Origin of the sequence: Nocardia sp. CY15, assembly GCF_009829295.1 — a bacterium.
Classification (GTDB): domain Bacteria; phylum Actinomycetota; class Actinomycetes; order Mycobacteriales; family Mycobacteriaceae; genus Nocardia; species Nocardia sputi.
In genome coordinates this window covers 115344-170251 of sequence record NZ_VUOT01000002.1, presented here as the reverse complement: position 1 = coordinate 170251, position 54908 = coordinate 115344, and the positions used below count along the sequence as shown (strand labels likewise).

Below are 54908 nucleotides of genomic sequence, written 5' to 3'. Positions count from 1 at the left end.
GGTGGGCAGGTCCTCGCCGTTCTCGACGCGGCGATCCAGGTCGACGATCAGGCAGTGGATGAGCGCGGCCATCGCGGCGAGCTCGGCGCGCGTGGAGATCCCGTCACACACCCGCACCTCGATGGTGCCCCACTTCGGCGCCGGACGGATGTCCCAGTGCATGCCGCCGAGCTGTGTGAAGACGCCGGTCTTGATCTGATCGTGCACGAAATGCTCGAACTGGGTCCAGTTCTCGAACTGGAACGGCAGGCCCGCGGTCGGCAGCTGCTGGAACATCAGCGTTCGGTTGCTGGCGTAGCCGGTGTCCGATCCGGACCACATCGGCGAGGACGCCGACAACGCGAGCAGATGCGGATACGACAGCAGCAACGAGTTGAGGATCGGGAACACCTTGTCGCGGTGGGAGACTCCGACGTGCACGTGCACGCCCCAGATCATCATCTGCCTGCCCCACCACTGCGTGCGGTCGATCAGCTCGTCGTAGTGCTCCGACCGGGTCAGCTGCTGAGCCGACCACTGCGCGAACGGATGGGTGCCCGCGCAGAACACGTCGACGCCGAGCGGGTCGCCCGCGCGCCGCACCGTGTTCATGGTGCCGGTCAGATCCTCCACCGCCGCGCCGACGGTCTCGTGCACGCCGGTGACGAGTTCCACGGTATTGCGCAACAGCTCCTTGGTCACCTGCTGCGTGCCGTCGTGGGCGCGCAGGTCACCGAGCGAATCGAAGACCGCCGCAGCGGTATTCGACAGATCGCGGGTCACCTTGTCCACCAAGGCGATCTCCCATTCGACCCCGATGGTGGGCCGGGGCGAACCTTCGAAGGGAACGTGCTCGATTCCTGCCCCGGCCATATGCCACCCGCGCTACTGGATCACGCCACAGGCGACACGGCCACCCGCGTCGCCCGTCGCTAGGGTCGTGTCGTCGGGGCCCGCGACGCCATCGGCACGGACGTAACGGTTGGGAATGTTGCCGAAGTTGTCGGCGTCGGCGTGGATGATCAGGGCCTTGCCCTTCACCTCGTCCAGGGTCACCGAATCGGTGGTGGTGACCAGCTTGGCGGCGCCGTCGGAGCGCACCTCCAACGATGTCAGGTCACCGCTGGCCGGGTGGGTGTTGGCGCTGCCGACCTGGAGGTGACCACCGGCGGACAGGAAGTCGCCCGCCGGGCCTCCGGTCGGCGCGACCGAGTTGGGCTCGCACTTGCCGACCTGGTGCACATGCATGCCGTGGAAGCCGGGACGCAGTCCGCGGACCTCGACCGTGACCTGCAGGTGCTCGCCCTCCTCGGCGAAGTTCGCGGTGCCGATCGAGGCGCCCGAGGGGTCCTTCAGCTGCACGGTCACCCCCGGAGCGGTGTGCGGCGTGCCGTGCTCGGTGCTCGACTGTCCGGCCGGAGCGGGGGACCCGGTCCACACCGGCGGGGGCGTTCCCTGGACGTCACTCGACTCCTGGCTGTTCGAGCAGGCGGCGAGGCCGAAGACCGCGACCGCGAGCACCGGGGTCACAGTCCGCCAGGACGGGCGTCGAGTTGGGGACGGGGCCATCGGGGAACTCCTTTACGAGTACCGAGTTTACGAGTAAAGCTGGGTGGACACGTTCGTTACCGGACAAGATGATGCCACGGCCGCCGTGTCGCGCCCCCGACAGGGCGGCACGCCCTCACCTGACCTTCACCGCTGCGTGCGCGCGAACGGCGACCACACGGGTCAGTTACCCGTGACGATCACCGTTACACCCGGCCCGGTGTCCCCGATCCCGGCCGACTTCGGCTCCACGGATGCGTCGAGTTCGTCCGCGACGGCCTGCGCCGCCTCCTTGTCGCCGGGCGAATTGCCGTAGTACACCGTGGTTTTCGCGATATTGGCGCCGGGATAGTTGCCGGTTCCCGCGATCGTCCACCCACTTGCCGAGAGCTGATCGGCCGTCTTGGCGGCGAGCCCGGCCACCATGCTGTTGTTGAGCACGCGCACCGGCACCGAACGGGCTGCCGTGGAGGTGGCCGCCGCGGGAGTCGACGTCACGGTCGCCCGCGCGGTGGACGAGGACGCGGCCGAGGTGGGCGCCTTGGGCGCGGTGGTGCTCGCCGGTACCTGGGGCGCGGCGGTCGCGCTGGTGGTCGGCGATTCGCTGGTTCCCGAGGCGTCGGTGTCGGCATCGGAATTCGACAGCGACATCGCCCCGAGACCGGCGAAAACGATGGCCAACGCGATCAGCACCATCGCCAGGGCGCGCAACGGTGGCCCACCGGAGGTGGGATTCGGGTAGCTCACCCTCGCGAGCCTAGTCGCACCGGGCGGGTCCGGGTCCGCATCGCCGGGTCAGACCTGGAATCCCAGCCGCCGCGCCGCGCGCGCCTTCTGCCTGCTCGCGCGCAGCCTGCGCAGCCGCTTGACCAGCATCGGATCGGCGGCCAGCGCTTCCGGCCGGTCGACCACCGCGTTCAGCACCTGGTAGTACCGGGTCGGCGACATGGCGAACAGCTCGCGGATGGCCTCTTCCTTCGCCCCGGCGTACTTCCACCACTGGCGCTCGAAGGCCAGGATGTCGAGGTCGCGACGGCTCAGCCCGTCGCCGTCGGCCTGCTCGGCCGCAGTGCGCCCCGCCGTGGCATCCGCGCTTGCGGAAGGGTCGTCCTGGATCGCGGAAAGATCCCGTGCCGCTGCGCCGTCCATCTCGCTCCCTCGCCGAGTGACCACCAGACGAAAATGGTGCTTGTACGTCGCGGAACATTCAACCACGCGCACCGGGAATCGCCCGGTCCGCGGCGCGGCGTGTTCCCTACCGGCCGGTAGCGGCGGTACCCGAGGCGCTGTGACGTGGCACCCACGGCAATAATCGGCATATGGCAATCCTCCCGATCGTGATCGTCGGCGACCCGGTTCTGCACAACCCGACCGCGCGGGTCACCCAATCGCCGGAGGAATTGGCCCCGCTCATCGCGGACATGTACGACACGCTCGACGCGGCGCACGGCGTCGGGCTCGCGGCCAACCAGGTCGGCGTCGGGCTGCGCCTGTTCGTCTACGACTGCCCCGACCTCGGCCCGGACGGCACCGCGACCCGGCGTCGCGGGGCGGTGATCAACCCGGTGCTGGAGACCTCGCAGATCCCGGAGACCATGCCGGACCCGGACGACGACGAGGAGGGCTGCCTGTCGGTGCCCGGCGAGCAGTTCCCCACCGGCCGCGCCGAATGGGCCAAGGTGACCGGCACCGATGAGCACGGGCAGCCGGTCGAGGTGGAGGGCAAGGGCTTCTTCGCTCGGATGCTCCAGCACGAGGTCGGGCATTTGGACGGGTTCCTGTACGTGGACGTGCTGCTCGGCCGCAACGCGCGGGCCGCCAAGAAGGCGATCAAGCGCAACGGCTGGGGCACACCGGGTTTGAGCTGGCTGCCCGGCACCGATCCCGACCCGTTCGGGCATGACGACTGACCCCGCCGCCGGCCTGCCCGATATTCCGCTCGGCCGCCGCGTGGTGCTGCGCTATCAACTGCCCGCGGGTTATCCCCAACCGCTGACCGACGTGATCGGCGAACTTCTCTCGCTGGATCCGCCCACCGTGCGCGGCGCCGACGGCCAGGTCGTCTCGGTGGCGCCGGACCGGGTGGTCGCGTTGAAAGCCATCGGCCCCAGACCGATTCGCACGAAGGAGATCCGCGCGCTCGAGGCCGCGGCCGCCTACGCCTGGCCCGGTGTCGAGCACAGCTGGATCGACGGGTGGTTGGTGCGCGCGGGCCACGGCTACACCGGCCGAGCGAACTCCGCTGTGCCGCTGGGCAACTTCGGCAGCCCCGCCGTCGTGTCCGCGGAGACGCTGCACCGGATCGGCGAGTGGTACACCGCGCACGGCCTGCCCTTGCAGCTCGCGCTGCCCGACCGGCTGGCACCGACGCCGCCCGGCTGGCACAGCTGGCGGGAGACGCTCATGCTGGCACTCGACATCGACAATTTCGTCCTGCCGCGGGGTCCGTCGATGGTGCGGATCGCGCCCGCCCCCGACGCCGACTGGCTGGAGATGCACCGCTATGGCGGCGAGGCCCCGGCCGCGCAGGCGGTGCCCGCCCCCGCGCCGGTTCCCGAGGTGCTGACCGCGGTCCTGGACGGCGAACTCGGCTTCGCCTCGCTGGGCCTGCCGCGTCCCATCGCGATCGGCCGCGGCGCGCTCACCACCGCCCCGGACGGACGCCGGTGGGTCGGGCTCACCTGCGTGGCCGTCGCGGCCGCGCACCGCAGGCACGGGCTCGGCTCGCTGGTTTGCGCCGAACTGGTGCGCTGGGGCCGCGAACGCGGCGCGACGCACGCCTATCTCCAGGTGGAAGCCACCAACGAGCCGGCCCGCGCGATGTACCGCGAACTGGGATTCGTCGAACACCACGCCTACCGCTACGCCGCGCCCGAACCCCTCGCCGGGCCCGGCGGCCTGCGGTAGAACAGACCTGTCACCCCGTGCGAAGGAAGTCCGCAGTGCGTCTCGCCACCTGGAATGTCAACTCGATCCGCTCCCGGCTCGACCGCGTCGCGGACTGGCTGGACCGCCAGGACATCGACGTGCTGGCCCTCCAAGAGACCAAGTGCCGCGACGACCAGTTCCCGTTCGAGCGCTTCGACGAGCTCGGCTACGAAGTGGCCCACCTCGGGATCAATCAGTGGAACGGGGTGGCGATCGTCTCCCGGGTCGGTCTGACCGACGTCGAGTTCGCCTTCCCGGACCAGCCGGGCTTCGACAAGGACGCGGAAGAATCTCTGATCAGCACGCCGGTGGTCGAGTCGCGCGCGATCGGGGCCACCTGCGGTGGCGTGCGGGTATGGAGCCTGTACGTGCCCAACGGCCGCACGCTGGGCGATCCGCACTACACCTACAAGCTGGAATGGCTTGCCGCGCTGCGCGACAACGGCGCGCGCTGGTTGGCCGAGGACCCGCAGGCCAAGATCGCGCTGGTGGGCGACTGGAACATCGCGCCGACCGACGACGATGTGTGGTCTGTGGAGTACTTCGCCGACAAAACGCACACTTCGCAGCCCGAACGCGACGCTTTCCAGGCCGTCGTGGACGCCGGCTACGCGGACGTCATGCGTCCGTTCGCGCCCGGGCCGGGCGTCTACACCTACTGGGACTACACCCAGTTGCGCTTTCCGAGGAAAGAAGGGATGCGCATCGATTTCATCCTCGCCTCCCCCGCGCTGGCCGCCACCGCGACGGACGCGATGGTCGATCGCGAGGCGCGAAAAGGCAAGGGCGCCAGCGATCACGCTCCGGTGATCGCCGAGTTCGCCGACGGCCCCGGGCACTCGTGACCCGCCCGGCGCAGCCGCCCTTCCCCCGCCGCAGCGGGAGCCGGACGACCGGCGCCAGGTTGGGCGGAATGAACAACGACGCGGCCGTGGGGCCACGGCAACGTGCGCAACACCTCGGCCCGGAGCGCCGCCGCCCGCAGGTGCTCGACACCGCGCTCGCCATCGCCGTGGAGGACGGCATCGCCGCGGTCACCATGGCCGCGATCGCGGAGCGCATGAACGTGACCAGGCCGGTGGTCTACGCCTGCTTCGCCGATCGCGTGGAGCTGATCGAGGCACTGATCCAGCGCGAGGAGGGCTACCTGGTCAGCGGCGTGCTCGAGGTGGTCACGCCGCGCCCCGTGAACGCGGACGAGACCGTGTTCGTCGAGGGGTTCCGCGCCCTGCTGACGAAGGCCGCGATCCGGCCCGAAGCCTGGCGGCTGGTCTACGGCAATCCCGATCCCGCGGTGGCGAATTCGTTCGGTCGCGGCCGCGCGCTCGTCATCGAGCGCTGTACGAAACTGTTGCGGCCGACGCTGCGCGCCTGGGGCACCGCGGACGCCGAGCGCAAGCTGCCCGTGCTGGTGGAGCAGTGGGTGTCCGCGGGCGAAGGGGCGGTGCGCGCGCTGCTCGCGGACCAGCAGGGCTGGACACCGGCGGATCTCGGCGCGTTCGTCGGCGCGGCGGTCTACCGCGCCCTGCGCAACGCCTGATTGTCAGGCTGCGTTTCCGCTGCCCTCGCCCGGCCCGGTCACTACGATGGTGATCAACTATCCGACCACCGGCTGGCGGAGGAACGGTCATGGCGTTCTATCGGCAAGTGGGTGCGGTGCCGCCGAAGCGGCACACCCAGCATCGTGACGAGCGGGGCCGGCTCTACTACGAGGAGCTGATGGGCGAGGAGGGCTTCTCCGGCGACTCCTCGCTGCTCTATCACCGCGGCCTGCCACCGGCACTGGTCGACTCGACAGTGTGGGAACTGCCCGATCAGCGGACGACGCCGAATCATCCGCTACGCCATCGGCATCTGCGCCTGCACGCCCTGTTCCCCGGCGACGTTGCGGCGGAGACCGACCCGGTCACCGGGCGGCGCCTGCTGCTCGGCAACGCGGACGTGCGCATCTCCTACGTCGTGGCCGAGAACGAATCGCCGCTGTATCGCAACGCGATCGGCGACGAGCTGGTGTACGTGGAATCCGGCACCGCGGTGGTCGACACGGTATTCGGCGCGCTGCCCGCGCGGCAAGGCGATCAGGTGCTCATCCCGCGTGCCACGACCCACCGCTGGCGGCCTACCGGCCCGGACCCGTTACGGACATATGTGATCGAGGCGACCGGGCACATCACGCCGCCGAAACGCTACCTGTCGAAGTTCGGCCAGTTGCTCGAGCATGCCCCGTATTGCGAGCGCGACCTGCACGGACCGACCGAGACGATCACCGAATCCGGCGCGGAGGTGGAGGTGCTCGTCAAGCACCGCCCCGGTGGAGAGATCGTCGGCACCCGGATGGTCTACGCCACCCATCCGTTCGACGTGGTCGGCTGGGACGGCTGCCTGTATCCGTGGACGTTCAATATCGCCGATTTCGAACCCATCACCGGCCGCATCCATCAACCGCCCCCCGTGCACCAGGCATTCGAGGGCGGCAACTTCGTCGTCTGCAACTTCGTTCCGCGCAAGGTGGACTACCACCCGCGATCGATCCCGGTGCCGTACTACCACTCCAACGTCGATTCCGACGAGGTCATGTTCTACTGCGGCGGGGACTACGCGGCGCGGAAAGGATCGGGTATCACCCAGGGCTCGGTGTCGGTGCACCCCGGCGGCTACGCCCACGGGCCACAGCCCGGCGCCTACGAGAACAGCATCGGCGTGGAGTACTTCGACGAGCTGGCCGTCATGGTCGACACCTTCCGCCCGCTGGAACTCGGTGAAGGCGCCTTGGCCTGCGAGGACCCGGCCTATGCGTGGACCTGGTCCGGGCGGAGCCCCGAGTGAGGACCGAGCTCGAGGTACCCCCGGAGTCCTTGTTCGGTCCGGACAACCTGCCTTATGGAGTGTTCGCACCGGCCGGCAGCGCCCCTCGGGTGGGCGTCCGGCTCGGCGAATACGTCATCGATCTGGCTGTGCTCCTCGATGATCCGGTGTTCGCCGCGCCGAATCTGAATGCTTTCCTGGCGCAGGGCCCCGCACGCTGGCGCGAGGTACGCGATCGGATTCGTGAATCCGTGGGCGGTGAGATCGACAGCGCCGCGGTACACCACCTGGACCGAGTGGAACTGCGGCTGCCCGTGCGAATCGGCGATTACGTTGACTTCTACGCGAGCATCGATCACGCGACGAACCTCGGCCGCCTCTTCCGGCCGGACGGTGACCCGCTGCTGCCGAATTGGCGCCACTTGCCGGTCGGCTACCACGGGCGTGCGGGGACCGTCGTGGTCTCCGGCACCGAGGTGGCACGGCCGTGCGGTCAGCGCAGGACCGAGTCCGGCACACCGGATTTCGGACCGTCACGGCGGCTGGACATCGAGGCGGAACTCGGCTTTCTGATCGGTGTCGGCTCGCGGCTCGGCGTCCCGGTCGGGATCGATGAGTTCGCCGAACGGGTTTTCGGCGTCGCGCTGGTCAACGACTGGTCCGCGCGCGACATCCAGGCCTGGGAGTACCAGCCGCTCGGCCCGTTCGTCGGCAAGTCGTTCGCGACATCGATGTCGCCGTGGATCACCCCGCTGGCCGCTTTCGAGGCCGCGCGGATCCCGCTGCCCGAGCAGTCGCCCGAGCCGCTGCCCTACCTGCGGGGAACCGAGCACTGGGGGCTGGACATCGATCTCACCGTGGCGTGGAACCGACAGCCGGTCGCGTACCCGCCCTACGCCCGGATGTACTGGTCACCGGCGCAGATGCTCGCCCATCTCACCTCGAACGGCGCGTCCACCCGCACCGGCGATCTGTACGCCTCCGGCACCATCTCCGGCCCCGCACCCGACCAGCGGGGCTCGTTCATCGAGTTGTCGTGGGGCGGCAGCCGTCCGGTCCTGGTGAACGACCGGCAACGCACCTTCTTGGAAGACGGCGACGAAGTCACCATCACGGCGCAGGCTCCCGGACCGGGCACGACCCGGATCGGATTGGGCGAGGTCACCGGCCGCATCCGCCCCGCAGCTCACTAGCCGGAATCGCCGTCGCCGGTGCCCTGCTGCTCCCCGCGCAACTCGCCCCCGCGATCGCCACCGCCGCCCCGGCGCCGGTCGCCGATTCCGGATCGTCATCGACCGGCTCGGGGGGCTGCACCTCCAGCCAGCCACCGACTTGCAGCTCGCCCTTGGCTTACCTGCTCGTCCAACTCATCTCGGCCCTCTCCAGCGGTTCCGCCAACGCCCGCTGACGCGTTCCGGCGTGGGCGCGCCGGCAGATCCACTCGAGGATCCGGCGCGCCGCGCGGGGCCGCAGCAACCTGCCGGTGCTTGAGCACCAAGGCATCGGGGTACGCCGCGGCTACGGCCCCATACGCCAGACAAGGAGCGAGGTCATGACCGATCGCCCGGACGTGCTGCACCGCCGCCCCGACGGCGTCGACGACGCCACCGTCGCCGCGACCGGCAAACTCTCCGAAGCGCTGGAGACCGTCGAACGCGCCCGCGGCCACCTGTACGCCTTCCATCAGCTGACCGGCGGCGCCGACCTGGCGCTGGACGAGGCGGTGGAGATGTTCCGCGCGGCGGGCCACGCCCACATCGCCGACCGCATATCGACCGAGCTGATCGGGCGCAACGTCCTGGCCGGGCGCTGGACGTTCCAGATCGTCGAGGATTACGACGACAATTACTACGACGTGTTCCGCGGTATCGAACGGGCCACCCGGGAGGAACTGCTCGGCGGCCGCCGCCATCTCTACGAAGCCGAGATGAAGGAATCGCGGCGCACCCACGGTTTGCCCGGCCATTCGGCCACCCCCGAAACGGCGGAAGGTTCGTAACCCGAGCGTCGACACGACATTCGGCGTCTCGGATCACCCACGGCCCGCACGAGCGCTGCCCCGGCTCCCTGGCGGTTCAGTCGATCCTGCCGAATCGCCGGGCGCTTGTCGAACCGGTCCGGGTATGGTCGGGCGGGACAATTTCACACCCAACGGGGGCTCGCACCAGCGGGCTGAGAGGACGGCTAGCCGAGAGGCGTCAGGGCCGTCGACCGTATGAACCTGACCGGGTAATGCCGGCGTAGGGAGGAACAATATGGCACCCGCCGCTGCGTCCGACGGCGCATCCGCACCTGTCGACAGCGTCACCACCGGCCCCATCGAGGGCAGCGTCAAGCACTATCTCGAAGTCGACGACCTGCGCATTCCGGTGCGCCGGGTCAACCTGACCAACGGAGAGCACTTCGACGTCTACGACACCTCCGGCCCGTATACCGACGAGACGGCGACGATCGATCTGGAGAACGGTCTACCGAAGCTGCGCGATACCTGGACCAAGCCCGAGGGGGCGGGGCCGCGCACCCAGCTCGCCTGGGCCAGGGAAGGCATCATCACGCCGGAGATGCGCTTCATCGCCGCGCGCGAGGGCGTCTCACCGGAGCTGGTGCGCGAGGAAGTGGCCGCGGGCCGCGCGGTGATCCCGGCCAACCACCGGCACCCGGAACTCGAGCCCACCATCATCGGCAAGAAATTCCTGGTCAAGATCAACGCCAACATCGGCAACTCGGCGGTCTCGTCCTCGATCGCCGAGGAAGTGGAGAAGATGGTGTGGGCGACCCGCTGGGGCGCGGACACCATCATGGACCTGTCCACCGGCAAGAACATCCACGAGACGCGCGAGTGGATCCTGCGCAACTCCCCCGTCCCGGTCGGCACCGTGCCGATCTACCAGGCGCTGGAGAAGGTGAACGGCGATCCGACCGCGCTCACCTGGGAGATCTACCGCGACACCGTGATCGAGCAGTGTGAGCAGGGCGTGGACTACATGACCGTGCACGCCGGCGTGCTGCTGCGCTACGTCCCGCTGACCGCCAAACGGGTGACCGGCATCGTCTCGCGCGGCGGGTCGATCATGGCGGCGTGGTGCCTGGCGCATCACCAGGAATCGTTCCTGTACACGCACTTCGAGGAACTCTGCGAGATCCTGGCGCGCTACGACGTCACCTTCTCCCTCGGTGACGGCCTGCGGCCCGGCTCCATCGCCGATGCCAACGACGAGGCGCAGTTCGCCGAGCTGCGCACCCTCGGCGAGCTGACCAAGATCGCGAAATCTTATGGCGTACAGGTGATGATCGAGGGCCCCGGCCATGTGCCGATGCACAAGATCGTGGAGAACGTCCGGCTCGAGGAAGAGTTGTGCGAGGAGGCGCCGTTCTACACCCTCGGCCCGCTCGCCACCGACATCGCGCCCGCCTACGACCACATCACCTCGGCCATCGGGGCCGCCATCATCGCCCAGGCGGGCACCGCCATGCTCTGCTACGTCACGCCGAAAGAGCATCTCGGCCTGCCCAACCGCGACGACGTGAAAGTGGGCGTGATCACCTACAAGATCGCCGCGCACGCCGCCGACCTCGCCAAGGGGCATCCGCACGCACAGGAGCGCGACGACGCGCTGTCCAAGGCGCGTTTCGAGTTCCGCTGGCGTGATCAGTTCGCGCTGTCGCTGGACCCGGACACCGCCCGCGAGTACCACGACGAGACGCTGCCCGCCGAACCTGCCAAGACCGCGCACTTCTGCTCCATGTGCGGCCCGAAGTTCTGCTCGATGCGGATCTCGGCGGACGTGCGCGAGTACGCCGCGCGCCAAGGCCTGACCGAGACCGAGGCGCTGGAGGCCGGTATGGCGGCGAAGTCCGCCGAGTTCGCCCACAAAGGCAACGCGGTCTATCTGCCGGTCGTCTCGTAGCGACCGGCCGCCGCCCGCCGCATCCCGAGGATGTGACGGGCGGCGGGACGCCGGTTCATCACCTGGTCAAGGTTCGAGGTATAGCCGTTCGCAGGGCAAGCGTGGGAGCCCGGTCGTGTCGCCGGGCAGCACAGTTACCGCGTCGGGGCGGTGGTGGGTGTTCCATTCCTGCACGAACACCACGGCGGCGGTCAGGCAGGCCGCAAAGTCCATGCGCTGATCGTGCAGGTACACCGACAGGTGGACGTCGGGCTCCTCCGGGCGCGGAGACCCGGCCGGGCCGATCACGGCACCACCGCGCGCCGGGGGCTCATCGACTCGCCCGAACCGCTCGCGCGAGCAGGCACGCGCGCACCGCATCGACCACCACCCGGCCCGAGGGCCGGTAGGTGTCCTGCGGCGCTTCCATCCATGCCCGGTATCCGTTGGTGCTGTCGGCCGGGGACGGAAGCGCGATCAACGCGCCGTCGCGGATCACCTTCACCCGGTCGCGGAACAACCCCGCGAACGTGTGCGGGTCGTCGGGCAGATCAGGACGGACAAGGAACGTCCAGGTCCGCGAAGACGGGTGCGAGATGATCGGGCCGAGACTGTTCCCGCCGCTGCGCAACCGCTCCGCCACCGCGTGGCCCAACGGTTCGGGCACCGACACACCCCACACCATCGACCCCGTCCGCACCACAATGCGGCCGAGAGCTTCTGGTTCCACCTCGGCCGGGAGCTGGCACACCCGTTTGTAGAACGCGCACCGCCCGTGCGAGGTCGCCAGATCGAAACCCTCCGCGCCCGCCGCGCCCGCCGCGCTCACCCCCGCACCCCCGCGTCGATGGGGTCGCCGCACGGTGGGGGCGCGGAGGTGGGGTACAGGGCGCGGCCGAGCATCACATGCCCTGGCATGATCACGGCGCACACCCGCGCGAACTCGGCCGGGACCGACCCGCCCAGATGCGCCATCCCCGGAACGATCACCGCACCCGCCCGCGCCACATGCACCATTTCCAGCACAGCGGCCACAACGACCGACGAGACCGTCTGCGGTGCAGTCACATATGTGTGAGCCAACCTATAGCCATGCCGACGCGCCAGCGCCTCGATGGCGGTCTGATCGCTCGCCGCCTCCGCACCCGATACGCACCGCAACCCGATCGCCGACGCGCCGGGCGTTTCCGTCGGCAAGCCACGTAGCGGCGTCGACTCGTCTCTCAGATACGCCGCTATACGTTCCAGCTCGGCCACTCCCGCCGCATACAATCCCCGCTCGCTGCTCGCATCCATACCCCTGCGCCTCCCTGCGATTCGAATGGAAGGCACCCGACGCCGAGGGCATCAACACCAGCCAGCGGCCATAGCTGTGCTGGCGCGGCCGCGAGGAATCGGCCCGCTCACCCCGGCGTCGGGGCCGGAGCTGACGTTATGAGCAGGGCTACAACGGTTTTGTCCATCAAGGACAAACCACGGGGATTGATCAGTTCTTCGGTGCGGCTTCGGGACCGATGCCCAATCGCCAAGCCAGACCGCGCAATTCACGCCCTCCGACGTCGCGGCGAGCGGCACGTAGCACGTCGGCCACGGCTTCGCGTGCCAGGACATCGGCGTGGACACGTTGCGGTGCGAGATGTTCGGCGCGCAACAGCACTTGCACACCTTGTTCACGGCGGGTGGGATCGGTCAGCAGTGCGCGCCCGATTTCCATGTAGAACTCGGCTTGCCGTGACTTGCTGGGAATGCTGTGCACATTCACCCCGCGTGCCTTCTCGGCGACCTTCACCCCGTCGCCGAGTTCCATGCCGATGCACGCGCGCCAGATACCGACATTCGATGACCCGAACCACAACCGCCCGAATGTCCCCGTCTCGGTGTCCATGCGCGCGGCCAACTCGGCGGCCTCGTCCAAATGCGTGTCGGTAGTCGCGCGGTCGCGCTGCACCGCCGAGGCAAGCGCGGCCGACAGGTGCAGCATCCCGGAGGTTTGCAGGACTTCCGCGTCGTCCAGGTGCGGGCTCAGTTCGTCGAGGCACCGCACCGCGCGCCGATACTGTTCCGGCCGCGACAACCCGCCCGTGGCATCACCGCGTAGCCAGACGGCGAACCCGGTCCATGCAGGAGATTCCAGCATGGCGGCGCACTCCTGCGCGGCTTTCGCAGCGAGCAGCGGCAGGCCACGTCCGGCGAACCGCTTGGTCACCCACATAGCCGACGCATAACAGGTGATCAGGCCCAGCAGCGCGTTACGGCGATGTTCCGGAGAGCGGGCATAGACCGCGTGTAACTCAGCCAGCAGCGCAGGGGCAAGGTCGGCTTGACCGGCGTAGTCCGAAGACACCTGCGCCATATCGGCCAGTCGCTCGAGGTCAGCCGCGATGACGGGCCAATCGCGGACCTCGCCGCCGGGATCTTCGCCGAGTTCGTACACATCGAGCGCGCGTTCGATTGCCACGACGCCCGCATGGGCGGACTCGTTGCTCTCGGCACAGGAACCGGCTTGCCCGGCTGCGGGATAGAACTCCGCAGGCGAAACGCGCAGCGCCCGAGCCAGCGCCTCCAGGGTGGCGCGGTTGGACAAGGCTTGTTCACCGCGTTCGAGGCGAGCGAGGTATCCGAAGCTGATACCAGCCAGGCCCGCAACGACCTGGAGGCTCAGCCCGCGCCACGCGCGGATCTCACGCAGCCTGCGCCCGACTTCGTTCGGTGGAATGTCGTTCATGGCGTACTCCTCCGCCGATGGCTACCACTTGCGACGGTACCTTTCGCTTTCCATCGGCGAGTGGGGGCATGCAACAAAATTCGACATTTCGGCGTCCTGACGCCTGTGGCAGCCGACTACTGGCGCGGTCGACCCGACAAGGGGTATCCCTCGACCGAGTCGGCGCTCTGTCGGACTCTTAGCGCCAAGGCAGTCGAGCAGACCCGCGTCCTCGCACAGGCACCCAGCAAGGTGGACGCGCAGCGATCGAACGCGAACGCGCCGAGGCCCGTGCCGACAGCACACAGATCCTCGACACCGCACCCAAGGCCGCCGAGCGCTGAGCAGAACGCGCCCGAGCGCGACACCACGGACGCCGCCCAGGATGCGACCCCCGATGTAGCGGGTTTTCGGAAGCGCATGGGTTACGCCGAGCGTGATGATCGCAGGACATCGATCCGAGGAGAATTTATGCGACGACATGCCGGGCGGGCCTTGTTGGCCGCCGCAGGGCTGCTCAATACCGCGCCTGCGATCGGCGCGGTCGCCCCACAGGGAATGTACGCGGCCTACGGCATAGCTGCCGCAGACCGCGATCTCGAGGTGGTGCTGCGGCATCGGGCCGTGCTGTTCGCGGTCGTCGGTATCGGTCTGCTGCTGGCAATCCTTCGCCCCGTGCTACGTCCGATCGCTGTGTGCGCCAACACGATCAGCTTCGGCGGTTTTCTTGTCCTGGTGATCGCCGGAGGTCCGGTCGGCCCGGGATTGATGCGCGTCGCGGCATTCGACGTCGTGGGACTGGTCGCACTCGGCATCGGAGTCGCGTGCCTGCGGGATGAGCGCGCTGTCGAGCAGGATCGCTCGGTTGCCGGGCGGTAATGAGAACCACCGCGCCTGTCTGATCCGAACCGATTCCATCTCGAACGCCCGTGCGCGGTGGCGGGGCCACCATGCTGACCTTGCGCGACCAGGTCGTTCCGCCCACCCTGATGCTCGACCATCCCGACCCCGCGATCGATCTGGACATCGTCACGGGCGGCCCGCGCACCCAGCGCGTGGACTTCGCGTTGAACAACTCGTTCGGTTTCGGCGCGCACAACGTGGCGCTCGTGTTCGGCCGGGTCTGACCTCCAGCACGGTCAGGGTGCGGGCTACCGTCGTCGTAGAACGGATCGATCGGCCCGGAGGATGGACGGACGTGAGCGAGCGCCAACGAGGGAACACGACGGAGCCGGGCGAGGCGCGGCCATGAGCGACGCCTTCTACCTCCCCGACCCGCAGCGTCCGGATCACTTTGTCTCCACCGAGCTCACCCGCGGCCCCTGGTCGCCGGACGCCCAGCACGCGGGTCCGCCCTCGGCCCTGCTCGGTCACGTGATCGAGCGGTGCGAGCCGCGCCCGGGATTCCAGGTCGGCCGGGTCGCGGTCGAGATCCTCGGCCCGGTGCCGCTGAAACCGCTGACCGCGGCCGCGCGTGTCGCCCGTCCCGGCCGCAGCGTCGAGCTCATCGAGGCGATGTTGTCCACCGAGCGCGGACCGGTGATGCGGGCCAATGCCTGGCGGTTCAAGCTCGCGGAACCGGAATTGCCACTGCCGGAACGTTTCCTACCGACCGGCACGCGGCCCGGCCCCGAGCAGGCGGACCTGCCCGCGCCGTTTCCGTCCACCCAGCCGGTCGGCTTCCACACCGCCATCGAATACCGCTTCGTCAGCGGGTCCTTCACCGAGCCCGGCCCCGCGACCTGCTGGATCCGGATCAAGCACCCGATCGTCGCCGGCACCGATCCGAGCCCGCTGGAGCGCACCCTCGCGGCCGCCGATTCCGGCAACGGCGTCAGCGCCATCCTCGACTGGTCGAAGTACTTGTTCATCAACACCGATCTGACGGTCACCCTGCACCGCCAGCCCGCGGGTGAATGGGTCTGCCTCGACGCCGTCACCTACCCCCAACCCCATGGCATAGGTATGGCCGAATCGGCGCTCTACGACGAAAAGGGCCCCTTGGGCCGCAGCACGCAAACCCTCTTCCTCGGCACCCGGTAGCCGAGGCAGACCCACCCGAGGTTCGTCACGGATCCGCCCACGGACGGGTCGAGATCTGTTGTGTTGTATGACCGTTGCCATCGGAGTCCCAACAATGGAGCCGCAATGGTCACCGCCTTCTACCCAGCAGAGGGGCGACTGTGGCCACCGCGCAAAGGCCGAACAGACACGCGCGCACAGCTGCGGCCTCACCCGCACACCACCGAGGCTCGCTGCAGCGCACCCAAGAACTGCATGCAGCGCGCGCCGTGCCCAGCGTGCTGGGTCAAGATTATCCTCGCGACGGCGAGTGAGATTTCGCCGGGTTGTTCGCCGCAGACGCGATGGCGGATTCGAACGATATCCGCGCTGACGGGTAGGGTCATGGCGCCCACCGCTGCACACGTTCGTCCTGGACGATCTGCCCGGCACCGACCAGCGTCCAGTACGCGAAAGCCTTGTCCTGGCAGGAATCAATGCTGCATCGGACGTGGTCTTGCATCGTCGCATGAGCGTCCTCGATGTCGAGGCGGTCGATGATGTCGCCAAAGGGCACTGCTGATTTCGGTAGGACGTCATCTCTGTCGAGCAGGTAGGGCAAGACGTAGAAGGTGCCGACGGCCAGCAGCGCCAAGCCGACGGCAACGATTCCTGCGGTGACGATCTGAACCATGCGAAGAGTCTCGGCAGCGCACCAGTCTGTCCGCGCCGCCACCAATGCATCACCTTGATCAGCGAAACCGGCGGAGGTATCTCCTATGTCTCATCTTCGCTGCGTCGCCGGAATCAGGAAGACCAGCGAGCTGGTGTACCTATGGGAGCCGTACTGAAAGCATTGCTGCAACAGCGCCACCTCCAAACCGTGTCCGCGTTCAACCGCGACTACGACAGAGTCGCGAACGAATTCGAACCCGAACTCGTCGGCGCAGGACCCAGGAAGGCGCAGTTCTATCGTCGGCTCTCCGGAAACCTCACCAGCCTCCCGTACCCCCATCACCGCCGGATCTTGGAGGCTATGTTCCCCGGCTGGTCGGCCGACGAGCTATTCGAAGACTGCGCGAGTCCCAGCGGAGTTCGATCACGCCGCGAAACACGCTACACTGCACGCCCTTCCATTCGTGATATGGCCGACGTCGAGGCGATCCTCGCAAACCGAACCGCCTTCCTGCATGCCATGCCGCCACGAAAACTGTTCGAGAACACCCGGCGAGTCGATATGGCGGGCCTGTCGCTGAATCTGCTCTGCCAGCAGTATTCGGATACCGACCTCATGAAGTTGCTCGAGTCCGGTGCCACACTCCGATGCCTATTCCTCGACCCGAGCGGAACCCATATCCGCCTTCGAGAGACCGAGGAGGGCCATGCACCTGGCGTGCTGTCGAGCCTCACAGAATTGAACATGAAGTGCTTGATACGAGTGCAGAGAAAATTCGCCACATCACAGGCGAAGCCCATTCGAATCCGCACCTACGATGAGACCGTCCGCTTCAATATCACCATTGTCGACTCGGCAGTCTGCATCATCCAGCCCTACCTACCGAGAGCCCGAGGAGTCGAATCACCGACGCTGTTCGCTCGCAAATCCGGGTCACCAGGGCTTTTCGAGACGTTCTCCGAAGTGTTCGAAACGATGTGGTCCAGTGGCAGGGAGGTTTCGTCAGTATGACAGTGAGTCGAGACGAACTGCTCGCGGTCGCCCGTTCGGCTGTCGACCGAGGAGCGGCGCTCCTCCGCACGGCTGACCGAGGAAGCATCCGTGCCAAGAGCGACCGGGACTATGTGACCGACCTGGACCATCGGATTCAAGACCACATCCGGAGGTATCTGGCCGAAACGACGCCCGCGTTCGGTTTCCTAGGGGAGGAACTCGATGACATGTCGGTGCCCAACTCTGACCAACCCATGTGGGTGCTCGACCCGATCGACGGGACATCCAACTTCATCCATGGACTTCCGCTCTGCGCGGTGTCGCTGGCTCTGGTTCGCGACAGGGAACCAGAGATCGGAGTCGTCGGCGCACCCTTCCTCGGCCTGGAGTACTACGCTGCCGCCAGGCAGGGCGCGTTTTGCAATGACAAGCCGATCAATGCGAGCAATACCGAAACACTCGGCGGGGCGATTGCCTCCATTGGCGATTACGCGGTCGGACCAGAGGCGGAGCCGAAGAACAAGCGGCGGATCGCTCTCACCGCCGCACTGGCGGCAACCGTGGAGCGAGTACGAATGTTCGGGTCTGCCGCTCTCGATCTCGTGTGGGTCGCCGAGGGACGAACCGACGCCTGCGTGATGCTGTCCAATAAACCCTGGGATACAGCCGCTGGTGTGCTCATCGCCCGAGAGGCCGGCGCAATTGTCCTCGACTCCGCCTCCCGTCAGCACAGTCTCGACTCCCCTGACACGATCGCTGCCTCACCCGCCATCGCCGATCAACTCATGAGCCTGATTGATAAGACGATCCGCTGACTATCGACGGACTGGCCTGACCGGGTCGGCCAGGCTTCCCATCGGTAGCTGAATCATCCTCACCCGCTCCGGACAGTTGCGCCCGTTATCCGCAGCGGCGATCAGGGGCGAGTCGAGATCTGCTGAACGGCCCAGCCGTTTCCGTCCGGGTCGTTGAAGAAGAAGAATCCGACGTTGTCCAGTGGGTCCGGCATGGGTCTCGGGTTTTCGCCGAGGACCTGGATCTCGGTTACCTCGACGCCGCGAGAGGTCAGTTCCTCGTGGGCCTTGCGCAGATCGTTGACCACCAGTTGCAGGCCTTGTTGGGAGCCAGGCGGGAGGTCCGGCACCGCGCCCTCGCCGATCACGATCGAGCATCCCGAGCCGGGCGGGGTGAGCTGCACGATGCGCACGCCGTCGGCGACCTTGGTGTCGTGGTCGAGGGTGAAGCCGAGCTGCTCGGCGTAGAACTGCTTGGCCCGGTCGATATCCGACACGGGGACGATCACGACCTCGAGTGTCCAGTTCACGGCACATCCTTTCCGGCGACTGCGGTATTCCTACCAGCGCAGACCAGTGCGCACGGCGAAATTCATCGGCGCCCTATCGCCGTGCCCAGCGCCAGGCGAACTCGCCCGGCCCCGGTGGGGGGCCGGGCAGGTCACCGTCCGCGCTCAGCCCGGCCACGAGCATCGCGAGGACGCGCCTGCGCAGCTGGACGGTGCGCTCCGGGGCGGGCACCGCGACCGCCGCGCAGGACTCCAGGATCAACCCGAGATCCTGCGGCGTCACGTCGGGACGCAGCTTGCCGGTGGCGTGGGCGCGGCTCACTATCTCTTCGGTCGCCGCACCGGAGCGCCGGATGTCCGGCAGCATCGACTCGTCGGGGGTGAAGGTGCCCGCGAGATGCACGGTGAGCGAGTGCACGTCGGCGTCCACCACCCGCTCCAGAAAGCCGACGAGGCCACGCCAGCCGTCCGCCTCCTCGAGCGCCGCTTCGGCTTCCACGTTGTACCGGCGCAGGCCGTCGTGGCAGAGCTTGCGCAGCAGCGCTTCTTTGCTCGGGTAGCGGCGATACAGGGCGCTGATCCCGACGCCCGCGCGTTCTGCGACGGCGGAGATCGGGGCGGTGGCGTCGGCGAGGAACACCGCGCGGGCAGCCTCCAAGATCAGACCGTCGTTGCGGGCCGCCTGCGCCTTGCGGCCAGGTAGACCCTTCTGAGCTGGGATATCAGTTGTCTTCGGCATGAATTCAGGATAGCAGTTGAAACGGAATGCTCCGTTCTGATACTATTCAGACAGAACAGAGCATTCCGTTTCGATCAGTAGCAGCAAGATGACCGCGATCACCCCCTTCCGCATCGACGTCGACCAGGCCGACCTGGACGACCTGCGCGATCGGCTGGCCCGCACCCGCTGGGCCGAGCAGATCCCGGGCTCGGGCGACACCTACGGGGTGAGCGTTGAGCGGGTGCGCCACCTGGTCGGCTACTGGCGCGACGGGTTCGATTGGCGGGCGGTCGAGCAGTCGCTGAACGCGTATCCGCAGTTCACCACCGAGATCGACGGCCAGAACATCCACTTCCTGCACGTGAAGTCCGCGCAGGACAACGCGTTTCCGCTGATTCTCACGCACGGCTGGCCCGGCACCTTCGTCGAGTTCGTCGGCGTCATCGAGCCGCTCACCGCGGCCGGGTTCGATCTGGTGATCCCCTCCGTGCCGGGATACGGATTCTCCGGTCCCACCACCGAGACGGGCTGGAACGACACCCGGATCGCCCGCGCCTGGGCCGAGCTGATGCGACGGCTCGGATACACCCGCTACGGCGCGGTGGGCAACGACGGCGGCTCGCAGATCTCGCCGGAACTCGGGCGGGTGGCGCCGGACAACGTGGTCGGCGTGCACGTCACGCAGGTGTACTCGTTCCCCTCCGGCGATCCGGCCGAGCTGGCCGATCTCGACGAAGGCGAGCAGCAGTCGCTGGCCACCCTGGACTGGTTCGTCAAGAACAAGATGGGCTTCAACGTGCTGCAATCGCAGCAGCCGCAGACGCTGGCGCACGCGATCACGGATTCGCCCGCCGGGTTGGTCGGCTGGAACGGCCAGCTGCTCGGTCCGGATCTCGACGACGACTTCGTGCTGACCAACATCGCGATCCACTGGCTGACGGGCACCGCCGGTTCGGCGATCCGGCACTACTTCGAGAAGGACAAGGCCGAGCACCCCACCGCCCCGACCACGGTTCCGCTCGCGCTGTGCGGCTCCGCGGGCGATTTCCACGGCATCCGGCGCTTCGCCGAGCGCGACCACAACATCGTGTCGTGGCGCACGCACGACGTGTACACCCACTACCTGCACCATGTGGCGCCCGCGTTGATGGCGGAGGAGATCACGAAGTTCTTCACCGAGCTGCGCTGATCGGTGACGTGGCCGCCACGCCGGTCGCAGTGGCGGCCACGTCGCACGCTGGTTCGAGACAGTCTCTTATGTCATCGAGACTCACGGCCATGGTTCGTCTCGCTACGCGCTGATGTACTGGATTGACCAACAGCACAGAAGCTTTCGAACCAGGAGAGAAACCATGAGAATCGCAGTCTTCGGCGCCACCGGTACCGTCGGTCGTCTCGTCGTCGAGCGGGCCCTGCAGGAGGGGCATGAGGTCACGGCGTTCACCCGCAGCGCGGCGGGCGTAACGCAGCGCCACGAGCGGCTGCGGGTAGTGGAAGGCGACGTGCTGGACACGCATTCGGTGCAGCGCGCGGTGGAGGGACAGGACGCGGTGCTGATCTCGCTCGGCGACGGCCGCAAGGGCGTGGTCCGGGCGGGCGGCACCAAAGCGGTCATCGACGCGATGAATCGCACCGGTGTCAAGCGACTGATCTGCCAGACGACCCTCGGCGTCGGCGACAGCCGGGGCAACCTGAACTTCCTGTGGAAGTACGTGATGTTCGGGCTGCTGCTGCGTCCCGCCTACGCCGATCACGTCCGGCAGGAGCAGTACGTCCAGGCCAGCGATCTGGACTGGACGATCGTGCGGCCGAGCGCGTTCACCGACGGACCGCGCACCGGCAGCTACCGGCGCGGATTCCCGGCGGACGAGCGTGGTCTCGCCTTGAAGATCACCCGCGCCGACATCGCCGACTTCATGATCGAGCAACTGACCGACACCACCTACCTCCGCCAGGCGCCCGGCATCTCGAGCTGAGAACGGCCCGCCATGCGGTGGCGCAGCGACGGCCCACGTCCCGGCATCGGCGGGCGTGGGCCGCCGCCGTTGTCAGGCGTGTTCGTGCAGGTCCTCCCAGACCGGGAAGGGGTCGGGGTAGTCGGCCCACGCGCTCGGCCCCTCGGTGAACTCCTCGTCGGTGAGCAGGGCGGCATCCAGCAACGCGCGCACCTCCTCGGAATCCAGCTTTATCCCGATGAAGACGATCTCCTGTCCCGGCGGCACCTCCAGCGACGACCACCAGGCGGCGGGTTCGAAAACCAGGTTCGGCCCCGCCTGCGACCACACCGCGGCCAGCGTCGAACGGCTCGCGATCCAACAGAACCCCTTGCTGCGCAGCAGGCCGCGCAACTGCTCCAGCGCTTCGGACAGGCGCAGTGGATGGAACGGGCGGTCGGCGGTGTAGGTGAGACTGCGAATGCCGTACTCCTCGGTCTCGGGCGTGTGCCCGCCGGCGAGTTCCTCTGCCCAACCCTCGGCCTCCGCGGCGACCAGCGGGTTGTAGCGGCCGGTGTCCAGCACCTCGGCCAGGTCGACCACGCCGTTGCTGGTGCGCAGCACGTGGGCGTGCGGATTCAGGCGGCGCACCGCGGCCTCCACCGCGCCCGCGGCGGCGGCGCCGACCAAGTCGGTCTTGTTGACCAGCAGCACGTCGGCGAACTCGACCTGATCCACCAGCAGATCGGCGATGGTGCGCGCGTCGCCCTCGCCCGCTTGCAGGTTCCGCTCGGCTAGCGCCTGCCCGCGCGCCACCTCCGCGAGGAAGGTCGAGGCGTCCACCACGGTCACCATGGTGTCCAGCCGGGCGATGTCTCCCAGCCGGAACCCGTCCTCGAATTCCCAGTCGAACGTGGCGGCCACCGGCATCGGCTCGGAGATGCCGGTGGACTCGATAACCAGCTGATCGAACCGCCCCTCGCGAGCGAGCCGGGCGACGGCCTCGATCAGGTCCTCGCGCAGGGTGCAGCAGATGCAGCCGTTGGTCAGCTCGACCAGTTTCTCCTCCGTGCGGTCGAGGTGACCCTGGCCCGCGACCAGCGCGGCGTCGATGTTGACCTCACTCATGTCGTTGACGATGACCGCCACCCGGCGGCCCTCTCGGTTGGCGAGGATGTGGTTGAGCAGCGTCGTCTTGCCCGCACCGAGAAAGCCGGACAGCACGGTGACGGGAAGCAGATCGGAGTCCATGGGGTTAATGATAACGATTTTCATTTGCTGTCGGCGAACCGGTCCCGGGCGCCGGTGTCGACGCGGCCGCACCGCCGTAGGGTTTGTGTCGTGAAATTGCTGCCATTGCCCGCCGAGGGGCAGACCCCCGTCCGGGCGCTCACCATCGCCGGTACCGATTCCGGCGGAGGCGCTGGAATCCAAGCCGATACCCGCACGATGGCGTTGTGCGGCGTGCACGCCTTGGTGGCGGTGGCGGCGGTGACCGTGCAGAACTCGGTGGGTGTCAGCGGCTTTCACGAGATTCCGCCGCAGGTCGTGGCCGATCAGGTGCGCTCGGTCGCCGGGGACATCGGCGTCGGTGCCGCGAAGACCGGCATGCTGGCCTCCACCGCGATCATCGAGGCGGTCGCCGCGGTGTGCCGGGAGGTCGGCATCGGTCGCGAGGGCGACATTCCGCTGGTCGTCGATCCGGTCGCGGCCTCGATGCACGGCGACCCCCTGTTGCACGCCGAGGCGCTGGACGCGGTGCGAAACACGCTGATTCCGCTCGCGACCGTGGTGACGCCGAACCTGGACGAAGTCCGCCTGCTCACGGGCATCGACGTCGACGACGACGATTCGGCGCAACGCGCGGCCGAGGCGCTGCACAAGCTGGGGCCGCGGTGGGCGATCGTCAAGGGCGGGCATCTGCGCTCGTCGGAGTACAGCACCGATCTGCTGTTCGACGGAGAGCAGTTCCTCGAGTTCACCGCGCCGCGCATCGCGACCGGCAACGACCACGGCGGCGGCGACACGCTGGCCGCCGCGATCGCCTGCGCGCTGGCACACGGCTATCCGGTGCCCGAAGCGGTGGAATTCGCCAAGGAGTGGACCTATCGCTGCCTTGCCGCGTCCTACGACCTGGGGGCGGGCCACGGTCCGGTCTCCCCGCTGTGGCGGTTGCAGAGCTGACCGCTCGGCGCGCGTCGTTTCTTGTCGGTGGCTGCTGCGATACTGAGGAGGTCGCGGACACAGGTGGCCTCAACGGCGAGGCGATCAGAACAACGTTGTTCGGCGTGGATGCGGCACCCGACCTCGGCGCCGTCCCGGGGGCGCTCCGGTCACATAGATGAAAAAGCCGAATGCAGCGGAAGTTCGGCCGCGATCACGATGCCGTGTAGCCGAGCGCTCGCCGTTACCAGCGCGAATATGATCTCGCTCAGATAGTCGGCGAACTCTTCGACCGACATGGCGGGCGGCTGCGAACGGTTCACCCCCAGCCACCAATCGGTGGCCGATGCCACCGCGCCGAAGATCGAATAGATCACCAGCTCCACGCTCACGATTCGCACCGACTCGTCGTCCACGGCGTCGGCGAACAGCTCGGCGGCGCGTTCGGCGGACTGCCTGGCCGATTGCAGGGCGCGGTCGCCATCATCGGACCGCTGCGTGAAATGACTGTGCAGCATGAACCGGAAGACGTTCGGCTGCCGCGACACCACCAGCGCGTATTCGGTCGCCGCGCGGCGCACGAGGTCACCGGCCGAGTCGCCGGTCAGGTCGAAGCTGGTCATGATCTGTTCCCAGAGCATGTCGCGCACCCGGTCGGCGATCGCGTTGTAGAGGTCGGTCTTGTCCTCGAAATGCCGATACAGCTTCGGCTTGGCCGCGCCCGCCTCCTTGGCGATGTCGCCCATGCTGACGGCGGGACCGAACTTGTCCAGCGCGCGGAACGCCGCGTCGACGAATTCCTCGCGCACCTTCTTGCGATGCTCGCGCCAGCGCTCGGTGCGCGCGTCCACGCGTCTGCTCGGCTGGTCCCCTACCGTCCGGCCGCTGAGCATCACGAATTCGGATGCTACCTGCAACCACCGGTACCAAGCCCGCACCCGCCGACTCGACCGAGCTGTGCGGGCACTACGGGAGGTTCGCGATGCTCGAGCACGACGCGCCGCCCCCGGCGGGAACCCCGCTGAGCGAGGGATTCTCGCTCAGCGGCGAGATCAGCGCTTCTTGGAATCGATGGTGGGCTCGCCGGCGGCCTTGGCCTTCTTGTCCGCTCGCTTTTCCTTGAGGGTCTTCTCGGACTTCTTGGACATCGAGCTGCGCGGAGATTTGTCGGACAATCGTGGTCCTTTGTTCGGAGACCTGAATGGTCCCGCTGCTACCGACCGTACGCTACGTGGGCCACTTTTCCGGTGCGACCGACGAGTTCGGCTTGCAGGAACCTCACAGCTGAGACCCAGCTCCGTGGCAGCGTGGCCGCCGAATGTGGTTCGCATGACCGAGACTCTGACCGTCACGGCGGCGGAACGAACCGAGACCACGGGTGCGCCCGTGCTGGACGTGGTGATACCCGTCTACAACGAAGACACCGACCTCGGCGTGTGCGTGCGCCGACTGCACGCCTACCTGCGCGACGGGTTCCCGTTCCAGGCGCGTATCACGGTCGCCGACAACGCGAGCACCGATGACACGCTGCAAGTCGCCCAACTGCTCGCCGGGGAGCTGGACGACGTACGGGTCGTGCACTTGGCGGCCAAGGGACGCGGGCGGGCGCTGCGCGCGGTGTGGGAGCGCTCCGACGCGCAGGTGGTCGCCTACATGGACGTCGACTTGTCCACCGACCTGAACGCCCTGCTTCCCTTGGTCGCGCCGCTGATCACCGGGCATTCCGACGTGGCCGTCGGCACCCGGCTGGACTCCGCGTCCCGCGTGGTGCGCGGACCCAAGCGCGAGATCATCTCGCGCTGCTACAACCTGTTGCTGAAAGCTTCGCTGCGAGCGCACTTTTCCGATGCCCAGTGCGGATTCAAGGCCCTGCGCGCCGACGTGGCGCGCCGCCTGCTGCCGCTGGTGCGCGACGGGGAGTGGTTCTTCGACACCGAATTGCTCGTCCTCGCCGAGCGGGCCGGTCTGCGCATTCACGAGGTCCCCGTGGATTGGATCGATGATCCCGACAGCCGAGTCGACATCCTCGACACCGCGCGCAAGGACCTGCTCGGCATCTGGCGGCTGGGACGGGCGCTGGCCACCGGGGCGCTGCCGCTCGACGAATTGCGCAGCGCGGTGGGCCGGGAACCGCTGGTGGCGGGAGTGCCCCTGGGCATGGTCGGCCAGCTGGTGCGGTTCGCGATCGTCGGCGTGCTGAGCACGCTGGCCTATCTGTTGCTCTACGTGCTGGCGCAACCACTGACCGGCGCGCAGGTGGCGAACTTCGCGGCGTTGCTGATCACGGCGGTGGCGAACACCGCGGCCAACCGCGCCTTCACCTTCGGCGTGCGCGGCTCGACCGGCGCCGTGGCCCACCAGTTCCAAGGTCTGGTGATCTTCGGCATCGGATTGGCGCTCACCAGCGGATCGCTGTTCACGTTGCATCGGTTGGCCCCGAGAGCCTCGGTGCATCTGGAACTGTTCGTCCTGGTGGCGGCCAATCTGCTGGCGACGTTGTCGCGGTTTGTCGGGCTGCGGTGGGTGTTCCGCGACAGTGTCGATCGCCTCGCTGCCCGTGGTAGCACGGCGGTCTCCGGTATCGGGCGCGACGACGAGGGAGAACACTGATGACCGCGACCTCGAGCACCGTCGCGGCCGAACCGCTGCCCGCGGCCGCGCGAAGCCGCGAGTATCCGGCGCTGGCGGCACTGTTGCTCGGCACGGCGGTGGCCTATCTGTGCAACCTGAGCGCCAACGGGTGGGCGAACTCCTTCTATTCGGCCGCCGTGCAGGCGGGTTCGGTGTCGTGGAAGGCGTTCTTCTTCGGATCCTCCGACGCGGCGAACTCCATCACCGTGGACAAACCGCCCGCCTCGCTGTGGTTGATGGAGCTGTCGGTGCGGGCGTTCGGGCTCGACAGCTGGAGCATCCTGGTGCCGCAGGTACTGCTCGGTGTGGCCACCGTGGCGCTGGTATGGGCGACGGTACGCAGACCGTTCGGGCCAGCGGCCGGACTGCTCGCCGGGTCGGCGCTGGCGGTGACGCCCGTCGCGGCGCTGATGTTCCGGTTCAACAATCCCGACGCGCTGTTGGTGTTCTTGATGGTCGCGGCGGCCTGGGCGATGACGCGGGCGGTGGAGGAGGGCCGCTGGCGCTGGCTGATGCTGACCGGCGCGCTGATCGGTTTCGGTTTCCTGACCAAGCAATTGCAGGTGCTGCTGGTGGTGCCCGCGCTCGCACTGACCTACTTGATCGCGGGTCCGCCGAAGCTCGGCAAACGCATCGCGCAACTGTTCGCGGCAGGAGCCGCGATGATGGTCGCCGCGGGCTGGTGGTTGCTGGCGGTGGAGCTGTGGCCCGCCTCGTCACGTCCGTGGATCGGCGGCTCGCACGAGAATTCGATCCTGGAACTGACCCTCGGCTACAACGGGCTCGGCCGGCTCAACGGCAACGAGCGCGGCAGCGTCGGCCCCGGCGGTGAACTTCCGGCGGGCGGGAACGGCATGTGGGGCAACACCGGCATCGCGCGGATGTTCGAACCGGCACAGGGCGGTCAGATCGCCTGGTTACTCCCCGCGGCGCTGGTCGCGCTCGTCGTGGGAATCCTGCTGCGCGGCAGAGCGGCTCGCACCGATCGACAGCGCGCTTCGCTCGTCCTCTGGGGTGGCTGGCTGCTGGTGACCGGGCTGGTCTTCAGCTTCATGGCCGGCATCTTCCACCAGTACTACACCGTGGCCCTGGCTCCGGCTGTCACCGCGCTCGTCGGGGCGGGTGCGGCGCTGGCCCGGCGGGAGCGGCATCGGCTGTGGGTGCGGCTGCTGACGGCACTCGCGGTGGGTCTCACCACGGCGACCGCGTGGATGCTGTTGTCCCGCAGTCCCGAATGGCAGTCGTGGCTGCGCTGGACGGTGCTGGTCGTCGGCGTGGTCGCGACGCTCGCCGTCCTCTTCCCCGCCCCGCGAGAACTGGCCGCCCTGTCGGCGCTGGCTGTCGCGTTCACCTTCCTGGCCGGGCCGGTCGCCTACTGCGTGGACACGATCGCGACGCCGCACGCCGGTTCGATCCACTCGGCCGGGCCGCACGTCGCGATGAGTGGCCGGCCGCCCTGGGGGGAGGGAATGCCGGGCATGGGTCGCCGCATGCCGGACGGATCGGCGATCACCAGCCGTGCCGACGGCGGGCAGGCCCCGGGCGGTACACCACCGGACGGGCTTTCGCCGGGAACAGGTCCGCAGGGCAACCCACGCGGCCAGCAGGCAGCGGACGGCATCACCTTCCCGCCCGCGACCATGCCCGATGGGCAGATCGCGCCGGATGACGGCGGTGCGGGACCCGGTGGCGGTGGCATCGGCGGTCTCCTCGGAGCGAGCGAACCGAGCGCGCAGGTGGTGACCCTCCTCGAGCACAACGGCGGCGACTACACCTGGGTGGCCGCGGCCATCGGCTCGAACAGCGCGGCCGGCTTGCAGCTGGCCACCGAATTGCCCGTGCTGCCCATCGGCGGATTCAACGGCAGCGACCCGTCGCCGACGCTCGAGCAGTTCCGACAGTATGTCGCCGAAGGAAAGGTCCACTACTTCGTCGGTGGCGGTCGTGGGGGCCCGGGTTCGTCCAATTCCTCCCCCAGCGCCCAGATCACACAGTGGGTCCAGGAGAACTTCACCGCCATCCAGGTGGACGGGGTCACGTTGTACGACCTGACCGCAGCGCGCTGAAACCGTGCGATGCGGTCCCGTCGCCCTGCACTCCCCCGACCGCATCGCCTGCCAGTGTTCAGCGCGACTCCCTGCGCCCGCTGAACACCGCATCCGCACCGAAGCCGACCCTCGGCGTCGGTGCGGATCGTGGGTGCGCCCTTCGCGCGTTCCGGCCGCTCCTCGAACCGATCCACAAGGGGATTCGGCCGCCGCTCTTGGCATCCCGCAAAACGCCAGCGATGATGATCGGGATGTGTGACGGCTCCTGGTCGGAGCCGGGGCCACCGCCACCATCAGGTCACGCGTCCACCGCGAACATCCAGGGAAACAATTGAACGCTTTCGTGAAGCTGGCCGTGACGGTGGTCAGCGCATTGGTCGCAACCGCGCTCACCGTCGGATTCGCCGCCACCGCGTCGGCCGCCCCCGCCGACCGGGCCGAGCCGATCGCCGCCGCGACCGGCGAACCCCCGCAGGTCACTTACATCAAGGCGTGCCTGCCGCCCGGCGACACGATCGAACTGCGCACGGGCATCGGCGCGGCGATCGGGGCCGCGATCGGTGCGCTCGTCGGCCTGCCCGTCTTCTTCGTCGGCGCGATCCCCGGCGCTATCATCGTCGGCCTGATCGGCGCCGCCATCGGAGCGTCTTCCTACGCCATCGACTCCGGGCGGCTCGAGCAACAAGGACTGTGCTGATCGCCTGACTCGGCCGAACGGGCTCGCCACGGCGTCGCACCCTGCTGAAACGGGTGATGGCACTTGTGCCGTGTCCGTGGCAGGCCCGGCCTCTCGGGCACCGAAGGTCGGGCCGCACGTCTTTCGGCCCACGGGCAGCGGTTTCAGCGCGATGCGTGCAAGGCGTCGTGCAGGGTGGCCGACCACTGCTGGACGATCTGCTTGCGGCGAGCCGAGTCGTCGGTGAGGACGTCGGCCAGGCCGAGGCCGCGCGCCATGTCGAGGGTCGCTTGGACCAGGTGGTGGGTGACGGGGTCGGAGTCGTCCACGCCGAGCGCTTCGACCGCGCGGCGGTGGGAGGCGCGGCCGAAGCGGGCCTCCAGCGGGACGATGCGTTCGCGCAACGTCGGGTCGGCTGCCGCGTGCGTCCACACCTGGAGCGCGGCTTTGAACAGCGGACTGGTGTAGGACTCGACGAGACCGGCCACCACGGCCTCCGTGCGGGCCAGGCCGTCGCCCAGCTCCACCAGCGTCGCGGCCTCCTGTACGGCCTGCCCGCTGCGCGTGTCGAACATGTACTCCAGCGCGGCGGTGATCAGATCCTCCCTGGTGGGGAAGTGATGCTGCGCCGCGCCACGCGACACCCCCGCCCGTTCGGCGACGACGGCGACCGTCGCGGCCGCCCAGCCCATCTCGGCCAGGCAGTCGATGGTCGCCTCGAGCAGGCGCTGCCGGGTGGCTCGGCTGCGGTCCTGCTTGGGTTCGTGCGGTGTCGCCATGGTCGCTATTCTGCCCAGCTGGGCGGGCGACGCTGCAAAAAGGCCAGCATCCCCTCGCGAACTTCCGGGGTGCCGAAGAAGCTCGCCGAACGACGCGCCAGTTCCTCGGCGGAGGCGTCGAACTCGGCGAGGATGCCGGCGTTGACCAACCGCTTGGCCTCGGCCAGTCCCTGCGGCGAGCCCTTGCGCACCTGCGTGCACAACCGCGCCACCTCGGCCGCCGGATCGTCGGCGGTGACGGTGACCAAGCCGATCTCCCGCGCCACGGCGGCGTCGAACTTCTCGCCGGTCAGGTAGTACCGGCTGGCCGCGCGCGGGCTGAGGCGAGGCAACAGGGTCAGCGAGATCATGAACGGCGCCAACCCGATGCGCACCTCGGTGAGCGCGAAACTGCTGGCCGGCCCGGCCACGACGACGTCACAGCCCGCCACGATGCCCATGCCGCCCGCCCGCACGTTTCCGTCGATCCGCGCGATCACGGGCTTCGGTATCTCCACCAGCCTGCGCAGCACGCCGATCATGACGCGGGTGCGCTCGTCGGCGGCCACGGCGGGATCGGTGGAGCCCGCTTCGCTGAGATCCGCGCCCGCGCAGAAGGTGTTGCCGGTGTGCGTGAGCACGATGACCCGAACCTTCTCGTCGGCGGCCGCGTCGTCGAGCCCGCGCAGCAGCTCGGCGACCAGCTTGGACGACAGCGCGTTGCGGTTGTGCGGCGAGTCGAAGGTGAGGGTCGCGACACCGTCGCCCACCTCGTAGCGGACGAACGGACCCGTCTCGGTCATGCGGTTCCTCTCAGTACGACTTCGGCAGACCCAGCGAGTACTGGGCGACGAAGTTGAGGATCATTTCGCGGCTCACCGGCGCGATGCGTCCGATGCGCGCGGCGGCGAGCATCGCGGCCAGGCCGACGTCCCTGGTCAGGCCCGAGCCGCCGTGCGTCTGGATGGCCTGGTCGAGTGCTTTGATACTGGCTTCCGCCGCCGCGTATTTCGCCATGTTGGCCGCTTCGGCGGCGCCCATCTCGTCGCCGGTGTCGTAGAGGGCGGCGGCCTTCTGCATCATCAGCTTCGCCAGTTCGAGTTCGATCTTCACCTGCGCCAGCGGATGCGAGATGCCCTGGTGGGCACCGATCGGCGTTTTCCACACCGTGCGCTCCTTGGCGTATTCCACGGCGCGATCGATGGCGTAGCGGGCCAGACCGATCGCCATCGCCGCGCCCATGATGCGCTCGGGGTTCAACCCCGCGAACAGCTGCATCAGCGCCGCGTCCTCCTTGCCGACCAGTGCGGTGGAGGGCAGGCGGACGTCATCGAGGAACAGGGTGTACTGGTGATCGGGCTCGATGATGTCCATCTCCTGCGCCGTCTTGGTGAAGCCTTCGGCGTCGGTCGGCACGATGAACAGGGCGGGCTTCAGTTTGCCGGTCTTGTGGTCGGAAGTACGGGAGACGATCAGCACGGCCTCGGCCTGGTCCACGCCGGAGATGAAGATCTTGCGGCCGTTGAGGATCCAGTCGTCGCCGTCGCGGCGCGCGGTGGTGGTGATCTGGTGGGAGTTGGAGCCCGCGTCCGGCTCGGTGATACCGAAGACCATCTTGCCGGAGCCGTCGGCGAGCTTGGGCAGCCATTCCCGCTTCTGCTCGTCGGTGCCGTATTTGGTGATGATGGTGCCGCAGATGGCCGGGGAGACCACCATGAGCAGCAGGCCCGCACCCTGGGCGGACAGCTCCTCCATCACCAGCGACAGTTCGTACATGCCCGCGCCGCCGCCACCGTACTCCTCGGGCAGGTTCACCCCGAGGAAGCCGAGTTTGCCCGCCTCCTGCCACAGTTCGTCCAGCGGCTCGTTCTTACGCGCCTTCGGCAGCACGTAGTCGCGGTAGTTGTATTTGGCGGCCAGCGCGGCGACGGCGGCCCGCAGCGCCTTCTGCTCGTCGGTTTCGATGAAGCCCATCAGTTCTCCTGTGTCTCGCGGGGGCTCACGCACCCCGTCGGATCGATGAGCGCTGCGCGATTGTGGCTCATCGCTCCTCCTGTGTCTTGCGGGGGTTCCCGCACCCCGTCGGATCGATGAGCGCTGCGCGATTGTGGCTCATCGCTCCTCCTGTATCTTGCGGGGGTTCCCGCACCCCGTCGGATCGATGAGCGCTGCGCGATTGTGGCTCATCGCTCCTCCTGTGTTTCCTCGTTGTCGGCGGGTTCGACGACCGCGAGCACGGCGCCGACCTCGACCTGCTGGCCGACGGTGACGTTGACGGCGCTGAGCACGCCCGCGGCGGGCGCGGCGATGGTGTGCTCCATCTTCATCGCCTCCAGCCACAGGATCGGCTGGCCCTGTTCGACGTGGCTGCCCACCTCGGCGCCGAGCCGGATCACGCTGCCCGGCATGGGCGCCAGCAGCGAGCCGGTGGCCACCTGGTCGGCCGGGTCGCTGAAGCGCGGCAACCTGCGCACGGCGACCGGGCCGAGCGGTGAATCGACGTACACCTGGTCGCCGTAGCGGGCGACCTCGAAATGCCTGCGCACCGGGCCGCGTTCGCCCGGGACCGACAGCACGACGCGATCGGGAGCCGACTCGACCAGCTCGAGACCGTCGTGACCGTCCACGGTGACGCCGGTCCGTCCGAACCGGTATCCCACCTCGTGCGTCCCGGAGACGCGGCTTCCGTACGACTTGCGCTGCGACTGCGCCGGCAGGTTCCGCCACCCACTGGGCAGACCGCCGCCCACCCGCGCGCTGCCGCGATTGGCGGCGGCGTCGGCCAGCGCGGCGGCCACAATGGACAGGGCCTCGTCGGACTCCGACACCAGCGGGGCGGCGAGAGTCTCCAGCCCGTGCGTGGCGAAGAACGCGGTGTCGGTGTCACCGGCCAGGAACGCCGGATGACGCAGCACGCGCACCAGCAGGTCCCGATTGGTGACCAAGCCGTGGATCTTCGCCCGGTGCAGCGCCGCGGCCAGCAGGCGCGCCGCCTCGCCGCGCGTTTCGGCGTAGGAGATGACCTTGGCCAGCATCGGGTCGTAGTGCACGCCGACCACCGAGCCGTCCACCACACCCGTGTCCAGGCGCACGCCCGGCCGGTCGAGCAGGTCGAATTCGGTGCGCACCGAAGGGATGTCGAGCCGGTGCACGGTTCCGCTCTGCGGCTGCCAGTCGTGTGCCGGGTCCTCGGCGTAGAGCCGGACCTCGATCGAATGTCCGCGCATCGCGGGCGGTTCGGCGGGCAGCGCGCCGCCCGCGGCGACGTCCAGTTGCAGCCGGACCAGATCCAGCCCCGTGGTGCACTCGGTGACCGGATGCTCCACTTGCAGGCGGGTGTTCATCTCCAGGAAGAAGAACTCGCCCTGTTCGTCGGCGAGGAACTCCACGGTGCCCGCGCCGGTGTAGCCGATCGCGCCCGCCGCCAGGCGCGCCGCCTCGAACAGCCGCGCCCGCATGCCATGGGTGCGTTCCACCAGCGGCGAAGGCGCCTCCTCGATCACCTTCTGGTGGCGGCGCTGGATAGAGCATTCGCGCTCGCCCACCGCCCAGATGACGCCGTGCGTATCGGCCATCACCTGGACCTCGATGTGCCTACCGGTCTCGAGGTAGCGCTCGCAGAAGACCGTCGGGTCGCCGAACGCGGATTCCGCCTCGCGCCGGGCCGCCTCGATCTGCGGGGCCAGGTCGGCCAGCTCGCGGACCACGCGCATGCCGCGACCGCCGCCGCCCGCCGACGCCTTGATCAGCACCGGCAGGTGCGCCTCGGTGACCTGCGCCGGGTCCAGTTCGGCGAGCACCGGCACTCCGGCGGCGTCCATCATCTTCTTCGACGCGACCTTCGAGCCCATCTGCTCGATCGCCTCGACGGGCGGTCCGATCCAGACCAGCCCGGCGGCGAGCACGGCCTCGGCGAATTCGGCGTTCTCGGAGAGGAATCCGTAACCGGGATGGATGGCGTCGGCGCCCGCGGCCAGCGCCGCCTCGATGATCAGCTCACCGCGCAGATACGTTTCCGCGGGCGTGCTGCCGGGCAGCCGCACGGCGGCGTCCGCGTCGCTGACGTGCGGCGCGGCGGCATCCGCGTCGGAGTACACCGCGACGGTGCCCAGGCCCATCCGGCGGCAGGTGGCGAAGACCCGCCGGGCGATTTCGCCGCGATTCGCGACGAGTACGTTCGTGAGCCCGCCCGTCACCCGGTCGCCGCTGATCGAATCGCTCTGTGATGCGGTCATATTCGGCCTCACATTCGGAAGACGCCGAAGCCGTCGGCGCCTTTGATCGGGGCGTTGTGAATGGCCGACAAGGACATTCCCAACACGGTGCGGGTATCGCGCGGATCGATGACGCCGTCGTCGTAGAGTCGCCCGGACATGAACATCGCCAGCGACTCCGCCTCGATCTGCGCCTCCACCATGGCGCGCATCCCCGCGTCGGCCTCCTCGTCGAACGGCAGGCCCTTGGCCTCAGCGGCGGCCCGGCCGACGATCGAGATGACGCCCGCCAGCTGCGCGCCGCCCATGACGGCGGATTTCGCGCTGGGCCAAGCGAAGACGAACCGCGGATCGTAGGCCCGGCCGCACATGCCGTAGTGGCCCGCCCCGTAGGACGCGCCCATCAGCACCGAGATGTGCGGCACCTTCGAGTTGGAGACGGCGTTGATCATCATCGCGCCGTGCTTGATGATGCCCTTCTGCTCGTACTCCTTGCCCACCATGTAGCCGGTGGTGTTGTGCAGGAACAGCAGTGGCGTGTTCGTCTTGTTGGCCAGCTGGATGAACTGGGTGGCCTTCTGCGACTCCTCGGAGAACAGCACACCGCGCGCGTTGGCCAGGATGCCGACGGGATATCCGTGCAGTTCGGCCCATCCGGTGACCAAGCTGCTGCCGTAGAGCGGCTTGAACTCGTCGAAGTCCGAGCCGTCGACGATGCGGGCGATCACCTCGCGCGGGTCGAACGGGATCCGCAGATCCGACGGCACGATGCCGAGCAGATCCTCCGGGTCGTAGAGCGGCTCGATCACCTCGGCGCGCGGGGCCGGGCCCTGCTTGCGCCAGTTCAGCCGTTTGACGATGGAACGGCCGATGCGGATCGCGTCCTGCTCGTCCAACGCGTAGTAGTCCGCGAGGCCGGAGACCCGCGCGTGCATGTCCGCGCCGCCGAGGGATTCGTCGTCGGACTCCTCGCCGGTGGCCATCTTGACCAGCGGCGGACCGCCGAGGAATACCTTCGAGCGCTCCTTGATCATCACCACGTGATCGGACATGCCGGGGATGTAGGCGCCGCCCGCGGTGGAGTTGCCGAACACCAGCGCGATGGTCGGGATGCCCGCCGCCGACGCCTGGGTGAGATCGCGGAACATCCGGCCGCCGGGGACGAAGACCTCCTTCTGCGTGGGCAGGTCCGCGCCGCCGGATTCCACCAGCGAGATCACCGGCAACCGGTTCTCCCGCACGATGTCGTTGATGCGCAACGTCTTGCGCAACGTCCACGGGTTCGAGGTGCCGCCGCGCACGGTCGGGTCGGGCGCGACGATCATGCACTCGACGCCCTCCACGATGCCGATACCGGCGACGGTGCTGCCGCCGACGTGGAACTCGCTGCCCCAGCCCGCCAGCGGGCACAGCTCCAGGAACGGCGAGTCCTCGTCGACGAGCAATTCGATGCGCTCGCGCGCGGTCAGCTTGCCGCGCTTGCGGTGCCGGGCCAGCTTGTCCGGACCGCCGCCCGCGATGGCCTTGGCGAACTCGGCCTCGACCTCGGCGAGCTTGGCCGTCATGGCGTCGGCCGCGGCTTCGTACTCCGGCGCGGTGGTGTCGAGGGCGCTGCGCAGGATGGTCATGACTGGTACCCCAATCGCTTCGCCGCCAGGCCGGTGAGGATTTCGGTCGTGCCGCCGCCGATGCCGAGGATGCGCATATCCCGGTACTGGCGCTCGATCTCGGATTCGCGCATGTAACCGAGGCCGCCGAACAGCTGGACGGCCTGGTTGGCCACCCACTCGCCCGCTTCCACCGCGGTGTTCTTGGCGAAGCACACTTCGGCGATGAGGTCGGTCTCGCCTTCGGCGCTGCGCCGCACCACCTCGCGGGTGTAGACGCGGGCGACATCGATGCGCCGCGCCATCTCGGTGACCGTGTTCTGCACCGCCTGCCTGCTGATCAGCGGACGGCCGAAGGTCTCCCGGTCGCGCACCCACTCCAAGGTCAGGTCCAGGCAGCGCTGGGCGCTGGAATACGCCTGCACCGCGAGGCCGACGCGCTCGCTGACGAACGCGCCCGCGATCTGGAAGAACCCGGAGTTCTCCGGCCCGACCAGGTTCTCCACCGGCACCCGGACGTCGACGTAGGACAGCTCGGCGGTGTCGGAGGCCAGCCAGCCCATCTTGTCCAGCTTGCGGCTGACCGTGAAGCCCGGCGTGTCCTTGTCGATGATGAGCAACGAGATGCCGCCGGAACCCGAGCCGCCCGTGCGCACCGCGGTGACGACGAAATCGGCGCGGACGCCGGAGGTGATGTAGGTCTTGGCGCCGTTGACGACGTAGTGGTCGCCGTCGCGGCGCGCGGTGGTGGTGAGGTGCCCGACATCGGAGCCGCCGCCGGGTTCGGTGATCGCCAGCGAGCCGATCTTCTCGCCCGCCAGCGTCGGCTTCACCCAGCGCTCGATCTGCCCGGCGTCGCCCGAGGCGATGATGTGCGGCACGGAGATGCCGCAGGTGAACAGCGAGGCGAACACTCCGCCGGACGCACCGGCCTGGTGCATCTCCTCGCAGACGATCATCGCGTCCACGCCGTCGCCACCGGACCCGCCGACGGATTCCGGGAACTGCACGCCGAGCAGGCCCAGCGCGCCTGCCCTCTTGTGCAGCTCGCGCGGGATCTCCCCGGCGCGTTCCCAGCCGTCCAGGTAGGGCAGGATCTCGCGTTCTACGAATCCGCGCACCGTGGAACGCAATTCGCGCCGTTCCGGCGTCTCCCAGAGTTTCGTCATGACAGCAGCTCCACTGGAATGTCGAGGTGACGAGACCGCAGCCATTCGCCGAGTCCCTTGGCCTGCGGATCGAAGCGGGCCTGATAGGCCACGCCCTGACCGAGTAGGCCTTCGATGATGAAGTTCAGCGCCCGCAGGTTGGGCAGGACGTGCCGCGTGACCGTCAGCGCGGCCGCTTCCGGAAGCAATTCCTTGACGCGCTCCACGGTGAGCGTATGCACCAGCCAGCGCCATTGCTCGTCGGTGCGCACCCACACGCCGACGTTCGCGTCGCCGCCTTTGTCACCACTACGGGCCAAGGCGATCGTCCCCAGCGGCACGCGGCGGGTTTCCCCGGGGGGCAGTGGCTCCGGAGCGGGCGGCTCGGCGACTTCGGTGAGTTCGGCTGTCTCCGTGGAGGGCGAGACCTCGACGCGGGCGCCATCGGGCAGCACCGCCGTGTGCGGCACCTCGGCGGCGTCGACGAACCCGGGCGTGAACACGCCGTAGGGAGATCCGTTGCCAGGCAGCGTCGTGAAGCTGCATCCCGGGTAGCTGGCCAACGCCAGCTCCACCGCGACGTTGGAGAACGCGCGCCCCACCTTGTTCGGGTCCGGGTCGCGCACCACGCAGCGCAGCAGCGCGCTGGCCTGCTCCTCGGTCTGCGCGTCCGGCCGGTCCAGGCGGGCCAGGGTCCAGGTCAGCTCGGCGGGCCGGACCGGCAGCCAGGACTCCAGCTGCCGCCGCGCCAGCTCCGCTTTCGCCTCGATGTCCAGACCGGTGAGGACGAACTCCATCTCGTTGCGGAAACCGCCGAGGGTGTTCAGCGACACCTTGAGCCGGGGCGGCGGGGCCTCACCGGTGACGCCGCTGATCCGCACCCGGTCCGGCCCGTCCTGCTCGAGCCGGATGGTGTCCAGGCGGGAGGTCACGTCGGGTCCGGCGTAGCGAGGTCCCTGGATCTCGTACATCAGCTGGGCCTCGACAGTGTCGACGGTGACCGCGCCGCCCGTACCCGCGTGCTTGGTGATGACGCTGCTGCCGTCGGCGCGGATCTCCGCGATCGGGAAGCCGGGCCTGCCCAGGTCGGCGAGTTCGGTGAAGAAGGCGTAGTTGCCGCCGGTGGCCTGGGTGCCGCACTCGATGACGTGCCCGGCCACCACCGCGCCCGCCAGCCGGTCGTAATCCGTTCGGCCCCAGTCGAAGTGCGCGGCGGCCGGGCCGACGATCACCGACGCGTCGGTGACCCGGCCGGTGACCACGATGTCCGCGCCCGCGTTCAGGCATTCGACGATGCCCCACGCACCGAGATAGGCGTTGGCGGTCAGCGGCGCGCCGAAACCGAGTTCGGCGGCGCGCGCGACCAGATCGTCGCCCTCGACGTGCGCGATCTTCGCGTCCAGTCCGAGGTCGGCGGCGACCTTGCGGAGCTTCTCCGCCAGACCGGCCGGGTTGAGACCGCCCGCGTTCGCCACGATGCGCACGCCGCGCTCCAGCGCCAGGCCCAGGCAGTCTTCGATCTGCTTGACGAAGGTCTTGGCGTAGCCCAGGTCCGGGTCCTTCATCCGGTCCCTGCCGAGGATCAGCATGGTGAGTTCGGCGAGATAGTCGCCGGTGAGCACGTCGAGCTGTCCCCCGTCCAGCATCTCGCGCATGGCACCGAACCGATCACCGTAGAAGCCGGAACAGTTGCCGATCCGGAGCACGTCCGGGTCGGCGGCGAGCATACTCATCAGCGGGAATGCCTCCTGTACGGCGAACCGTCAGGATGAGCCGCATGCCGCATCCGTGAAGTCCGCGTTCCGCGACCAGCATCACATCCGGGTTAGAAAAAAGCAAGCATGCGTGCTTGTTAATTGCCCTGTGACACCCGGGCACCGGATACGCCACCCGCACCGAGGTGGCCGACCGGGCTGGAGCAAGATGGGCACGGTGTCCAGCGACGTCACCGTGATCGTTCTGTTCGCCCTGTCCGGCTTCCTGCTCGGCGGCGCCTACACCACCTGGAAGACGGCCCGGCCGCTGTCGATCGCGCTCGCCGTCTGCGCCGTCCTCGCGGCGGGCGGCGCGCTGGTCTGGTGGCTCGGGTAGGGACGAAGGCTCGGCAGACGCCTAGCTCTTCGACAGCCGGAAGATCCGTAGGCCGTCGGGGACGCCGTTCAACGGCGCGGCGAAGAGACTGCGGCGGTAGGGCTTGACCGTCAAACCCAACTCCGTCAGCGTCTCCGGCCGCAATTCCCGCAGCGTGACCTCCGACAGCATGGTGTGCCCGTTGCCGCCCGCCTCCATGACCCTGGCGGCGATCGTGACGTCCACGCCCAGCCAGTCGCCGCCGATCTCGCGCGGCGAACCGGTGTGCAAACCGATCCGCATCTGCGGGGTGTAGCCGCGCACCTGCACATCGGCGAGGTTGCGCTTGGCGGTCACGGCGGCGCGCACCGCCCGGTCCGCCGAGGGGAACACGGCCATCACCCCATCGCCCATTCGCTTGACCACGTGTCCGCCGCGCTCGGCGATCGGGGGCTCGATGGCCTTGGCCACCTTGCGCAGCAGTTCCAGGGTGGCCTCGTCACCTGCCGACAGCGACCATCGCGAGAAGGCCACCAGGTCGGTGAACATGACAGTTACCTCTTGGTTACCTCTGCCGCGTCCGACCCGCTCCAAGGCGGCCTGCCAGACCTGCAAGGCCCCGAAACCGATCTCGCGCGCCGCGCTGGGAGTGTCGCCGACCAGTTTGTCCGCCGCGCGCGCGACCGCTCGCGCGCCACCGGGCCCGGAAACCGAGAGCGGATCACCGAAAGCGGGGTCCCCCGGCAACTGCCTGCGCGCCCTGCGCAGCACGCCGATCAGGTCGGCCCGCTGATTCGCCGCGCTCACCAGCGCGGACAGCTGGCCGCGGCGCACTCCGCCGGTACGGCGGGGGGGATCGACCGCCTCGGACGGCTCCAACGGAATGACCACCTCGGGCGGTACGCCTCCATCGGCCTCCGGCCTCGGCCTCGACTCGGCGCCGCCGGAAGGTGTTTCACTCACGCCCCGAGGGTATCTCAGCCCGCCAGGCGTGGACGGGTTACCGATCATCGCCATCTGCCACCTCCGCTACGAACCTCGGCGAGCACACCGTCGGGCTCGGCGATGGATAACGAGCTGGTTGCCGAATCGAGGCTACTCGGGCGAGAACGGGTCTCGGAAGCGGCGCGCGGCATAGTTTCCTCGATGTTCACACGCACGATCGGCCCGGCGCGAAGGCATATTCGCACCGGGCCGATCGCCGCACCGTCCGCCGGGCAGTGACGGGCGGTGGGCGAAGCGCCGGACCTCCCGACAAGGTCGGCGCTCCTACCACCCGAGTGGCGAGGGAGGGCGACTCGGGTAGCTGGGCGGCTCCCCCGCGCTGGTCACGCGTCGCGCTGGTTCACCACGACCAGGGCCGCGCCGAAGACGATCGCGACGAAAGCGGTGAAGTACAGCAGGCTGCCCCACGGTCCCCAATGCCAGTTGGCCGTGGATGGGGCCGCGCTGAAGAAGTGGTTGGCGTTCGCGAACGGCAGGAACGGGGTGACGTTGCGGCCGAAGCTGCCGAACGCCCCGAGCAGTCCCTCGATGAGCAGCGGCCACAGCACGATCAGCGAGATCGCGGCGGCGGACTGCCGCACCAGCACGCCGACGCCGACCGCGAGCAGGACGCACAGGAACGCGTAGATCGGGATGCCGTAGACCTCCCGCCAATCGTCCGGGCTGGACAGGGTCAGGGTCGCCCCCGCGTCCGGACCGCCGAGGGCCTTGGCCACCAGGTAGGCGAGGAATACCAGCACGAGGGTGAGCACCGCGCCGTACACGCCCACCAGCCCGGCCTTGGTCAGGATGACCTTGGCCCGGTGCGGGGTGGCCTGGAACGTCGTCCGGATGATTCCGAAGCGATATTCGCTGGTCACGGTGAGAGTCGCCATGATCATCAGGACCATCACGCCGAAGCCGCTGATCCCGGCCACCGCCGTGGAGACGGTCAGGTCGATCGCGCCTTCCTTGCCGTAGGACGCGCGCGCCACCGAGGCGAGCAACGCGGCCATGCCGAGCGCGAGGGCGACGACGATCGCCGAGCACCACCAGGGCGACCTGGTGGAGGTGAGCTTGATTCGTTCCGCTGCCAGCACACCCATCAGAGCGCACCTCCCATAACTTGATCGAAGCCTTCGCCGTGGTACTCCACGGCGCCGCCGGTCATCCGCATGAACGCCTCCTCCAGCGAAGCGCGCTGCGGAGCCAGCTCGAACAGCGTGATCTCGTTCGCACCGGCCAGCTTGCCGACCGCGTCACTGGTCACGTTCGCCACCACGAGCGCCGGCCCGTCGGGGCCCGCCCCGTCCTCGCGGACGGTCATGCCGTTGGAAGTGAGCACACTGCGCAGCTGGTCGAGCTGCGGGCTGCGCACCCGGACCGACTGCTCGGAGGCGCGCTCGATGAACTCCTGGGTGGTCGAGTCGGAGATGAGCTTGCCGCGACCGATCACCACCAGGTGCTCGGCGGTCTGCGCCATCTCCGACAGCAGGTGGCTGGAGACCAGCACCGTGCGGCCCTCGGCGGCCAGCCGCTGCATGAACCGGCGGATCCACAGGATGCCCTCCGGGTCCAGGCCGTTGACCGGCTCGTCGAACAGCAGCACCTGCGGGTCGCCAAGCAGCGCGCCGGCCAGGCCGAGCCGCTGCGACATGCCCAGCGAGAATCCGCCCGCGGACTTGCCCGCCACCTCCGACAGGCCGACCAGCCGCAGCACTTCCTCCACACGGGACTTGGCGATGCCGTTGGACGCGGCCATCCATTCCAGATGGGCGCGCGCCGACCGGTTCGGATGCACCCACTTGGCGTCGAGCAGCGCGCCGACGGTGCGCAGAGGATGGTCCAGTTGGTGGTACGGCTTGCCCTGGATCAGGGCAGTGCCCGCGGTGGGCTTGTCCAATCCGAGAATCATCCGCATGGTGGTCGACTTGCCCGCGCCGTTCGGTCCCAGGAACCCCGTCACTTGTCCCGGTCGAACGGTGAAGGACAGATCCTGCACCGCCACGGTCTGCCCGTAGTGCTTGGTCAGGCCCCTCAGCTCGATCATGCCGCCCAGCATTCCGCAGATCGCGGCCGCGCGCGTCGATAAATGGTGTCGAGTTGCCTCATCCTCGAGGATGAGGACGCGGGCTTACCCCTAGGGGCTCGACCCGCACCGACCCAGCAATTCGGCGACATGGAGCGGCGGCGCGACGTCACCGGGGATCATGCGCCGATCACGCAGCGCACCTTGGCCGGAACGCAGGTGAGCAGTTCGACTGGCTGCGATCACACAAAGCGCTGTTGCCGGGCCGGGCATCACCACGTTGGGGCGTTGGTCGCCGAAGGCCGCACCACGGCCGGCGATGTTGGAGCCGGATCAGCGACCAGAGCAGGCCGGGAACGGGGCGGCGCTGATGCGGCTGTGGACGTCCCGGAAGACGCCGAGCCACGGGTCAGCGAGCTGGAGCCGCTGCGAGGGCACAATACGCACCTCATCGAAGGGAATGGTCAAGGCTTGGCCGCCACCGGGAAATTTCGACATGCACGAGGGCAGCTGGGCCACGGTGACCGCCCTGAAAACAGCATCGGCCAAAGAACTGACCGACTACATGGTCGATCCACCACCAGGATCCAACGCAGACCGGTTTACATCTCCGGTACTCTATTTCGCGCGAGGCCCCTGGTAGACAGCGCCCCCGATCTCCGTACATCCGGCCAGCGTCTTGGCGAACGCCGGATCCACTGTGGCGATCTCGTACCGCGAGCCGGCCAGCGCGAAGTTCGTGTAGCAGCGGAATGGGCAGCGCGTCACTCCAGCGAGCGAGAGCCGGGCGGTCCGTTCTCGCCTGCGCCGGTTTCCGACTGGGGGCTTCCCGCGAGCGCGATCACGGCGGTGAGCGCGGCGGCCGCGTCGAGAAGCGCACGAGAGCGGGCCGTGATGCTCGCGTCCCGAGCCGCCAGCGCGGCTTCGACGTCTTCGGAACGGTCGCCGCGCGGCAGGTCCGGCATCAGAATCCGGAGGCTGTCGACGCGGTATCCGGCGCTGCGGAGCTGGTGGACGATCCGGGCATCTCGCACTTGCGCGGGCGAGTACCGTCGCACTCCCTGTGCGGTGGGGCGGTCCGGAACCACCAATCCCTCGGCGTCCCAATGCCGCAACGTCGACGGGCGCACGCCGAGCGCCGCGGCGAGCTCGGACACGCTCATCGAATCCGATGGACGCACGTCATCGATCGGTTCGGCGGAGATCGCTTCGGCCGCCCGCTTGGCGAGCCCGAGATCCCGGCGCTCCCGGTCGAGCCGGGCATGCGCCGCGTCGAGCAGCGCGAGCACCTCGGCGATAGGCCTCTCGTGAACCGCGCGAACGATTCGTTTGGCCTCGACCGGGCCGACACCGGCAGCCAGCGCCCGATAGGCCAGCGCGCAACGCAGGTGGATCTCCCCGTACCTGCGATAGCCCGATGCTGTGCGCAGCGCAGACGGCAGTACGCCGTCCCGCTCCAGGTTGCGAATCTGCTGCACGGAGTACCCGGCGCGGCGCGCGACATCGACCGTGCGCATGGACGAGTTGAGAGTTGGCACCCTACCTATCCTCGATATCCGTCCCGAAGTCTCCACAAGCACCTCAATGAAACGCTGGAACCATGACCATCGACGAGATCATCGACTTCGTATCGGCTCTCGAGGGCGTGTTGACCCTCCGCCCCGGACCCGGCGACGGCTCCCCGCAGATCAGCTGGGGCGACACGTTCTTCTACTACTCACCAGACGGCGGCGTGCCGAAGGCGACCCAACCCTTCGCGACAATCGTCACCAAGAACTATCCGGACGACGAGCGGTCCCGCCTGGACCGCCCCGACACCTTCCGCGTCAACATCGCCGCCGGAAAAGAAGCCTTCACCCACTGGACCGGCCATGCTCCGCGTGAGCTACCCCCGAATCTCGACCACAGCGTCACCGACACCGTGTTCCCGCATCCCGTCTACAGCTCCGCCGGTTGGCTCGCGATAGTGAACCCAGACAGCCGGACCGATGAGACGACCCGCGACCTGCTCCGCACCGCGTACGACCGAGCCCGTGCACGCTACGAACGGCGAGCCGCATCCACCGAGAGCTGACGCAACTTTCCAGCCATCTCACGGACCGCTCCTCGGCGAGCTGACACGCCACGGCCGCCGGCGACAAGCCGACATGGGGCTTCGGCGAGCTGAGAATTCCGGCCGCCCTGCCCATGCTGTAGGCGCGAGAGTCCTCGTCATCGAGCCGGTCCGCTGCACTGGAGGCGTCGGTGGGGTCGGTGTGCTGCACAACACCTCTGGTCACGACGCCGACGGGCCCCGGCGCACTGTTCACCGGGGCCCGGGATCGAGGGGGTTTGATATCAATTCCAATCGCCGACCCGCAGAGCCGACGTCGAACACCGCGCCCGGCACTTCTTCCCGGGCGCGCAAGGTGTAGGTACCTGTCTCAGCGACCACCTCCCGGATCGACGAACTAGACCTGCGGTATGTCATCCCCTCCGGCGGTCCGGTCGACTGCACCGAATTCTCTTCTCCGCCGGAGGGGATGGTGATTCTTGCTCTCCGGGCAGTTCACCTGCCCGGCCAACCAGACTCTTCATCTCCAACGACAGCGACTGTATATCAGCCTTCGGAGAATGTCTCCATTCTGGAGTACAGCTTTTCTGCGCAAGGTGAGGTGTCCTGCACGACGGAACTTCGGGCCCGGCTGCGCGAGTTCCGCAGCAGTCTTCCGGTTCGGAGAGGATGTAACCGCCGCCGAGGGTATCCACGCCTCCCGCCGCGCACACCTGATCGCGTCCGCGCGCGGTTGACATGGAGTGCGCTCCAGCTCTTAGCGTCGGAACCGATGGTTTCGAGTTCAGGAGGTAGCAACATGATCGACGTCCCCACCCGGCAGCTCGGTGAACTGGCGGTCTCCGCGCAGGGCCTGGGATGCATGGGTATGAGTCACGCCTACGGCGCGGCGGACGACGCGCAGTCGATCGCCACTCTGCACCACGCCCTCGACCTGGGGGTGACCTTGCTGGACACCGCCGACTTCTACGGCGCGGGGCACAACGAGGAGTTGATCGGACGCGCGATCGCCGAGCGCCGGGACGACGTGGTGCTGGCTACCAAGTTCGGCTTCGCCAACCGCTTGGGCGAGCCGACTCGCATTCGGGGCGACGCCGCCTACGTGCGGCAAGCGTGTGACGCGTCGCTGCGCCGGCTGGGGGTCGATCACATCGACCTCTACTACCTGCACCGGGTCGATCCGCAGGTGCCGATCGAGGAGACCGTCGCAGCCATGGCGGAGCTCGTGCAGGCAGGGAAGGTCCGCCACCTCGGGCTGTCGGAGGCGGGCGCGCAGACCATCCGGCGGGCGCACGCGGTGCATCCGATCGCCGCTTTGCAGAGCGAGTGGTCGTTGTGGACTCGCGACCTGGAGGCGGAGATCCTGCCGGTCTGCCGTGAACTCGGCATCGGCGTGGTTCCGTTCTCCCCGCTCGGGCGCGGATTCCTCACCGGCCGCTACAACTCGGTCGAAGGCTTGGCCGAGACCGACGTGCGGCGCAGCCAGCCGCGTTTCGCCGAGGGCAACCTCGAACGGAACCTGGCGATCGTCGCGAAGCTGAACGAATTGGCGGCGGCGAAGGGAGTCACCGCCGGCCAGCTCGCTCTGGCTTGGGTGCAGCATCGGGGCGAAGACGTGGTGCCGATTCCCGGCACCCGGCGGCAACGGAATCTCGAGGAGAACCTCGCGGCGCTGACCGTCGAGCTGTCCTCCGAGGACCTCGCGGCGATCGAGGCCGCCGCCCCGCCCGAGCAGGTCGCGGGCACCCGCTACGACGCGACGAACCTCACCTTCGTCAACGGCTGAGCCCGCCGCGTCCCCGGCCCGCTCTCGTCGCGGGCTGGGCGACGCTGCCGCCCGCAGAGCGGCGTCGCTCACGCCCAACCGACGACAGCTGTTCCACCGGAGCGGGCTGCTGCATACCGAGATCCGCTCGGACGCTCGAGCCGTTCCGAGACCGCCCTGCTCGGGGGGTTCGAAGCCGAGACAGCCCTGCCGACGCAGGGATGATCATCGACATCCCTGCCCTGGACTCGAGCGAATCCGTCACAGCGCCGGAGACGACGCCTGCGCCCAGAACCGCTTCGGGATGCGCCCGGCCAGCCGGGCCGCGTATCCGGCGCGGACCGCGTCCGCCATCGCGGCGGCCATCAGTTCGGGGCGGCGGGCCCTGGTCACGGCCGTGGCGAGCAACACCGCCGAGCAGCCGAGTTCCATGGCGAGGGCGGCGTCGCTCGCGGTGCCGATGCCCGCGTCCAGGATGACGGGGACCTTCGCGTCGGCGACGATCATCTCGATGTTGTGCGGGTTGCCGATGCCCAGGCCGGTGCCGATGGGCGCGCCCAGCGGCATCACCGCCACGCAGCCGGTGTCCTCCAGACGGCGCGCCAGAACCGGGTCGTCGTTGGTGTAGGGCAGCACGACGAACCCGTCGTCGACGAGTTGTTCGGCGGCGGTGAGCAATTCGATCGGGTCGGGCAGCAGGGTGCGCTCGTCGGCGACCACCTCGAGTTTCACCCAGTTGGTGCCCAGCGCCTCGCGCGCCAGCTGCGCGGTGAGCACCGCTTCGGCCGCGGTACGGCAGCCCGCGGTGTTCGGCAGCGGCGCGATGTCCAGCCGCTTCAGCAGATCGAGTACGCCGGTGCCGCCCGCGGCATCGACCCGCCGCATGGCCACGGTGGTCAGCTCGGTGCCGGAGGCGATCAGCGCCTCCTCCAAGACGGCGAGGTTCTCCGCGCCTCCGGTGCCCATGATCAGGCGGGAGCCGAATTCCCGGTCGGCGATCCGCAGCGGGGCGTCGGCCCGCTCGGATGCCGTCGCGACCTCAGCCACCTTGAACCGCCGTCAGCACCTCGATCTGCCAGCCGCGCCCGACCGGTTCGTCCCAGCGCGACTTGGGAAAAACCGCGCCGTCCACCGCCAGCGCGACGCCCCGGCACGGCAACCCGAGTCGTTCGAGCAGCTCCCGCACGGTGAGCGGCTCGGCGAACTCGTGCTCGTCGCCGTTCACGGTGACACCGATGGGGATGGATGACAGCGTCATCGGCTTCCTCCTACAGTCGTCGAAAAGCGTTGCGGGTCGGCGGCTTCCGCCTCGGGCAAGGCTGCCCCGCCGAGCAGGCCGGTCACCGCTTCCGCGGTGAGCGGCACGGTCAGCATGCCGTTGCGGCCGTGCCCGGTGGCCGCGATGATCCGGTCGGTGAGCCGGCCGATCAACGGCAGGTTGTCCGGGCTGCCCGGCCGCGAACCGGCGCTCGCCTCGGCGAGCTCGTATTCGCCGATGCCGGGGAACACCGCCTCGGCGTCGGCGATCAGGTCGCGAACGCCCGCGACGGTGACCGCGGTGTCGAAACCCGCCTCGTACTGGGTGGCGCCGACGACGATGCCGTCTGCGCGCGGCACCAGGTAGACCGGCCGCCCGTGCACCCGCGCCCGAATCACCCGGCGTGGCGCGGGAGCGACGCCCGGCCGTTGCCGCAGGCGCAGGATCTCGCCCTTGACCGGGCGGACCGGCAGTCCGGGCCACAGCTGCGCCGACGCGGCTCCGGCGGCGAGCACGACTTGGTCGTGCGGAAGTTCCGTCAGCGAGTCTACGGACTCGGCGCGCACACCGACGCCCGCCGCCTCGGCCGCCCGCCGCAGCGCGGCGACCAGCTTGCGATTGTCGATCGCGGGTTCGGCGGGCGCGAGCAGCGCGGCGCGCACCGTTCGGGCCAGGTTCGGTTCCCGCTCGCGGACCCCGGTGCGATCCAGGATGGACAGCTCGTGCCCGCGCCCGCCGACCCAATCGGCCACGGTGCGCAGGTCGGCCGCGTCGGCCGCGTCCAGCGCGACGGTCATGGTTTCGTCTGCCACGAAGACCGAAACTCCGGTCGCGGCCTCGAGCCGGGCGGCGAATCCGGGCCAGCGGGCCAGCGACGCCGCGCCGAACTCGAGCACCCGATCCTCGCCGGGCCAACCCTCCGACAGCGGTGCGAGCATGCCCCCGGCCACCCAGGAGGCGCCGGTCGCGACCGCCGGATCGAGCAGGGTGACCGACCAACCGGCTTCGGCGGCCCGCCAGGCCACGGCGAGCCCGATGGCGCCGCCACCGACGACGGCCAGAGTCCGCATCCGATCCACCTGCCTCCTGTTTCGCATCCCCACGGTAGCGCGGCTACCGTCGAAGGCGTGCAACCCTCCCACCCGAATCGACCCGCCTCGCCGCGGGAACGTCTGGCGAACGCGCTCCTGTATCTCTGCACCGACGCACGCCGGGAGAAGGGCGATCTGGCCAAGTTCGCCGAGGCGGCGTTCGCGGGCGGAGTCGACATCATCCAGCTCAGAGACAAGGGATCGGCGGGCGAGGCCCAGTTCGGCCCGCTGGAGGCCAAGGCCGAGCTCGGCGCGCTCGCCGAGTTGAAGGCCGCCGCGCGCAGGCACGGCGGCCTGGTCGCGGCGAACGATCGCGCCGACATCGCCCTCGCCTCGGGCGCCGACGTGCTGCATCTCGGCCAGGCCGACCTCCCGCCCTGGTACGCGCGCCGGATCCTCGGACCGGACGTGGTGATCGGACGATCCACGCACAATCGCGCGCAGGCCGGACTCGCCGCGATCGATGAGCACATCGATTACTTCTGCACCGGCCCCATCTGGGCGACCCCGACCAAACCCGGCAGGCAGGCGGCCGGTCCCGAACTGGTCCGATCGACGGCGGATGCCCATCCCACCCGGCCTTGGTTCGCGATCGGCGGGATCAACGCCGACAACCTCGCGCAAGTGCTGGAGGCCGGGGCGAAGCGGGTCGTCGTGGTGCGCGCGATCACCGAGGCCCGCGATCCGGAAGCCGCGGCGCGCGAACTCAAAACGGCCCTGCTCGCGAACGCGTGAGCGCAGCGGTCAGGACAGCACCTGCCCGCGGGTGAACGAAAGCGCGGTCTCCACCGCGGTGTTTCCGCTCTGCGCGGGCTCGACGACCTGCGCGTCCGGCTCGTCGATGATCCTGGCGTAGTCGCCAGGACCGGCTGGATCCGAGTGCAGCCAGACGAACCCGAGATCGGCGAGGTCCAGCGTGCGCGGCAGCGCGGCGGCCACGGCGCGGTCCTCGCCGATCTCGGCGAGCAGCACCCGTGCGGGTGCGGCGCGCAGGGTGGGCCAGGATGCGGCGAAGCCCGGATGCAGAGGACGGGCCTCCACCTCGTCCTCCGGGACCCACGCCAGCTCGGTGCTCTCGCGATTCCCCGTGGTCGGCAGGGTCATGACCGCGTCGGCGACGACCGTCGTATAGGTCCAGCCGCTCAGGGCCGACGCCGTCACCCGCTCGGCGCGCACCCGGATGTCGTCGGCATCGATCCCCGCCTCCTCCCATGCCTCGCGCACAGCCGCGTGCACGGGCGTCTCATGGCTGTCGCGTGCCCCGCCGGGCAACGCCCATGTTCCGCCCTGATGGCTCCAGGGGGCGCGGTGTTGCAGCAGTACCGCCGAACCGCCGTCGGCGAGCGGAGCGCGCAGGAGAAGTCCGGCGGCGCCGAAGCGACCCCAGTGCCGCAATCCGTCGGGGCCACGCGACCAACCGTCACCGTCACCACGCATCTCGTACCCATCCTCGTCCAGCTACGACACTGTCCCGCCCCGCTTCCTCCCAACCGGGGGTGTTTCACACGCCGCGGCGCCCGTACGACCACAATAAACTCCGCACCAATACGCACGGGTGGACCGGATATACGGTCGAGCCGTCGAAAAAACCGCGTTTGCGGCCCAAACTGGGGAGGTGGACATGGCTAGCTCCGAGCCGACGACGGCCGAACTCCGGCCGTCGTCCGCGCCCGAGCCCGCCGGTCGGGACGATCCGGGCGGGCTGAGCGTCGCGGTGGTTCGCGAACGCATCGACCTGGCCAACTTGCTCTCGTTCGCCAATTCCTCACCGGGACGGCTGATCGCGCTCGGACTGCTGCTCATCGGCCTGTGCCTGGCCGCGGGTTCGGTGACCGCCGCGACGGTCGGCGACCGCCAGCAGAGCCTGGACGTCTTGCTCTACAACACCGAACCGGACGCCCACTCCGCACATCGGCTCTACACCTCGCTGTCGATCGCCGACGCCGCCGCCAGCACGGCCTTCATCGCGGGCGGGCTGGAACCGCAGGCGGTGCGGGATCGCTACACGCAGGCGATGGGCGAGGCGGCCGCGGAATTGGTGACCCAGTCCGACCGCGCCGTCGGGCCGAACGCGGCGAGCGATCCGGATTCCCGGCTGCGCACCGGCATAGTTACCGGGCTGCCGGTGTACTCGGGTCTGGTGGAGACCGCACGGACGAACAATCGCAGCGGATATCCGGTCGGGGCCGCGTATTTGAGCGAGGCGTCCAACCAGATGCAGACGACGCTGCTCCCGATGGCCGAGGAATTGCACAATCATCGCTCGGCGGCGGTGACGGCCGCGCAGCGCAACCACGTGCGGCCACCGTGGCCCGCGATCGGCCTGCTGATCCTCACCCTCGGCGTGCTGGTCTGGGTCCAGCGGGATCTGGCGCGTCGCTGGCGGCGGGTGCTCAATCCGGGCCTGCTGCTCGCCTCGGCCGCCATGCTGATCCTGCTGGCATGGACGGTGATCGCGGGCTCGGTGTCGGCGACGTCGATGATCAGCGCACGCGACGACGGCGCGGTGCCCTCCTCGCGGCTGACCGAGAGCCGGATCCTGGCCCAGCAGGCGCGGGCGGCGGAGACGTTGAAGCTGGTGCGCCGGGACGCGACCGGCGACTACGACCGCACCTACGACGCGGACATCGAGCGGCTGGCCGATCTGATCGGCAACTACCCGGATTCCGCGCCCGCGGCGGGCGAGGTGCGCAACGCCGTTCCGGCGCTGGCTCGCTGGCGGGTGGCGCATCAGCGCATGAACGACGCGCTGGCGAAGGGCGATTTCAACAGCGCGGCCGCGGTGACGACCGGCCCCGGCTCCGCGGACGCCACCGCGCAGGTGGAGGCGCTGGACCGTTCACTCGAGCAAGGCATCGCGCAGACCCGGGACACGCTGCGCGACGAGATCTCCCAGGCGGCACGGGTCCTGGACTTCTTGGGAGCGGGAGCGATGGTGCTCGGCATTCTGGCGGCGGTCTATGTGGGACTAGGCATGTGGCCCCGGCTCCGGGAGTACCGATGAGATCCGCGCGCGGCATTCTGGTAGCCGTCGTCCTGGTGGTGGCACTGGCGAGCGGCTGCGCGAGCGATTCCAGCGCGCCGCTGCCGACCAAGACGCCGAAGTACACCGATCCTCCGCTGCCCGCGAAAGCCGTACCGGTGCTCACTGATTCGCCGGTCCCGCCGCCGCCGGGCACACCGCGGTGCGGGGACCCGACCGCCAGCCTGCGCCCGACCGTAGCGGGCGCCGCCGCGCGCGGCCCGGCGATCGACGCGATCCGGGCGCGGGGCAGGCTGCTCGTCGGGCTGGACACGGGCAGCAATCTGTTCAGCTATCGCGACCCGGTCTCGGGCGCCATCGTCGGCTTCGACGCCGACATCGCCCGGGAGGTGGCCCGCGACCTGCTCGGCAGTCCGGATCTGATCGAGTTCCGCAGCCTCGGCTCCGCCGAGCGTGAGACGGCGTTGCAGAACCGCACCGTCGACCTGGTCGCCAAGACCATGACGATCAACTGCGAGCGGCGCGAGAGGGTCGCGTTCTCCACCGTCTACCTGCACGCGAATCAGCGGGTGCTCGCGGTGAAGAACTCCGGGATCCGAAGCCTGGCCGACTTGGCCGGCCGTCGGGTATGCATCGTTTCCGGCACCACGTCGCTGGAGCACATGCGCCGCGAGCAACCTGCCGCGACCATCCTCACCGTGCCGAGCTGGGCCGACTGCCTGGTCGTCCTGCAACAGCGCCAGGTCGACGCGGTCAGCACCGACGACGCCGTCCTCGCGGGTCTGGCGGCGCAGGACCCGTACACGGAGTTGGTCGGCGGCAGTATCAGCGAGGAGCCGTACGGCATCGGCATGCCCAAGGGCAACGACGATCTCGTCCGCTTCGTCAACGGCACGCTGGAACGGATCCGTAACGACGGCACGTGGGTCGGGCTGTACCAGAAATATCTCACCGTCCTCGGCCCCGTTCCCGCCCCACCCGCTCCTACCTATCAGGATTGACAGGCCAATGAGCACACGGCCGGCTCCCGAGCCCGACCCGGGCGAATCCGCCCCGGGACGGCCCGGTTCGGCGGATGTGTTCGAGGACGGGGTCACCGGGCCGCATGAGCATCGTCCAGGGGCCGCACCGGAGCCGCTGCGCACAGACCACGAGCCGCCCTCGAATCAGGACGCAACCGGTGTGGCTGGTCGGTCGAAACCGCAGGCCGAGAACGACCCGGACGCGACCCGCATGCAGGTGCATCGCCTGGACACGACCGCGGGCACGGTCGCCTGGAACCGCGAGCCGGACGACGAACGGTCCGGAAGGCCGCAGCCACCGGCCCCCGACCTGGACGTCGCGGAACCAACGCTCGCTGCCGGGGCCGACGACGGCCCGGGCACGGAGGTGGCACGCGACGAGCGGGGTACGGCAGCGCGGACCGAGGCAGCGGGGCAGGAAGGCACTCGCCGAACGGATTCCGACCCCACATCGGCGCCGCTGCGCACCTCCGGACGCAGCGTGCGCACCGCGCGAACCCGTCCGGTGGTGCGGCGGCTCGGCGCGGGACTGGTGCCGATCCCGACGGTGACGCCCGCCGACCCGCGCGACGCGGTGCTCACCGACGCGGTGGTCTCCGAGGGCAGGCGATTCTGCTGGCGCTGCGGCAAACCCGTCGGCCGGGCGACCGCGACCAGGCCCGCGACCACGGCGGGTACCTGCGCGACCTGCGACGTGCCCTTCGACTTTCGCCCCACCCTGCACGCGGGCGACATGGTGGCGGGGCAGTACGAGATCCAGGGTTGCATCGCCCACGGCGGACTGGGCTGGATCTACCTGGCCATCGACCGCAATGTCAGCGACCGCTGGGTCGTGCTGAAGGGCCTGCTGCACACCGGCGACGCCGAAGCGCAGGCGGTGGCCATGTCCGAACGTCAATTCCTCGCCGAGATGGCGCATCCCAGCATCGTCAAGATCTACAACTTCGTCGAGCACACCGGCGACGACGGCACACCGGTCGGCTACATCGTCATGGAGTACGTGGGCGGCCAGTCGCTGCGCGACATCCTCGACGCCTACGAACGCCCGCGGCGCATGCCGGTCACCGAGGCCATCGCCTACCTGCTGGAAATCCTGCCCGCGCTGGACTACCTGCACTCGACCGGATTGACCTACAACGACCTCAAACCCGACAACATCATGGTCACCGAGGACCAGGTCAAGCTGATCGATCTCGGCGCCGTCACCACCATCGAGGCCTACGGAAACCTCTACGGCACCAGAGGATTCCAGGCGCCGGAGCTCGCGCGCACCGGCCCGACCATCGCCTCGGACATCTACACGGTGGGGCGCACGCTGGCCGTGCTCACCTTGCACATGCCCTCCGAGCACGGGCGTTACCTCGACGGACTTCCCGAGCCCGCCGACGAGCCGGTGCTGGCACGCTACGAGTCCTTCCACCGTCTGCTGCTGTGCGCCACCGACCCGGACCCGCAGCGCCGATTCCCCTCCGCCCGGGCGATGTCGGCCCAGTTGTCGGGCGTGCTGCGCAAGATCCTCGCGCTGGAGACCGACACCGAGCACCCGCAGCTGTCGGTGGTCTTCACGCCGCCACGGGCCAGTTTCGGTACCGAGGAGCTGATCAGCCAGACCGACGCCTACACCGACGGCCGACCCCGCAGCAGCGGATTGGACGCCCTCGACGTGGTGGCAGGGCTGCCGATCCCGCTGCTCGACCCGGCCGAACCGTCGGCGCCCCTGCTCGCGGCCGCGGTGCATCCGGAACCAGCCCACGCGTTGGAGGCGCTGCGGCACGCCCGAGACCGAGCCGAGTCCGACCCCGGCAACGCTCCGGAGACGCTCGACCTGGAACTCACCCTCGCCGAGGCGCGCGTGCGGCTCGATCTGCGCGAGTCCGCCACGGTCTTGGACCTGCTCGCGCGGCTGCCCGAACGGGAATGGCGGGTGAGCTGGTATCGCGGTATGGCCGAATTGCTCGACCGGGAGTACGAGCGCGCTTTCACGAATTTCGACGAGGTCTTCCGGGTGCTCCCCGGTGAGATCGCACCCCAGCTCGCCATCGCCGCCACGGCCGAACTCGTGCTCCAGCACTGGGATTCACCCGACCCCGAACAGTGGCGCGCCTACGCCGAGAAGGCATACGAGACCGTCTGGCGCACCGACCGCACCGTGGTCAGCGCTGCCTTCGGGCTGGCCAGGCAACTGGCCGCGGACGACCAGGTGGACGAGGCGGTGCAGGCGCTGGACGCCGTGCCCGCCGCGTCGCGGCATTTCACCACCGCGCGGATGACCGCCGTACTGCTGATGCTCACGGCCGCGCCGGTGGCCGACCTCGACGAGGCCACCCTGCACATCTCGGCGTCGCGGGTGCTGAGCCTGCCCGCGGGCGAGAGTCGCGCGGTGCAGATGCGGGTGCTGGTACTCGGCGCCGCCCTGGCGTGGCTCCAGGCGGGCAACACGCCGAAGCGCCCCGATGCCACGCTGTTCGGCGCGCCGTTCACCGAACGCGAGCTCAGGGCGGGCACCGAGGCGGGCCTGCGCTCGCTGGCTCGGGGAGCGCCCAATCGCAAGCATCGCTACGCGCTGGTCGACCTGGCCAACGTGATCCGCGCGAAGACCTGGATCTAATCGAGCCGGTCGACCACCTGCCGTGCGGCGCGGGCGATCGCCAGTTCCTCATTGGTCGGCACCACGAGGACCGCGACCGGCGCGTCGGGCGGGGAGATACGCCGCGCGCCACGGTTTTCGGCGGTGTTGGCCGCCGGGTCAACCTCGATGCCGAACCGGGTGAGGCCCGCGAGGGCATCGGCGCGCACCTGCGGGCTGTTCTCCCCCACTCCGGCGGTGAAGGTGATCGCGTCGACGCCGCCGAGTTCGATCAGGTACGCCCCGAGGTAGCGGCGCAACCGATGGATGTACACGTCGTAGGCGAGCCGGGCGGCCTCGTCA

Annotated in this window: 56 protein-coding genes, 1 pseudogene and 1 riboswitch (2 of these 58 cut by a window edge); of the genes and pseudogenes, 27 read left to right on the top strand and 30 right to left on the bottom strand. The window is 68.9% G+C overall.

Going from position 1 to position 54908, the window contains the following annotated elements:
* The 3 genes from GVY39_RS06615 to GVY39_RS35210 all read right to left on the bottom strand — a co-directional run.
* Window positions 1–852 carry the 5' portion of a glutamate--cysteine ligase gene (locus tag GVY39_RS06615; protein WP_159921846.1) on the bottom strand. It extends 294 nt beyond the left edge of the window, so only the first 852 of its 1146 coding nucleotides appear in the window; it begins with the start codon at window positions 850–852; its stop codon lies beyond the left edge, outside the window.
* Between the two features lie 12 nt (window positions 853–864).
* Complete coding sequence (locus GVY39_RS06610; RefSeq protein WP_159921848.1) at window positions 865–1548, bottom strand: superoxide dismutase family protein; 684 nt, start codon at window positions 1546–1548, stop codon at window positions 865–867.
* Between the two features lie 162 nt (window positions 1549–1710).
* On the bottom strand, window positions 1711–1968 hold the full coding sequence (locus tag GVY39_RS35210) for a LytR C-terminal domain-containing protein (protein ID WP_321209588.1): 258 nt from the start codon (window positions 1966–1968) through the stop codon (window positions 1711–1713).
* On the opposite strand from GVY39_RS35210, the gene GVY39_RS35205 reads away from it, so the two are divergent.
* Window positions 1961–2269 (top strand): hypothetical protein, encoded by a 309-nt coding sequence (locus GVY39_RS35205; protein WP_321209589.1) that lies wholly within the window; start codon window positions 1961–1963, stop codon window positions 2267–2269. The two genes, GVY39_RS35210 and GVY39_RS35205, sit on opposite strands and share 8 nt — an antisense overlap.
* A 53-nt stretch (window positions 2270–2322) precedes the next feature.
* Here GVY39_RS35205 and GVY39_RS06600 read toward each other — a convergent pair whose 3' ends face one another.
* Window positions 2323–2676, bottom strand: coding sequence for a DUF3263 domain-containing protein (locus GVY39_RS06600; RefSeq protein WP_159921852.1), 354 nt, complete (start codon window positions 2674–2676; stop codon window positions 2323–2325).
* A 170-nt stretch (window positions 2677–2846) separates the two neighbouring features.
* Here GVY39_RS06600 and GVY39_RS06595 point away from each other — a divergent pair, with 170 nt between their 5' ends.
* The 8 genes from GVY39_RS06595 to thiC all read left to right on the top strand — a co-directional run bounded on the left by GVY39_RS06595 (window position 2847) and on the right by thiC (window position 11168).
* Complete coding sequence (locus GVY39_RS06595; RefSeq protein ID WP_159921854.1) at window positions 2847–3437, top strand: peptide deformylase; 591 nt, start codon at window positions 2847–2849, stop codon at window positions 3435–3437.
* Window positions 3427–4434 carry a GNAT family N-acetyltransferase gene (locus GVY39_RS06590; protein ID WP_159921856.1) on the top strand — a complete coding sequence of 336 codons (1008 nt, stop codon included), beginning with the start codon at window positions 3427–3429 and terminating at the stop codon, window positions 4432–4434. The genes GVY39_RS06595 and GVY39_RS06590 overlap by 11 nt, the downstream gene beginning before the upstream one ends.
* A gap of 35 nt (window positions 4435–4469) precedes the next feature.
* Window positions 4470–5300, top strand: coding sequence for an exodeoxyribonuclease III (locus GVY39_RS06585; RefSeq protein WP_159921858.1), 831 nt, complete (start codon window positions 4470–4472; stop codon window positions 5298–5300).
* 68 nt (window positions 5301–5368) lie between these two features.
* Window positions 5369–5995 carry a TetR/AcrR family transcriptional regulator gene (locus GVY39_RS06580; RefSeq protein WP_159921860.1) on the top strand — a complete coding sequence of 209 codons (627 nt, stop codon included), beginning with the start codon at window positions 5369–5371 and terminating at the stop codon, window positions 5993–5995.
* 89 nt (window positions 5996–6084) lie between these two features.
* Complete coding sequence (locus tag GVY39_RS06575) at window positions 6085–7281, top strand: homogentisate 1,2-dioxygenase (RefSeq protein WP_159921862.1); 1197 nt, start codon at window positions 6085–6087, stop codon at window positions 7279–7281.
* Window positions 7278–8453 (top strand): fumarylacetoacetase, encoded by a 1176-nt coding sequence (gene fahA / locus GVY39_RS06570; protein ID WP_159921864.1) that lies wholly within the window; start codon window positions 7278–7280, stop codon window positions 8451–8453. The genes GVY39_RS06575 and fahA overlap by 4 nt, the downstream gene beginning before the upstream one ends.
* 359 nt (window positions 8454–8812) lie before the next feature.
* Entirely contained in the window at window positions 8813–9259 is a 447-nt protein-coding gene (locus tag GVY39_RS06565; RefSeq protein ID WP_159921866.1) for a hypothetical protein, read from the top strand.
* Between the two features lie 142 nt (window positions 9260–9401).
* A riboswitch (TPP riboswitch) is annotated at window positions 9402–9524 on the top strand.
* On the top strand, window positions 9516–11168 hold the full coding sequence (gene thiC, locus GVY39_RS06560; protein WP_236565330.1) for a phosphomethylpyrimidine synthase ThiC: 1653 nt from the start codon (window positions 9516–9518) through the stop codon (window positions 11166–11168). (Overlaps the previous riboswitch by 9 nt.)
* 66 nt (window positions 11169–11234) lie before the next feature.
* Here thiC and GVY39_RS06555 read toward each other — a convergent pair whose 3' ends face one another.
* The 4 genes from GVY39_RS06555 to GVY39_RS06540 all read right to left on the bottom strand — a co-directional run bounded on the left by GVY39_RS06555 (window position 11235) and on the right by GVY39_RS06540 (window position 13872).
* Window positions 11235–11456: a hypothetical protein gene (locus GVY39_RS06555; RefSeq protein WP_159921868.1), complete on the bottom strand. Its 222-nt coding sequence runs from the start codon at window positions 11454–11456 to the stop codon at window positions 11235–11237.
* 22 nt (window positions 11457–11478) lie between these two features.
* Window positions 11479–11976 (bottom strand): DNA-directed RNA polymerase subunit beta, encoded by a 498-nt coding sequence (locus GVY39_RS06550; RefSeq protein WP_236565331.1) that lies wholly within the window; start codon window positions 11974–11976, stop codon window positions 11479–11481.
* Window positions 11973–12443: a hypothetical protein gene (locus GVY39_RS06545; RefSeq protein WP_159921870.1), complete on the bottom strand. Its 471-nt coding sequence runs from the start codon at window positions 12441–12443 to the stop codon at window positions 11973–11975. The genes GVY39_RS06550 and GVY39_RS06545 overlap by 4 nt, the downstream gene beginning before the upstream one ends.
* Window positions 12444–12633: 190 nt before the next feature.
* Complete coding sequence (locus GVY39_RS06540) at window positions 12634–13872, bottom strand: helix-turn-helix domain-containing protein (protein ID WP_159921872.1); 1239 nt, start codon at window positions 13870–13872, stop codon at window positions 12634–12636.
* Window positions 13873–14322: 450 nt separating this feature from the next.
* On the opposite strand from GVY39_RS06540, the gene GVY39_RS06535 reads away from it, so the two are divergent.
* The 3 genes and pseudogenes from GVY39_RS06535 (at window position 14323) to GVY39_RS06525 (ending at window position 15894) form a co-directional block, all read left to right on the top strand.
* A complete protein-coding gene (locus GVY39_RS06535; RefSeq protein ID WP_159921874.1) occupies window positions 14323–14730 on the top strand; it encodes a hypothetical protein in 408 nt (135 codons plus the stop codon).
* A gap of 68 nt (window positions 14731–14798) precedes the next feature.
* A pseudogene (locus tag GVY39_RS06530) lies at window positions 14799–14978 on the top strand (beta-ketoacyl-ACP synthase); the annotation flags it as partial.
* Between the two features lie 121 nt (window positions 14979–15099).
* Window positions 15100–15894 (top strand): thioesterase family protein, encoded by a 795-nt coding sequence (locus GVY39_RS06525; RefSeq protein ID WP_159921876.1) that lies wholly within the window; start codon window positions 15100–15102, stop codon window positions 15892–15894.
* Window positions 15895–16255: 361 nt separating this feature from the next.
* On the opposite strand, the gene GVY39_RS06520 is transcribed toward GVY39_RS06525, so the two are convergent.
* Entirely contained in the window at window positions 16256–16546 is a 291-nt protein-coding gene (locus GVY39_RS06520; protein ID WP_159921878.1) for a hypothetical protein, read from the bottom strand.
* Between the two features lie 141 nt (window positions 16547–16687).
* Between GVY39_RS06520 and GVY39_RS06515 the strand changes: the two genes are divergently transcribed.
* The gene (locus GVY39_RS06515; protein WP_159921880.1) at window positions 16688–17539 is read left to right on the top strand and encodes a DUF5919 domain-containing protein; all 852 of its coding nucleotides are present in this window, start codon (window positions 16688–16690) and stop codon (window positions 17537–17539) included.
* The gene (locus GVY39_RS06510) at window positions 17536–18336 is read left to right on the top strand and encodes an inositol monophosphatase family protein (RefSeq protein WP_159921882.1); all 801 of its coding nucleotides are present in this window, start codon (window positions 17536–17538) and stop codon (window positions 18334–18336) included. The genes GVY39_RS06515 and GVY39_RS06510 overlap by 4 nt, the downstream gene beginning before the upstream one ends.
* 101 nt (window positions 18337–18437) lie before the next feature.
* Here the strand turns inward: GVY39_RS06510 and GVY39_RS06505 are convergent, their stop codons facing one another.
* Both GVY39_RS06505 and GVY39_RS06500 read right to left on the bottom strand, forming a co-directional pair.
* A complete protein-coding gene (locus GVY39_RS06505; protein WP_159921884.1) occupies window positions 18438–18845 on the bottom strand; it encodes a VOC family protein in 408 nt (135 codons plus the stop codon).
* A 73-nt stretch (window positions 18846–18918) separates the two neighbouring features.
* Window positions 18919–19563, bottom strand: a complete 645-nt coding sequence (locus GVY39_RS06500) for a TetR/AcrR family transcriptional regulator (RefSeq protein WP_159921886.1) — start codon at window positions 19561–19563, stop codon at window positions 18919–18921.
* An 88-nt stretch (window positions 19564–19651) separates the two neighbouring features.
* Between GVY39_RS06500 and GVY39_RS06495 the strand changes: the two genes are divergently transcribed.
* The gene (locus GVY39_RS06495; RefSeq protein WP_159921888.1) at window positions 19652–20734 is read left to right on the top strand and encodes an epoxide hydrolase family protein; all 1083 of its coding nucleotides are present in this window, start codon (window positions 19652–19654) and stop codon (window positions 20732–20734) included.
* Between the two features lie 163 nt (window positions 20735–20897).
* Window positions 20898–21521, top strand: a complete 624-nt coding sequence (locus GVY39_RS06490) for an NAD(P)-dependent oxidoreductase (protein ID WP_159921890.1) — start codon at window positions 20898–20900, stop codon at window positions 21519–21521.
* 72 nt (window positions 21522–21593) lie between these two features.
* Here the strand turns inward: GVY39_RS06490 and GVY39_RS06485 are convergent, their stop codons facing one another.
* The gene (locus GVY39_RS06485) at window positions 21594–22730 is read right to left on the bottom strand and encodes a GTP-binding protein (protein WP_159921892.1); all 1137 of its coding nucleotides are present in this window, start codon (window positions 22728–22730) and stop codon (window positions 21594–21596) included.
* Window positions 22731–22820: 90 nt separating this feature from the next.
* On the opposite strand from GVY39_RS06485, the gene thiD reads away from it, so the two are divergent.
* Window positions 22821–23663, top strand: coding sequence for a bifunctional hydroxymethylpyrimidine kinase/phosphomethylpyrimidine kinase (gene thiD, locus GVY39_RS06480; protein ID WP_159921894.1), 843 nt, complete (start codon window positions 22821–22823; stop codon window positions 23661–23663).
* Between the two features lie 149 nt (window positions 23664–23812).
* Here the strand turns inward: thiD and GVY39_RS06475 are convergent, their stop codons facing one another.
* Window positions 23813–24535: a TetR/AcrR family transcriptional regulator gene (locus GVY39_RS06475; RefSeq protein ID WP_159922136.1), complete on the bottom strand. Its 723-nt coding sequence runs from the start codon at window positions 24533–24535 to the stop codon at window positions 23813–23815.
* A 159-nt stretch (window positions 24536–24694) separates the two neighbouring features.
* Entirely contained in the window at window positions 24695–24817 is a 123-nt protein-coding gene (locus GVY39_RS34945) for a hypothetical protein (protein ID WP_255466130.1), read from the bottom strand.
* A gap of 154 nt (window positions 24818–24971) precedes the next feature.
* Between GVY39_RS34945 and GVY39_RS06470 the strand changes: the two genes are divergently transcribed.
* The 3 genes from GVY39_RS06470 to GVY39_RS06460 all read left to right on the top strand — a co-directional run bounded on the left by GVY39_RS06470 (window position 24972) and on the right by GVY39_RS06460 (window position 29018).
* Window positions 24972–26252 carry a bifunctional glycosyltransferase family 2/GtrA family protein gene (locus tag GVY39_RS06470; protein WP_159921896.1) on the top strand — a complete coding sequence of 427 codons (1281 nt, stop codon included), beginning with the start codon at window positions 24972–24974 and terminating at the stop codon, window positions 26250–26252.
* Window positions 26252–28339, top strand: a complete 2088-nt coding sequence (locus GVY39_RS06465; RefSeq protein ID WP_159921898.1) for a glycosyltransferase family 39 protein — start codon at window positions 26252–26254, stop codon at window positions 28337–28339. The genes GVY39_RS06470 and GVY39_RS06465 overlap by 1 nt, the downstream gene beginning before the upstream one ends.
* Before the next feature lie 313 nt (window positions 28340–28652).
* On the top strand, window positions 28653–29018 hold the full coding sequence (locus GVY39_RS06460; RefSeq protein ID WP_159921900.1) for a hypothetical protein: 366 nt from the start codon (window positions 28653–28655) through the stop codon (window positions 29016–29018).
* A gap of 143 nt (window positions 29019–29161) precedes the next feature.
* Here the strand turns inward: GVY39_RS06460 and GVY39_RS06455 are convergent, their stop codons facing one another.
* From GVY39_RS06455 to GVY39_RS06425, 7 genes are all read right to left on the bottom strand, one after another.
* The gene (locus tag GVY39_RS06455; protein ID WP_159921902.1) at window positions 29162–29776 is read right to left on the bottom strand and encodes a TetR/AcrR family transcriptional regulator; all 615 of its coding nucleotides are present in this window, start codon (window positions 29774–29776) and stop codon (window positions 29162–29164) included.
* A gap of 5 nt (window positions 29777–29781) precedes the next feature.
* The gene (locus GVY39_RS06450; RefSeq protein ID WP_159921904.1) at window positions 29782–30558 is read right to left on the bottom strand and encodes an enoyl-CoA hydratase family protein; all 777 of its coding nucleotides are present in this window, start codon (window positions 30556–30558) and stop codon (window positions 29782–29784) included.
* A gap of 10 nt (window positions 30559–30568) precedes the next feature.
* Window positions 30569–31729, bottom strand: coding sequence for an acyl-CoA dehydrogenase family protein (locus GVY39_RS06445; protein ID WP_159921906.1), 1161 nt, complete (start codon window positions 31727–31729; stop codon window positions 30569–30571).
* Between the two features lie 209 nt (window positions 31730–31938).
* On the bottom strand, window positions 31939–33990 hold the full coding sequence (locus GVY39_RS06440) for a biotin carboxylase N-terminal domain-containing protein (protein ID WP_159921908.1): 2052 nt from the start codon (window positions 33988–33990) through the stop codon (window positions 31939–31941).
* A gap of 8 nt (window positions 33991–33998) precedes the next feature.
* Entirely contained in the window at window positions 33999–35597 is a 1599-nt protein-coding gene (locus GVY39_RS06435; RefSeq protein WP_159921910.1) for an acyl-CoA carboxylase subunit beta, read from the bottom strand.
* Window positions 35594–36745: an acyl-CoA dehydrogenase family protein gene (locus GVY39_RS06430; RefSeq protein ID WP_159921912.1), complete on the bottom strand. Its 1152-nt coding sequence runs from the start codon at window positions 36743–36745 to the stop codon at window positions 35594–35596. Before GVY39_RS06430 ends, GVY39_RS06435 begins: the two co-directional genes overlap by 4 nt.
* On the bottom strand, window positions 36742–38457 hold the full coding sequence (locus GVY39_RS06425; RefSeq protein ID WP_159921914.1) for an acyclic terpene utilization AtuA family protein: 1716 nt from the start codon (window positions 38455–38457) through the stop codon (window positions 36742–36744). The genes GVY39_RS06430 and GVY39_RS06425 overlap by 4 nt, the downstream gene beginning before the upstream one ends.
* A 190-nt stretch (window positions 38458–38647) precedes the next feature.
* On the opposite strand from GVY39_RS06425, the gene GVY39_RS06420 reads away from it, so the two are divergent.
* Window positions 38648–38815: a hypothetical protein gene (locus tag GVY39_RS06420; RefSeq protein ID WP_159921916.1), complete on the top strand. Its 168-nt coding sequence runs from the start codon at window positions 38648–38650 to the stop codon at window positions 38813–38815.
* 21 nt (window positions 38816–38836) lie between these two features.
* On the opposite strand, the gene GVY39_RS06415 is transcribed toward GVY39_RS06420, so the two are convergent.
* The 4 genes from GVY39_RS06415 to GVY39_RS06400 form a co-directional block, all read right to left on the bottom strand.
* Entirely contained in the window at window positions 38837–39757 is a 921-nt protein-coding gene (locus tag GVY39_RS06415) for an adenylate/guanylate cyclase domain-containing protein (RefSeq protein WP_159921918.1), read from the bottom strand.
* Window positions 39758–40122: 365 nt separating this feature from the next.
* Entirely contained in the window at window positions 40123–40884 is a 762-nt protein-coding gene (locus GVY39_RS06410; RefSeq protein WP_159921920.1) for an ABC transporter permease, read from the bottom strand.
* Window positions 40884–41828, bottom strand: a complete 945-nt coding sequence (locus tag GVY39_RS06405) for an ABC transporter ATP-binding protein (RefSeq protein WP_159921922.1) — start codon at window positions 41826–41828, stop codon at window positions 40884–40886. Before GVY39_RS06405 ends, GVY39_RS06410 begins: the two co-directional genes overlap by 1 nt.
* A gap of 743 nt (window positions 41829–42571) precedes the next feature.
* Entirely contained in the window at window positions 42572–43345 is a 774-nt protein-coding gene (locus GVY39_RS06400) for a MerR family transcriptional regulator (protein ID WP_159921924.1), read from the bottom strand.
* A 62-nt stretch (window positions 43346–43407) separates the two neighbouring features.
* Between GVY39_RS06400 and GVY39_RS06395 the strand changes: the two genes are divergently transcribed.
* Both GVY39_RS06395 and GVY39_RS06390 read left to right on the top strand, forming a co-directional pair.
* Window positions 43408–43881 (top strand): DUF6194 family protein, encoded by a 474-nt coding sequence (locus GVY39_RS06395; protein WP_159921926.1) that lies wholly within the window; start codon window positions 43408–43410, stop codon window positions 43879–43881.
* A gap of 778 nt (window positions 43882–44659) precedes the next feature.
* Window positions 44660–45646: an aldo/keto reductase gene (locus tag GVY39_RS06390; protein ID WP_159921928.1), complete on the top strand. Its 987-nt coding sequence runs from the start codon at window positions 44660–44662 to the stop codon at window positions 45644–45646.
* 240 nt (window positions 45647–45886) lie between these two features.
* Here GVY39_RS06390 and GVY39_RS06385 read toward each other — a convergent pair whose 3' ends face one another.
* Genes GVY39_RS06385 through thiO form a run of 3 tightly spaced genes read right to left on the bottom strand, consistent with a single transcriptional unit; the run spans window position 45887 to window position 47953 of the window.
* Window positions 45887–46672, bottom strand: a complete 786-nt coding sequence (locus tag GVY39_RS06385) for a thiazole synthase (RefSeq protein ID WP_159921930.1) — start codon at window positions 46670–46672, stop codon at window positions 45887–45889.
* The gene (gene thiS / locus GVY39_RS06380) at window positions 46665–46883 is read right to left on the bottom strand and encodes a sulfur carrier protein ThiS (protein WP_159921932.1); all 219 of its coding nucleotides are present in this window, start codon (window positions 46881–46883) and stop codon (window positions 46665–46667) included. The genes GVY39_RS06385 and thiS overlap by 8 nt, the downstream gene beginning before the upstream one ends.
* Window positions 46880–47953: a glycine oxidase ThiO gene (gene thiO / locus GVY39_RS06375; protein ID WP_159921934.1), complete on the bottom strand. Its 1074-nt coding sequence runs from the start codon at window positions 47951–47953 to the stop codon at window positions 46880–46882. Before thiO ends, thiS begins: the two co-directional genes overlap by 4 nt.
* A gap of 57 nt (window positions 47954–48010) precedes the next feature.
* Here thiO and thiE point away from each other — a divergent pair, with 57 nt between their 5' ends.
* Complete coding sequence (gene thiE, locus GVY39_RS06370) at window positions 48011–48709, top strand: thiamine phosphate synthase (protein WP_159921936.1); 699 nt, start codon at window positions 48011–48013, stop codon at window positions 48707–48709.
* Window positions 48710–48718: 9 nt separating this feature from the next.
* Here thiE and GVY39_RS06365 read toward each other — a convergent pair whose 3' ends face one another.
* Window positions 48719–49411 carry an NUDIX hydrolase gene (locus GVY39_RS06365; RefSeq protein WP_159921938.1) on the bottom strand — a complete coding sequence of 231 codons (693 nt, stop codon included), beginning with the start codon at window positions 49409–49411 and terminating at the stop codon, window positions 48719–48721.
* A gap of 184 nt (window positions 49412–49595) precedes the next feature.
* Between GVY39_RS06365 and GVY39_RS06360 the strand changes: the two genes are divergently transcribed.
* Genes GVY39_RS06360 through GVY39_RS06350 form a run of 3 tightly spaced genes read left to right on the top strand, consistent with a single transcriptional unit; the run spans window position 49596 to window position 54587 of the window.
* Window positions 49596–50978, top strand: a complete 1383-nt coding sequence (locus GVY39_RS06360; RefSeq protein WP_159921940.1) for a hypothetical protein — start codon at window positions 49596–49598, stop codon at window positions 50976–50978.
* The gene (locus GVY39_RS06355) at window positions 50975–51958 is read left to right on the top strand and encodes a glutamate ABC transporter substrate-binding protein (protein WP_159921942.1); all 984 of its coding nucleotides are present in this window, start codon (window positions 50975–50977) and stop codon (window positions 51956–51958) included. Before GVY39_RS06360 ends, GVY39_RS06355 begins: the two co-directional genes overlap by 4 nt.
* Window positions 51959–51965: 7 nt before the next feature.
* The gene (locus GVY39_RS06350; protein WP_236565332.1) at window positions 51966–54587 is read left to right on the top strand and encodes a serine/threonine-protein kinase; all 2622 of its coding nucleotides are present in this window, start codon (window positions 51966–51968) and stop codon (window positions 54585–54587) included.
* Here the strand turns inward: GVY39_RS06350 and GVY39_RS06345 are convergent.
* Window positions 54584–54908, bottom strand: partial view of an acetate kinase gene (locus GVY39_RS06345; protein WP_159921944.1) — the final stretch only. Its footprint extends 887 nt past the window's final position; the window shows 325 of its 1212 coding nt (coding positions 888–1212); the start codon falls outside the window, past its right edge — the gene reads right to left on this strand; the stop codon is at window positions 54584–54586. The two genes, GVY39_RS06350 and GVY39_RS06345, sit on opposite strands and share 4 nt — an antisense overlap.

What these genes read in the sequence shown, in the direction of transcription:
- GVY39_RS06580 (WP_159921860.1), top strand. Translation starts at nt 5,369, where the DNA reads ATGAACAACGACGCGGCCGTGGGGCCACGGCAACGTGCGCAACACCTC.
- GVY39_RS06470 (WP_159921896.1), top strand. Translation starts at nt 24,972, where the DNA reads ATGACCGAGACTCTGACCGTCACGGCGGCGGAACGAACCGAGACCACG.
- GVY39_RS06610 (WP_159921848.1), bottom strand. Translation starts at nt 1,548, where the DNA reads ATGGCCCCGTCCCCAACTCGACGCCCGTCCTGGCGGACTGTGACCCCG.
- GVY39_RS06395 (WP_159921926.1), top strand. Translation starts at nt 43,408, where the DNA reads ATGACCATCGACGAGATCATCGACTTCGTATCGGCTCTCGAGGGCGTG.
- GVY39_RS06355 (WP_159921942.1), top strand. Translation starts at nt 50,975, where the DNA reads ATGAGATCCGCGCGCGGCATTCTGGTAGCCGTCGTCCTGGTGGTGGCA.
- GVY39_RS06490 (WP_159921890.1), top strand. Translation starts at nt 20,898, where the DNA reads ATGAGAATCGCAGTCTTCGGCGCCACCGGTACCGTCGGTCGTCTCGTC.
- GVY39_RS06360 (WP_159921940.1), top strand. Translation starts at nt 49,596, where the DNA reads ATGGCTAGCTCCGAGCCGACGACGGCCGAACTCCGGCCGTCGTCCGCG.
- GVY39_RS06350 (WP_236565332.1), top strand. Translation starts at nt 51,966, where the DNA reads ATGAGCACACGGCCGGCTCCCGAGCCCGACCCGGGCGAATCCGCCCCG.
- GVY39_RS06600 (WP_159921852.1), bottom strand. Translation starts at nt 2,676, where the DNA reads ATGGACGGCGCAGCGGCACGGGATCTTTCCGCGATCCAGGACGACCCT.
- GVY39_RS06435 (WP_159921910.1), bottom strand. Translation starts at nt 35,597, where the DNA reads ATGACCATCCTGCGCAGCGCCCTCGACACCACCGCGCCGGAGTACGAA.
- GVY39_RS06500 (WP_159921886.1), bottom strand. Translation starts at nt 19,563, where the DNA reads ATGCCGAAGACAACTGATATCCCAGCTCAGAAGGGTCTACCTGGCCGC.
- GVY39_RS06535 (WP_159921874.1), top strand. Translation starts at nt 14,323, where the DNA reads ATGCGACGACATGCCGGGCGGGCCTTGTTGGCCGCCGCAGGGCTGCTC.
- GVY39_RS06410 (WP_159921920.1), bottom strand. Translation starts at nt 40,884, where the DNA reads ATGGGTGTGCTGGCAGCGGAACGAATCAAGCTCACCTCCACCAGGTCG.
- GVY39_RS06565 (WP_159921866.1), top strand. Translation starts at nt 8,813, where the DNA reads ATGACCGATCGCCCGGACGTGCTGCACCGCCGCCCCGACGGCGTCGAC.
- thiS (WP_159921932.1), bottom strand. Translation starts at nt 46,883, where the DNA reads ATGACGCTGTCATCCATCCCCATCGGTGTCACCGTGAACGGCGACGAG.
- GVY39_RS06440 (WP_159921908.1), bottom strand. Translation starts at nt 33,990, where the DNA reads ATGACCGCATCACAGAGCGATTCGATCAGCGGCGACCGGGTGACGGGC.
- GVY39_RS06515 (WP_159921880.1), top strand. Translation starts at nt 16,688, where the DNA reads ATGGGAGCCGTACTGAAAGCATTGCTGCAACAGCGCCACCTCCAAACC.
- GVY39_RS06425 (WP_159921914.1), bottom strand. Translation starts at nt 38,457, where the DNA reads ATGAGTATGCTCGCCGCCGACCCGGACGTGCTCCGGATCGGCAACTGT.
- GVY39_RS06405 (WP_159921922.1), bottom strand. Translation starts at nt 41,828, where the DNA reads ATGATCGAGCTGAGGGGCCTGACCAAGCACTACGGGCAGACCGTGGCG.
- GVY39_RS06455 (WP_159921902.1), bottom strand. Translation starts at nt 29,776, where the DNA reads ATGGCGACACCGCACGAACCCAAGCAGGACCGCAGCCGAGCCACCCGG.
- GVY39_RS06450 (WP_159921904.1), bottom strand. Translation starts at nt 30,558, where the DNA reads ATGACCGAGACGGGTCCGTTCGTCCGCTACGAGGTGGGCGACGGTGTC.
- thiO (WP_159921934.1), bottom strand. Translation starts at nt 47,953, where the DNA reads ATGCGGACTCTGGCCGTCGTCGGTGGCGGCGCCATCGGGCTCGCCGTG.
- GVY39_RS06510 (WP_159921882.1), top strand. Translation starts at nt 17,536, where the DNA reads ATGACAGTGAGTCGAGACGAACTGCTCGCGGTCGCCCGTTCGGCTGTC.
- GVY39_RS06590 (WP_159921856.1), top strand. Translation starts at nt 3,427, where the DNA reads ATGACGACTGACCCCGCCGCCGGCCTGCCCGATATTCCGCTCGGCCGC.
- GVY39_RS06430 (WP_159921912.1), bottom strand. Translation starts at nt 36,745, where the DNA reads ATGACGAAACTCTGGGAGACGCCGGAACGGCGCGAATTGCGTTCCACG.
- GVY39_RS06445 (WP_159921906.1), bottom strand. Translation starts at nt 31,729, where the DNA reads ATGGGCTTCATCGAAACCGACGAGCAGAAGGCGCTGCGGGCCGCCGTC.
- GVY39_RS06475 (WP_159922136.1), bottom strand. Translation starts at nt 24,535, where the DNA reads ATGCTCAGCGGCCGGACGGTAGGGGACCAGCCGAGCAGACGCGTGGAC.
- GVY39_RS06520 (WP_159921878.1), bottom strand. Translation starts at nt 16,546, where the DNA reads ATGGTTCAGATCGTCACCGCAGGAATCGTTGCCGTCGGCTTGGCGCTG.
- GVY39_RS06365 (WP_159921938.1), bottom strand. Translation starts at nt 49,411, where the DNA reads ATGCGTGGTGACGGTGACGGTTGGTCGCGTGGCCCCGACGGATTGCGG.
- thiC (WP_236565330.1), top strand. Translation starts at nt 9,516, where the DNA reads ATGGCACCCGCCGCTGCGTCCGACGGCGCATCCGCACCTGTCGACAGC.
- GVY39_RS06575 (WP_159921862.1), top strand. Translation starts at nt 6,085, where the DNA reads ATGGCGTTCTATCGGCAAGTGGGTGCGGTGCCGCCGAAGCGGCACACC.
- GVY39_RS06595 (WP_159921854.1), top strand. Translation starts at nt 2,847, where the DNA reads ATGGCAATCCTCCCGATCGTGATCGTCGGCGACCCGGTTCTGCACAAC.
- GVY39_RS06545 (WP_159921870.1), bottom strand. Translation starts at nt 12,443, where the DNA reads ATGGATGCGAGCAGCGAGCGGGGATTGTATGCGGCGGGAGTGGCCGAG.
- GVY39_RS06420 (WP_159921916.1), top strand. Translation starts at nt 38,648, where the DNA reads ATGGGCACGGTGTCCAGCGACGTCACCGTGATCGTTCTGTTCGCCCTG.
- GVY39_RS06540 (WP_159921872.1), bottom strand. Translation starts at nt 13,872, where the DNA reads ATGAACGACATTCCACCGAACGAAGTCGGGCGCAGGCTGCGTGAGATC.
- GVY39_RS06390 (WP_159921928.1), top strand. Translation starts at nt 44,660, where the DNA reads ATGATCGACGTCCCCACCCGGCAGCTCGGTGAACTGGCGGTCTCCGCG.
- GVY39_RS06495 (WP_159921888.1), top strand. Translation starts at nt 19,652, where the DNA reads ATGACCGCGATCACCCCCTTCCGCATCGACGTCGACCAGGCCGACCTG.
- GVY39_RS06465 (WP_159921898.1), top strand. Translation starts at nt 26,252, where the DNA reads ATGACCGCGACCTCGAGCACCGTCGCGGCCGAACCGCTGCCCGCGGCC.
- GVY39_RS06485 (WP_159921892.1), bottom strand. Translation starts at nt 22,730, where the DNA reads ATGGACTCCGATCTGCTTCCCGTCACCGTGCTGTCCGGCTTTCTCGGT.
- GVY39_RS06525 (WP_159921876.1), top strand. Translation starts at nt 15,100, where the DNA reads ATGAGCGACGCCTTCTACCTCCCCGACCCGCAGCGTCCGGATCACTTT.